This window comes from Bartonella sp. AP58NXGY (assembly GCF_042195785.1).
Taxonomy (GTDB): Bacteria; Pseudomonadota; Alphaproteobacteria; order Rhizobiales; family Rhizobiaceae; genus Bartonella.
Genome location: NZ_JBHIOY010000002.1, coordinates 80,457 through 129,787 on the forward strand (window position 1 = coordinate 80,457; position 49,331 = coordinate 129,787).

Sequence of the window (49,331 nt, forward strand, 5' to 3'; positions counted from 1 at the left end):
TCTCGTGAACGCCCCAATCGGCCCATTATTGCTTTATCGCCCATTGTGGAAACAGCACGGCGTTTGGCTCTCGTTTGGGGGCTTCATTCGTGTGGTGAGCGAAGATGCTCGCAATTTAGAAGATATGGTTGATCGAGCAGCAGCCATTGCGTTTCAGGAAGGTTTTTGCCAAGGAGGAGATCGTTTCCTTGTGACAGCTGGTGTTCCCCTTGGAACGCCTGGTGCCACAAATCTCTTACGTATTGCTTCTGTTTCTCAGGATGGAACGAAGGGGATTTGAACCGTTTAGGGATAACAGGGGTGCGCGCTTCTCGTGAACGCCCCAATCGGCCCATTATTGCTTTATCGCCCATTGTGGAAACAGCACGGCGTTTGGCTCTCGTTTGGGGGCTTCATTCGTGTGGTGAGCGAAGATGCTCGCAATTTAGAAGATATGGTTGATCGAGCAGCAGCCATTGCGTTTCAGGAAGGTTTTTGCCAAGGAGGAGATCGTTTCCTTGTGACAGCTGGTGTTCCTCTTGGAACGCCTGGTGCAACAAATCTCTTGCGTATTGCTTCTGTCTCTCAAGATGGAACGAAGGGGATTTGAGCCGTTTAGGGATAACAGGGGTGCGGCGCCTCGTGAACGCCCCAATCGGCCCATTATTGCTTTATCGCCCATTGTAGAAACAGGCATGGCATTTGGCTCTCGTTTGGGGGCATCATTCGTGTGGTGAGCGAAGATGCTCGCAATTTAGAAGATATGGTTGATCGAGCAGCAGCCATTGCGTTTCAGGAAGGTTTTTGCCAAGGAGGAGATCGTTTCCTTGTGACAGCTGGTGTTCCTCTTGGAACGCCTGGTGCAACAAATCTCTTGCGTATTGCTTCTGTCTCTCAAGATGGAACGAAGGGGATTTGAGCCGTTTAGGGATAACAGGGGTGCGGCGCCTCGTGAACGCCCCAATCGGCCCATTATTGCTTTATCGCCCATTGTAGAAACAGCAAGGTGTTTGGACATCAGATTTGGGAGCGGGATGTGGTGATGTTATCTGTTAAATTTGCTTTTGGTCGTTATCTTGAAGAAGTTGTGGTTATAGTGCGGCATTGATGGGAAAACTGCCAGTAGAATCGAATAAGATTGTAGACCTAAAAAGTTATCTGTTTGGATGTCATAAAAAAGTGATGGGTGAATATGTTTTGTGTTTTTATGCAAATATCGTTGGCTTTATGCATTGTCAACTCAATAGACAATATATTGATTTATAATGATAATATAGCGTTATTTGTCTTGAATTAGAATCCCTAAAACTGTAAATTTTCCTTATTTGAAATTTGTTTATGTTGAGTCAATCATAACTATTTGTTTGCACGTTATAAGCGGGTGAGCCATGTGGGCAAAAACTGTATAAGAAAAGACTAAAAATACTTCTTATAAATCGTTTTAAGTTCTGAGAGCTTATCGCAACAATGGGGGTGGGCAAAGTGTGTGATGGTGCCGGCTTTCTCTTTTATTAAGCGTAGAGATTTTTGAGAGTTGGGAAGAGGGGCGTATTGTTGTGTTATAAGGATAAAAATGGCGGTAGGGCATATTTTCAAGCGTTATTATTGTTGTTGATGATGTTTGAAATTGTGGGAGATGAATATAATCTTTGGGGTGGGCTTTTTTCCCGTCTTAAGGAATGAAAATTCTTAACTTACGCTGGTTTGTAAATGATACGGCTCTTCTCGATGAGTTTCATTTGCTAGGTAGTTCAGGTGCAAAAACTATATCGTCAAATGACGGAGTTTTATAGTATGGAGGTGAATAAGAATTTTTAATATGTCTATCACAATCCCATAATATTGCATGGCGTATATGGGGCATTATATGGCAATTTATCTTGGATATTTTATTGTACGTGAGAGACATAACGCCCATTAAAAACAAGAAAAACCTAAAAATTGAAACAATACGTCCCTCATTAACACACGCTTTTTTATAGGCATAAATTATAGAGCATAAATAAATTGATGTACAAGCCTCTGCTCTATCTTAGAGCCAGATCATTATCAGAGCCAAAACAAAATCACAGATAGATCAACAGAAAGTGTTCTAGCTGCAATTAACCAAAGTCGATTTTCCACAAAGACCAACCATACCCTATTCCATGCCATAATTCGAAATCAATACCTATCTCCCTCTCAGCTATAAACTCAAGATATTTCCTACGCTCAAATAGAAATTAGGCAGAAAAAAGCACTCTAGATTGGTTTTAGTTGTGAAATTTTGGTTGAAAAAAAATGGGTATACCGCTCTAAATATCGCAAGAAAGAGGCAAGAAGCTATTCTTCTCAGAACGCCCAAAAGCTGTTTTCAGTAATTCGATTTATTTTTCCACTGGATTATCACCGTTCAAAATACAGTCGCCTCTTATTGACCAAAGCGCTTAAACTACAGCCGCATCTCTAAATGAAACAAAATGCACGCTTCTAAACGCAATGAATGAGAAACAAATTGACGGAAAGTTTCTGGCAATTCATGCCAATAAAAGGGAAAAGTTCCAATGTCTGTATATGAAGTGACACTTTTACAATTTCTTTTTTTATTTGTTCTGATGACATTTCCCCTTCGCACAAAGCAAGGGAGTACCTCTAAGAACGCCTAAAGGCTGTTTTCAGTAATTCGATTTATTTTCCCACTGGATTATCATCGTTCAAAATACAGCCGCTCCTTATTGACCAAAGCGCTTAAACTACAGCCGCATCTCTAAATGAAAAAAATGCACGCTTCTAAACGCAATGAATGAGAAACAAATTAACGGAAAGTTTCTGGCAATTCATGCCAATAAAAGGGAAAAGTTCCAATGTCGGTGTATGAAGTGACACTTTTATAATTTCTTTTTTTATTTGTTCTGATGACATTTCCTCTTCGTACAAAGCAAGGAAATACTTTTTAAGAACGCCTAAAGGCTGTTTTGAGCAATTCGATTTGTTTTCCCACTGGATTATCATCTTCTAGAGCACAGGAGGCCGCAGTTTCCCACCCAGCACGCATATAGGTTATGCGCGCTTCTAAACGCAATGAATGAGAAACAAATTGGCGAAAAGTTTCTGGCAGTTCTTGCCAATGAGGGGTTTCAAGTTCCAATGTCGGTGTATGAAGAGATACTTTTACAATTTCTTTTTTTATTTGTTCTGATGACATTTCCCCTTCGCGCTCTGCTCGAAGAAGAAGGAGTTGAGAGGCAATTTGCATAAGTCGTGTACTTAAATACATAGCCTCTTTTGCATAGATTGCAGAAACCTCTGCCGAAAGAGAGCGTGCTACTAATTTCCCTTCTGAGTCAATGTATGCTGCGGTTTTTTCAATCAGCGCCATTGTTTCTTCATAGAGACGATTAAAAGCATTTTCAAAAGCATTATGCTCAATCATGATAATAGGTTCATCATATGGACGTTTATGTACACTCACGCTTTTATACTCCAAGTATCAGCACAAAATCATACCCTTAACGAATAGAGTATTAAAAAGTTTCTTTTGTTGCTGTATAGAATGCTTTTTTTTTAAATTGCTACCTCTTTTAAATCTTTTGCGCAACGCGCTTTTTATACTAAGGTTAACGCGCCCAACAAACACCATAGGACCGTTTTTCCTATAAACGGATCAGTTTCCTTGAAAAAGACCACTGCCAAGATTGCCGTTTTTCATAATAGTAAGCGACTCCAAATTGCAAAGCAATACCCGTTATCATTAAGAGGCTATCGGAAAAAAACGTTTCTGTCATCACTGTTTTTATAATTTGTCCAAACATCGCAAAAATGGTTCCCGTTACAAAGACCGGTAAACTATGTTTTCCTAAGATTGCTAAAGGATGTTTTGGAGAGACATAAAACCATTTATTGACATGTGGCAAAGAAAGAATAAGAAAGGCTAATGCAAGAACATGAAGTAAACGTGGCAAGCTTAAAAAGGTTTTATTAAAGTTCATCAACGGGGAAGACCAGCCAAGCCAGCCCAAAATGCCCCACCAGTTTAAGCGAACCCATAACAGCGCCAACAAGAGATACGCTGCCGCACAAACAATCCAAAAAGACTGAAAAGCGATTTTTTTTCCTTGTTTAAGCGCTAAAGTACTGGTCAATCCTATGACAAATAAGAATTGCCAAGACAAAGGATTTAAAAACCACTTTCCTTCTATAGGATAAGAAGGAGGAGCAATTTTATAAAATCCGCAGATAAGATACAGTGTAAAGGAGCCCAAAAGTAGCCATTTTGTCTGTTTACAACTCAAATAAAGGATAAAAGGCGCAAAAAACATCAAAACGATATAAAGTGGAAGAATATTGTTATATCCCAACTGGTGCCCAAAGCTTAAGGTACTTAAAAATGCGATACCAGGCTCTTTAAAAAAGAGTCCCACATTGTTCATTGATAAAAGTTTTTCTGTTCGCCATAAGAAAAATGCCCCTAAAAAAAGGCTTAACGTGACAAAAGTCGTAAAAAGGTATGCACCATAGAGCTGCAGAGCTCTGTACCAAAGTTTTCGGATAATAAAAGCAAAGGATTTTTGCTGTAACCGCGCATGAAAGCTTAACCCCAATGAAACCCCTGAAAGCAAAACAAATACTTCTGCACAATCAGAAAAACCGAAATTTCTATGAGTAAAAGACTCATAGAGAGTTCCGGGAATATGGTTGATGAAAATTGTCAATAAGGCTAAAGAACGAAAAACATCAATGCGTGTATCACGATGAGAAGGTTGAGTATTATGCTCAAGAATACCTTGGTATTTCATCAGTGGACTCCCACACGTCACAAACCCCTTGAAGTCCCAATAAAAATGGTGCTTACCCTTATTGCCAACAAGCATGAACAGGATGAAATTTTAATTTTTAAGTGTCAAGTTTCATTTTAAGCGTTTATTTTTTTTAAAGCAAAAGTTTTTTAAAGGCAAAAGAACGAAAAGCGTCCATACGTGTATCACAACAAAAAGGCAACATATTATGCTTAAAAACACTCTCATTTCTCATAAACAGGCTTCCACACACCCACAAATCCTTTAAATTAGGTGAAAATGGTGGTCACTTTCATCGCAAATAATCATAATAGAATGAAACTTTAATTTTTAAGCGTTATTTTTTCTAAGAAACAGGGATTTGACATGACACAACAAAAAAATAAACCAATTGATCCACCTCTTTTCCCTCAGTTGATTTTAACACTTGATGTTCGGCGCAACACCCCACACGCATTATTGCGGCAAATTTTGCAAACAAAGTCTTTTGCATGCGTCATCCTCTATGATTCTGAAAAGTTGAAAGAAGATAGCTCTTTTTTACAACAACAAGCGCAAACCTACGCAGAAGATATTCAACATCATGACGCAGCCCTTCTCATCGCTGATGACAGCCGCATTGCTGGGCGCATAAAGGCTGATGGATTACACATAGAAGATGATCTTAACGCTCTTGAAAGCTTCAAAAATCAGCAAAAGGAACAAAAAATCATAGGCTTTGGCAATTTACGCAATCGCCATAGTGCTATGCTTGCAGCGGAAACAGGTGTTGATTATCTATTTTTTGGCAAATTAGGGGCTGATAAAAAACCCCATGCGCACCCCCGCAATCTCCAGTTAGCAACATGGTGGGCAGAGATTATGGAAATCCCTGCTGTTGTGCAAGCAGGAAGCGATTTTTCAACCTTTGATGAAGTCTTAAAGACTGGATGTGAATTCATTGCTGTAGAAGAAGTGATTTTTGGGAACGACAACCCCTTAATACTGCTTAAAACAATGCAAGAAAAATGTGAGAAAACCCCCTTGTAATATAGGAGGAGAATTTATAAATAAAGTGTTAATAAAAATCCAAATACTCACCACTATATTACTTATATAGAACACACAATAACAGGTAAAGAGAATACCTCGAAACTCAATAAAATTGCTTAATAATTCAATCAAATTGATAAAAAAACTAGCGTCTTTTTTCATATAATATATAGAAAAAAGGATCATAGAAACTTTCTCGTTCAATGTCTTATAAAGACAAAGCATTATGATTGGGGAAAATGGTCATTTTCAATATTGGTACTGAATACCAATAGCTGACGATACAAATATGCAGGGGACATAACAATGCGATATAGCGGAACGTTTGAAGATCTTAAAAACATAATTTGCAAGTGTGGATATCAAATCAAAGAAACTAAACCTCTATCACATCCATCCCCTGAAGGATATCAGATCAAAACCTACGAAGGAGGCACTACTAATTGGTTTAAAAGCACAGGAAAACTTCAAGTTCAAGGCAGCGCAAACATAAAACAAAAGCTAACAGAAGATTTAGCAAAGCATCTAGAAGAAACATCAACGTTTCCTTCCTCAAAAACTGCTTCCAATCCTTCAAATAAAAAAATCTTTATCGTTCATGGCCATGACCATATTGCTCTAGAGCAACTTGAACTTATTCTTCGCAGGCTTGGTCTCGAACCATACATCTTAAAAAATACTGGTGGTAATGGTTTAACCCTCATTGAAATTTTGGAAAAAGAAGCTTGTAAAGATTCTATAGGATTTGGTATTGTACTATTTACTCCCGATGATATAGGCTATGCTAGATCTGACAGAGAAAAAAAAGAACAATTTCGTGCGCGACAAAACGTTATTTTCGAAATGGGCATGTTAATGTCTGCGCTTTCTCGCAAAAATGTCGCTATTCTAAAAAAACAAGACCTTGAACTCCCTTCAGATATTAATGGAATTATATACCTTCCTTTTAAAGAACACGTAAAAGAAACGCTTAAAGATCTTTCTCATCGACTATGTGAAGCCGGTTTCAATTTAGATGCAAAGAAATTAGATGAAAAGAAAGTTACTCATGCATTAAATTAAATTTGAATAATGCTTATGTTTATTTTTTAAAACGCACGCCTAAAACCACGTAGCATCCCACCACATTCCACAGACACACCCATTCTATAGGCTCAAAGAAACGATTACCCCCCACCCTTCTTCAAACAGCAAGCAATTGTGCAAATTTTAATGAAGGGACCGCAATTCATTACCGTAGAAGAAATCATTTTAGTCTCTTTGATAAACGCGGGGCTGTTGTCATAATTTTGATGGACTTGCAAAGTTTAAGAGGTAGATAGCCTCTCATTCGATTAAAGAAAAATAGGAAATTCACGTCGGGCATGTACTACAGCTACAATTTCGATTTGATGTGCAGCTACTCAATAAAATATAAGGTAATTTGGATGTGCTACAATTTCTCGTAATCCTGATATCTTCTCGCTTTGTCTGTATAAATATGGATGTTCAGCCAATTGGCAGTACGGATGCTTCCAAAAACCTTTTCATTCGGCGGCGCGCGCCCCAGCGGATGGATTTTTGCGAGCAATGTAGGTAACATCTGACGCAAATCGTCGCGCGCCGAAGACAACCAAACAACCGGAAGCATCACTTTTTCTGTTCAGCTTCAAGCTGACTGATTATAACTTCCATTTCAGCCATAACCTCATCATGCGGAATAGGAGGATATGGATTTGCAAGACTTCTCGCTACCTTATCGCGCAGCCATGCAGTGTAGCTGCTTTCCTGTTCAATGGTTTCGAACTCTGAAATTAGCAGAGAAAGGGTGATCTTTATAACATATGTCCTTTTTATTCCTGAATATTGAAGATAATTACTCTTGGCTATGTTGTTAATATTAGCGAATTGAAAATGTTTTAACTTTTAAGCGTCCAAAGTTCTTTTGATCTTGAAACTTAAGGCTTTTTAACCCTCTCAAAAAACACGGGGGCTAATGTCATGATTTTGACAATCATTCCAGAGAAATTTAAGAGGAAGATAGCCTCTCATTAAAAAACAAATTTTGTAAGTAAAAAACTATTTTTATTGTAAATTTCCTGAAATTACTTTATGAATTAAAAGATGTTTTGGTCGCATACGCAACGACCAAAAGGGGCCTTGAAAACCCTAAGTTCTAGCGTAAAGATGAACCCACTTTGTGGGTATCCCGGAATTCCGGGAGTTTTTGCTATGTCCAGGTGCTTTAAGCACTAAAAGCAAAAAGGCTGACTAGAACTCAGTATTTTCAAGCTCCCGGAATACTCATGCGAGGGCGCTCGCGACCGGCGGGGGGCTTTAAAATGCGAACCAAAGATCTTGATAATGATATTTTTATTGGCAAAAAAATTCGTTTGAGACGAAAAATGCTAAAAATGTCTCAAACAACTTTAGGACACGCTTTAGGTGTCACTTTCCAACAAATTCAAAAATATGAAAACGGCTTAAATCGTGTCAGCGCAGGGCGTTTAATGGAAATTTCTGATATCTTGGATGTTCCACTTTCCTTTTTCTATGCGGATATCATTACAAAACAACAGCCCCCATACCACCATGATGAAATCGCATCAAGCACAGAAGAATATCTGCTACTCAAAAGATTTAGAGTTTTACCAACGGTAAAAAAGAAAGCTTTTTTACAGCTGATCTCTGATGAGAATGCAAGCTAATATCACGCGATAGCATGCGCTATTCATAATCCCCCTTTGTGAATACTTTATTGCTTGAAGGCAAAACATGCTGCCCCTTTATTTTAAGAAACGACACGTTAAGAGACACTATTTTAATTTTTATTGTAAATTTCCTGAAATTACTTTATGAATTAAAAGATGTTTTGGTCGCATACGCAACGACCAATAGGGCCTTGAAAACCCGAAAACTCAAACATGAATTTATCCCACTTTGTGGGTATCCCGGAATTCCGGGAGTTTTTGCTATGTCCAGGTGCTCTCAGCACTAAAAGCAAAAAAGGCTGATTTGAGTTCAGTATTTTCAAGCTCCCGGAATACTCATGCGAGGGCGCTCGCAACCGGCGGGGAAAAATGCAATCTCAAAATCTTAATATTGATCTTTTTATTGGCAAAAAAATTCGTTTGAGACGAAAAATGCTAAAAATGTCTCAAACAACTTTAGGACACGCTTTAGGTGTCACTTTCCAACAAATCCAGAAATATGAAAACGGCTTAAATCGTGTCAGCGCAGGGCGATTAAAGAAAATTTCTGATATCTTGAATGTTCCACTTTCCTTTTTTTATGCCGATATCTTAACAAAACAGCAGTCCCCATACCACCATGAAGAAATCGCATCAAGCACAGAGGAATACCTGCTGCTCAAAAGATTTAGAGTTCTAACCTCGATAAAACAGAAAGCCATTTTACAGTTACTCGCTGATCAGAATGAGAACTTTTAACATCATGATACAGAGCGCTATACTCTCTGTTCTTGGCTTTCTTTCCACACCTCAAAGGACGAAAATCCCTTTCCTATCCGGTTGGTAAACAATCCTGTTTCTCAAGAACTGCTTCTTCTTAGCTTCCCATTTCATATGGTTCGTTTCACAAGATTGTATGGACAAGCCCTCTTTTAAAGATTTACCACATACTCTTATAAAAACACTATATGGTAAATTTTACACCTTACAGCACCACACTTCAAACAATAGCATTTTACAGTACAACAGGATAAGCACTCATGCGTATTTTTCAAAAAGCGCCCCTCAAAAAGCAATGCTTGAAAATTTATTTGGTTGATCTGGAGCAGTGTACGCATCATTTTATAAGGATGATGGAGGATGTGATCTTAACATGTAGGTGCAAAAGATTGCTTTTTTATCGCAATCACTAAAAGCAAAAGTTTATTTAAAAGAGGCACTGCAAGAAGCCTTAAGTTAAGGCTGGAACCATTATTTATTGATGAATTACCGCTTGAGTGGAAACTAACATATTGCTAGTAAAATTATAAGCAAAGTTGTTCTTATTTCTGGTGTAGAAGCTTCGCAAAAAAGAGCAACAATAAATAAGGGGAATTACGATGTTAAAATATTTATTGCTGTCACCTGTTGTGTTGGTGGCGGGTTGCGCATCTGTAGGCAGTTATTCATCAAATTATGTTGATCAAAGTCTTACAAAGCGTCAGGCACAATTAGTCGCTAACAAATTTATTAGCGATATCAAGAGACCTTTACCACCAGCTACAACCACACTTCTTATAAAGAAAAATAATACAGCAGACAACTTTACTCCTTTATTTATCAATCTGTTGCGACGGAATGGATATAATGTGATCTATACAGATCAACCTCAAAAGCAACAAAACATGGGTGTGAATTTGAGGTATAGAATAAGATTAAATAGTAGCACTATAGTGTCTCTTTTTCAGTATAACGTGAACGGAGAACTACGTGCTCATATAAGTACTCATCCTAGATGATCCCACTATTTCATGTGAACGTTCTCTCTCTTTTACACGTAAAGACTTAAAAGCTCTTGCGAAAGGCAAAGAGATTTGCACCTCAATAAAAACTCTTGTTTTTTAGCCAGAATGCACAAATTTTTCTGTATTTCATCACGATATGAGAAACAATACGTACGAGAAAATAAGTTATGACTTTAGGTTTAAGTATAAGGGAAAGAAGAGTATTAAAAAATAATGAAAAATCCTCCACACTCTAGTGAATTATTGTGCGAAGATTTAAATGCAAAACTTAGTTTATTTAGTGATTCAAGCAGTTGAATAGTCCGCTGTTTGCAAAAAATGAGTTTTTTAAAAATAAAAGGAAAGACAATGGCAAAAAACACTGTCCAACTGCACTAATAGAAGAACCTTTTAAAATATCATAGTAATAAAAAATGGATAGTTTCCAATGTAATTTATCCACGGTGGTTTATTCAAAAGAAATTTTGTAGAAATAGGATATTTTTAACGTTTTTTGCTTCTCATTTAGTGTACCATAATTCTAGCATACCACAATTCGGAGGTTTTGTGGTTTTCATTGCTAATTGTTATGGTGCTATGATGAACGAACAGAGTTTACAACAGCTATTGCAATGCTTTGCGCTTGTGTAAAGAAAATTATAGCTGTTATTGGAGCACTTTAAAAATATCCTCCGTTAAACTTGAAAAAGCCATTGGGCTTTTAAACTTTTAAGATGCTAAATCGTCGTTTTTCTCATAAACAATGGTATGCACATACTTGCCTTTCACTCCTCAAAGGAAAAAAGCTCCTACAGTTGCCGATCTGTAAAAAGTTCAGCGTCTCTTAGGACTAGTTTTCACTGCTTGATCCCTCATGCGGTTCACTTCATAGGGTTTTATGGATAAGCACCTTGAAGATTTATCACACTCACCCAAAACACTTGATATAGTAAATTTACTACGCCTTATATCACTGTCCTAAACAACAGTGTTTTACGCAAAAACATGATATACAACCTCTCACTTAATAAGTCATTGTAACAAAGCTGATAAAAAGCTACATTCTCACCCTCGTAATCTCCATGAGTAGGGTGGGGGGCAGAGATTTATGGAAATTTTTGCTGTTGTTCAAGTGTGGAGCGATTTTTCAGCCTTTTACAACTTTTGATGCGGGAGAGAAAACCGCATATAAATTTATATCCTTGAAGATAAGTATTTTTACGCAAGATAATTCTTTGCTCATACTTGATATGATGAAAGAAAAATGTGAAAATTCTGTTCGGTAATGAGGAGAAAACACCATGATCAAGAGAAGCGTTAAGCTGCTTATCTTAGGAATGATTGGGCTTGCAAATTCTGTTGTAAATTCTTCTGGAAATACTGAAGAATTCTCAGGTTTTGAAGGCTCTTTCAATACGGTTCAAGATGCGTCAAACACACAAAAACCTTTTCAGCCTTTAAAAGCTGGAGACTATGACCAAGCCTATGACTATTACATCCAAGGTTATTATTTAAAAGCTTTTCGTGAAGCACTCCGACGTGCTGAAAAAAATGATCCTTTTGCACAAACTCTTCTTGCCCGAATTTATCTGGAAGGATGCGCTGTTCCTGTTGACGGTGCGCGTGCTGCTTTATGGTTTGAACGCGCTGCAAAACAGGGGGAACCTCAAGCACAATTACGCTATGGGCTTATGTTGTTTGATGGTCATTTTATGAAACAAAATCAAGATCTTGGTGAACAGTTTATTCGAAAAGCTGTCAATGCAGGCGTCAAGGAAGCCTATTTTTATTATGGACAACTGCTTCTTTATAAAGCCTCACGTGAAAAACAAGCTCTCCCTGGTGTTTCTTCCCAAAGTCGTGAAAATGAAGCAATCGAGCAAGCCTTAAAATGGTACTTAAAAGGTGCTGCTCTTGGGGATGCTGAAGCTGCTGTTTCTGCTGCCAAAATTCTGTCTTTAGGCACATTAAATCGACCAAAGGATGATCGTAATGCCCGCAGGCTCATGGAGGTAGCGGCTCAAAACAACCACTTAGAAGCTCAACTTCTTTTAGCGCAATGGCTTGTACAGGGACGTGGAGGAGAAACAGATTTTCATCGTGCTTTTCATTTACTTCAAAGAAATGCCGTCAACATGATTGCGCCAGCACAAATTTCCCTTGCAAGACTTTATCGAGATGGCACAGGAACAAAAGGCGATATAATAATGGCAGCGGCATGGTATATGCTCGCAAAGGAGGCAAAAATGCAAGCTCCTGATCTTGAAATAATGCTCCAAGGCATGGATAAGGCACAACTAGAAAAAGCGCACAAAGAAGCAATAAAGCTCCTTCCTGTTTTTTAAATACTCCTCTCTGCATCAAAAAGATAAAATTTATAGAAATTCCGGGAGATTTTGCTCTGTCCAGGTGCTTTAAGCACTAAAAGCAAAAAGGCTGATTCGGATTCAGTATTTTCAAGCTCCCGGAATACCAACGCGAGGGCGCTCGCACTCGGAGGGGCTTTAAAATGCGAGCCAAAAATCTTGATAATGACATTTTCATTGGTAAAGAAAACGCACTGGTATCATTTGCTTAAGCAAACAATATCCAATAAGCAAAAGAGCTAGGCTATCCCGAAAATTCCGCAAGCTCTATTTTTTCATTCTTTTTGCTTGGATGAAAAACACGCCAACTCTCATTAAAAAACTATTTTTTATTGCCAAGCCTCCGAAATTACTTTACATATTGAAAGGTGTTTTGGTCGCATACGCAACGACCAATAGGGCTCTAAAAACCCGAAACCTCGTACATAAATTTACCCCGCTTTGCGGGTATCCCGGAATTCCGGGAGATTTTGCTATGTCCAGGTGCTTTAAGCACTAAAAGCAAAATGCTGATTCGAGGTCAGTGTTTTTAGACTCCCGGAATACCAACGCGAGGGCGCTCGCAACCGGCGGGGGCTTTAAAATGCGAGCCAAAAATCTTGATAACGACATTTTCATTGGCAAAAAAATTCGTTTGAAACGAAAAATGTTGAAAATGTCTCAAAAAATATTAGGTCAACATTTAGGTGTCACCTTCCAACAAATCCAGAAATATGAAAACGGCTTAAATCGTGTCAGCGCAGGGCGTTTAAAAGAAATTGCCGATATCCTCAATGTTCCAGTTTCCTTTTTCTATGCGGATATCTTAACAAAACCACAGCCTCCGTACCCTTATGATGAAATCGCATCAAGCACAGAGGAATATCTGCTTTTAAAAAAATTTAGAGTTCTTACCACGATAAAACAAAGAGCCATTTTACAGCTGATCTCTGATTAAAATGCAAGCTAACATCACACGATAGCGCACACCACGCTCTATCCCATGAGGCACTATAATAAACTCCGTATTCACATGCTCTCAATTAAAAATACCTCATGTTTACGGAACTTATATTATTGCCACCAATTATATCTTTGCCATCAATGATGATATTTTACAATAAAACGGGATAAATTCTCTAAAAAATCCCAAAAAAATTTTGTGTAAATTTTTAAAAAGCTTGCGTCTGAGCACTTTTTATGGTCTTGCAAAGAGCTGAAAAGCAAAAATACATAAAGGTCCTTTTGTTCTTTTTTTGCAATGCCCATGAGCAAAGAAAATGAAGGGCATACAAGGATTATGGAGAGAGCAGCAAGGTTAACAAGGGGATTTGAACCCAAAAATAACAAAAGAGCTTAACTGTTAAAAGGTAGCAAAGAAAAGCGATATAAGAACAACAGAAGAGCTCTTTTTGCAAAAATGGAATTGGATAGAAACAATGAAAATTAATGGCAATGAAATTCGTCCTGGTAATGTGATCGAGCATCAAGGAAGCTTGTGGGTTGCGGTGAAATGTAATGCTGTTAAACCAGGAAAAGGTGGTGCATTTAATCAAGTTGAAATGAAAAATTTAATTGATGGTACAAAACTCAATGAGCGATTTCGCGCTGCTGAGACAGTTGAACGCGTGCGCCTTGAACAAAAGGATTTCACATTTCTTTATCAACAAGGGGATGCTTTGGTCTTTATGGATTCAGAATCTTATGAACAACTTGAACTCCAAAAGGATTTTGTTGGTGAACGTGCCGCTTTTCTCCAAGATGGGATGACTGTCACAGTTGAACTTTATCAAGAAAAGCCTATCGGCATCTCACTTCCTGATCAGGTTGCTGTCACGATTGCTGAAGCCGATCCTGCACTTAAAGGACAAACAGTTACAGCTTCTTATAAACCCGCCATTCTTGAAAATGGGATTCGGATTCTTGTTCCTCCCTTTATGAATGCTGGTGAACGTATCATTGTAGACACCAACGAGTTGATTTATTTGCGTCGCGCAAATGAAAAAGATAAATAAAGGAATAAAAAATGGCCCATTCTGCAGTCATGAATGTCATGGTGCAAGCTGCAATGAAAGCAGGACGCTCGCTCGTGCGTGATTACGGTGAAGTGCAAAATTTGCAAGTGTCTTTAAAAGGGCCAGCAGATTACGTCAGCCAAGCAGATCGAAAAGCTGAAAAAATTATTTTCAATGAACTAAGCAAAGCACGCCCCAAATTTGGTTTTCTGATGGAAGAGTCTGAGGAAATCATTGGCGAAGATTCACAACATCGTTTTATTGTTGATCCTTTAGATGGTACTACAAATTTTCTCCATGGCATTCCTTTTTTTGCTGTTTCCATTGCTTTAGAAAGCCAAGGAAAAATCGTTGCTGGTGTCATTTACAATCCTGTGAGTGATGAACTTTTCACCGCAGAACGCGGGTGTGGTGCTTTTTTTAACGACCGGCGCTGTCGCGTTTCTGCACGGCGCAGACTAGAAGATTGTGTCATTGCCACGGGAATGCCTCATTTTGGTCGACCAGGTCATGGAACCTATCTTATTGAATTACGTAATGTGATGATGGAAGTTGCTGGACTGCGCCGTTTTGGTGCTGCTTCTCTTGATTTAGCTTATGTTGCTTCTGGCCGAACCGATGGCTTTTGGGAAGACAATCTACAAATTTGGGATATGGCTGCTGGAATATTGATGGTTCGTGAAGCCGGAGGTTTTATCACCGATAAAGAAGGTGGTGATGATATATTCCGCAAAAAAAATATCATTGCCGGCAATGAACATATTCGCCTAAAATTAGAAAAAACCCTCAAAAAAGGCATTTAAGCCTCAAAAAAAATCCAGAAGATTACCTCAGCCAAGCAGAACGAAAAGCTGAAAAAATTATTTTCAATGAATGAAGCAAAGAACGCCCCAAATTTGGTTTTCTGATGGAAGAGTCTGAGGAAATCATTGGCGAAGATTCACAACATCGTTTTATTGTTGATCCTTTAGATGGTACTACAAATTTTCTCCATGGCATTCCTTTTTTTGCTGTTTCCATTGCTTTAGAAAGCCAAGGAAAAATCGTTGCTGGTGTCATTTACAATCCTGTGAGTGATGAACTTTTCACCGCAGAACGCGGGTGTGGTGCTTTTTTTAACGACCGGCGCTGTCGCGTTTCTGCACGGCGCAGACTAGAAGATTGTGTCATTGCCACGGGAATGCCTCATTTTGGTCGACCAGGTCATGGAACCTATCTTATTGAATTACGTAATGTGATGATGGAAGTTGCTGGACTGCGCCGTTTTGGTGCTGCTTCTCTTGATTTAGCTTATGTTGCTTCTGGCCGAACCGATGGCTTTTGGGAAGACAATCTACAAATTTGGGATATGGCTGCTGGAATATTAATGGTTCGCAAAACCGGTGGTTTTGTCACCGATAAAGAAGGCGGTAGCGATATATTCCGCAAAAAAATATCATCGCTGGCAATGAACACATTCGCATTAAACTATAAAAAATCTCAAAAAAGGTATTTAACTCTTACAGTTTTTTACAAAACCCTTAGAACCTTAAACAAACACATGAAGAAAGAGTTTTTAATTTTCTTTACAGAAAACGATAGAAACTCGCGAATGAGATAGTGACAAAAAACATCACTACGAACAAAAAATGTACTTGCTATAAGCCCCCACAAAAGCAATCCCCAATAGCTTACCTTATTGACGTTTCTGTTATTCAAATTCGCCTCCAAACAAGCTGCAAAAGGCAATAAACAAAAAAACATCATAATCAAACGCCCCAAAAAGCAATTATTGCACCTGAGGCAAAAGCCTCTCCTACTTCTCTTGAGAGATCACTCTTACACTGCGCGCAAAAAAATTGACTCTAGAAGAGCCCACTCTCTCCTTTTTGGTAAGAGCTGCTGTACATTACTCTCACTGCTTATCAATATGTTTCACCACCGCGTGTGATAACAGAGGTTTCAGTAAATTCACCGATTCATACAATTGTTATCAGCTTCTTCTTTTCAGCATTATTCTAAAGTATGTATCAAATAGGCATGGGATTTATAAAAATGCACATTTTTGTTCTCGAGAATTGCTTCTTGAAATTCGCTCACGAACTGTTCTTGATCTTTTTTGATAGCTTCTTCCAGTGCATTTACCTTTTCATCACCAAAAATGATTTTTAATTTTTCTTTTGAATTTCCTATTTTGACAAGCATTTTCCAAAAGATCCATTGATTATCACATTTCTTACTTGACCACTTCATCCATTCTATGACTCCTAATTTATAGGCTTTTTCATATGTTGGAGTCTCTTTAGCAATACGCAATCCCTTTTTCTTTTCTTTATCTTTCTCTCTACAAACATCAATGTCATTTCTAACCGTGGAGTAACGACAATCCTTATCAAAGGCCATATATCCTTCTTTTACCGTATCAATAAGCTGCTTATAGTAAATAAAAGTTTTTCTTGCCGCTTTATAAGCACTGGAAATATCATACAATAATGCTAGAAGCTCTCTTTTACGAATGCATAGTAATTTAGCATCTCTAGGCAGACTAAGATACCAACAAGACAGTATCTCTTCTAGCGTTTCATATTCTGTATATTTAGGTATATCTTCATAATAAATTTCCAAAGACTTTAACTCTTCATAGTATCCTGAAGCCTTTTTTTGTAGTTGCTGTTCATATTCAGCCGTAATCATATCATCAACCATATATAAACACCAATGAAGCGACAACATTGTATGTTTATATCGTTTTTTTTTCGTAAGAGGATCTACAAACTTTTGCAAAGTGATCCTATTCTTTCTCATCAATCGCACTGCTTTGAGATAAGTTTCCTTAAAAGTGATTATGAACGCATTTATTTTTTTGATATGTTCATCAGTCAGTTCTTTTGTCAGCGCCTTTTCATACAAAAACCACGCTTCTCCATATCCTTGCATACAAATATCTTTTACCATCAAAGGCCATTGTCCGCTCGATTCAGAAGATAGCCAATGTTCAGGATTTTTTATCTCCAGTAAATCTCTTTCCCAATGCTTTGCTTCTTCATCCCATTGTTTAATCCATTTTGGCGATATTTTTTGAGTTTTTTTAACAAGCCTTTGTTCCCATTGTGCAATAATATCGTGGTATATCGCGCACTCTCGATCTTTTAGCTGCAGTAATTTCTCAAACTGTTCAAGTTGTTCAATTAATTGCTTTTTCTGATAATTTGCTAACCAAAGACTATAGATTATGCTCCCTATTATAACTATTCCTACTATAACTATGAAAGTATCCTGATCATTCATTCTTGCCTTCTTTTATTCTCACCAACATTTAACGCAGCTCTTTTATTGATCCCTCGATATTGTATCAATATGTGTATATCTGATTTGAAAATCACTACATATTATATTTTAATAAAAACAATACACAAAATATAGATATTTTTATTGGTAAAATAAAACAATTTGTATTTAATTGTATTACTCTTATGCTTTATGCACTTTAAAGAAGAGCTTTATAATTCTTAAAATGCACTCCCACAATATTGGTTCAAAGTACTCAAACGCCTAACACAGCAAAACATGGCTGCGTGCTCACCTTGTTTTGTAAAATTGATAAAAAGTGTCTCTCTGCTCATTTATCAGCTCTTTTTTAGTAAATCGGCATCATCATACACTTTCCTAACCCCTAATGTTACTACAGCCCATAAAACTTGAGACGCTTCATGAAGAGGACTTATTCTTTCTAAAGTGTTTACTTCACGCAATCTTCCCTGCTTGGTATATGCAAGAGACATGGTTTTAACTGATTTAACATAACCAAATTTGAAATAAGAAAATCCTATGGTATTCATGATCTCTCATGAAAAACAATGCGTTATCATTATAAATCAACGTGACAGTGTTGTTATGAAGAGAACTCCTTGCTCATCTTAATAGTCCATAACGATTTAACTGGGTATTATTTTATATTCTGTACACAGATGAAGTATTTTTATAAAAATGCTTCATCTTGCGCAGAAAAAAGAACAGCCCGTTAAAAAAGAAAAGCATCTCAATGCTTGCCTTTCTTTCTTCCATGAGAGTTTCAAATTGATAAGCCTATCTGAAAAGAGTGCTGTTTATGCCCTTAAAGATACTGCTCTTGTATCAAGATCACTTACTCAGATGAAAATTGCAGTTGAGCCAAATGCGCATAAACATTATTTTTTATAATGAGTTGTGTGTTCCTTCTTCCACAAAGGCGCCTTTATTCATCACGAGAATACGATCAGCTTTTAAAATTGTTGCAAAACAATGGGAAATGACCAAGGTTGTACGATTTTGCATCAATCCTTCTAAGGCATTTTGCACCAACTTTTCACTGTTTTCATCCAAAGCAGATGTTGTTTCATCAAGTAGTAATACTTTGATTTATAATAATAATTCATTGTCTTGTATGTTGAATGAGAATCCCGAATACCGTAGGATTCTCTCATTTCAAATCGGTTCCATGGTGAATCAATCAAAACTATGTTTCTTGCACGTACCAAGCGGGGAGAGCCCGCGTGAATAAAAAACTATTAAGAAAAGATTTAAAATGCCTCTCATGAATCGTCTCAAGTGCTAAGGGCTGTAGCAACATCCACGAGTTGGCAAATATAATGATGCTGCTGGCTTGCTTTTTCATAAGCGTAAATATGCAGGTGCACAATAGCTTTACCGTTATAGCATTCATAGACGCCGTCGCGAAATGGACTTGGATGCTCTTTGAGAGATGTATCTTTAAAATAAGCCCGTGAAACTGCAACAAAATGGCGTTCTGTTTTCCGTGAGGAACAAAATTCCATTAAAGAACGGAATAAACAAGTGTGCGGCAATAAGCGATCTCCATTATTTAAAAGATATTGCTCTGAGCTGGCAAAGTGTGTGATGGTGCAGGCTTGCAGTTAAGAGGGCTGTATTTCTTAAAATCGCCTATGCAATACCAATGCGTTGTTTTTGCCCTCCAGAAAGCATGGTACTGCGTTCTCCTCCTTGCGTATCAAAGACGTTTGGTAAAGCTTGAATAAATTCAAATGCATTGGCAGCTTTAAAAGCGGCAAAAATTTCCTCTCCATGGGTATGTTCAGTTCTAAAAAAGAAGAAAAGTTTGCAATTATTTTATCTGAGATTTTTATACGCTATGAGAAGGGGTGTATGCGTGTATTTCAAAATGATTTTTGAATTTAAAAAACGCAACCACAATGATTTATAAGGGTTTAAGACCCATCTGTTTATGTCGGATGCGTTTTTGAATTAATATTTAAAGTGCACTCTTTGACAGGATAAAAAAACCATCGTTTGCAATCGTTTTGTTTAAAATTTTTGTACCCCATAAGAAGGAGGCTTTTACATGCCAATATTACCAAAACGATTTTTGAACTTAGAAAGACGACCACCACGGTCTACAAGTGTTTGGGAGCCACCTGTCCATGCTGGATGCGTTCTTGGGTCAATATCTAGATTAAGGGTATCACCTTCTTTTCCCCAAGTGGAACGCGTCGTATACTGGGTTCCATCCGTCATTACAACGGTAATTTTGTGATAGTTGGGATGAATATTCGCTTTCATGCGTCAAACCTTTTGCGTTTATAGAATGAAAGAACACTTACTCGTTTTTTTAAGTGCGCTTCCTTTGTCTTTTTGATACACTGATTTAAAGTATTTATTCCTATAGCCGAGCACGCATCAAAAAACAAGTGTTCAAGATACATCATTGTATCAAGTGCTATAAATCATTTAATAGAGTGAGCGAAATTTTATAATGTTACATTATCATTCAGAAAAATCTACGAAATCTTCCCATAAAAAATCTTCATTCTCTTCGCTTGCAATTTTTGTTCCTTATCTTTTGCGCTATCGTTGGTTGTTTATCTTTGCTTTTCTAGCGTTATCTGTTGCTGCTCTTGTCACATTAGCTTTGCCTGTGGCTATCCGCCAAATGTTTGATCATGGGTTTTCTACTTCAAGCCATGGACATATCAATTTTTACTTTGGAATTTTGTTTATCTTAGCCTTGTTTCTCGCTTTTGCTTCAGCAGCCCGTTATTACTGTGTTATCACCTTAGGAGAACGGATTGTTGCCGATTTACGGCGTGATGTGTTTGTCCATATTATGAAACTCTCTCCTGCTTTTTTTGATCGGTCACATTCAGGAGAGATTGTTTCAAGGCTTCTAACCGATACCACACAAATAAAATTAGCTGTGGGCTCTACCGCCTCTACCGCTTTGCGTCAGCTGATTATCGTGATCGGAGCCGTCGTGATGATGGTGATCACCAATGCTAAATTATCTTTGCTGGTTCTGGCTGCTATTCCTATTGTGGCCATTCCCTTGGTGGTCTTTGGACGTAAAGTTCGCTCTCGTACCCGCGCGGCGCAAGATCGTCTCGCAGATGCTAATGCTGTCGCTACAGAGCAGGTAAGTGCTATTCGCACTGTGCAAGCTTTTACCGCTGAAAAACTCGTTACAATACGTTTTTCACAATTGATAGAACGTGCTTTTCAAACAGCACGTGCTTCTGTGATCTTGCGCTCCTTTTTTACGGGGTTTGCAATTTTTTTGGTTTTTAGCAGTGTGGTTGCTGTTTTATGGATCGGATCGCGCGATGTTTTGAATGGAACGATGACAGGAGGGACATTAGGGCAATTTGTCCTTTATGCGGTTTTTGGAGCTTCTACTTTTGCGCAATTATCGGAATTGGGAGCAGAATTAATCCAAGCAGCAGGTGCTGCTGAGCGGCTTGCCGAATTGTTACAAGAACAACCTACTATTGTAGCACCTAAAAATCCTTTATCATTGGCGCAACCTGTTCGAGGTGAACTTGTTTTTGATCAAGTTGATTTTACCTATCCTTCTAGACCACAAGAGAAGGTTTTACGCTCGCTTTCATTTTCTGTAAAAGCAGGCGAAACGGTTGCTTTTGTTGGGGCTTCTGGAGCAGGAAAAAGCAGCATTTTTTCTTTGATCCTTCGTTTTTATGATCCAATAAGTGGAACAATTCGGTTGGATGGCATGGAAATTAATCGCCTTTCTTTACAAGATTTACGCAGTGCAATTTCCTATGTTCCACAAGATGTTGCTATTTTTGATGGAACATTGCGTGATAATATTATTTTTGGAACTGAAAATACCCATGAAGAGGAAATCCTTGCTGCTGCTAAAGCGGCTAATGCACTTGAATTTATTCAAGCTTTACCAGATGGCTTGGATACGCAAGTAGGAGAACGCGGTACCATGCTTTCTGGGGGGCAAAAACAACGCATTGGTATTGCGCGGGCAATTTTAAGAAATGCACCTCTCTTGCTGCTTGATGAAGCAACATCGGCTTTGGATGCAAACAGTGAAAAGTTGGTGCAAGACGCTTTAGAAGGATTGATGCAAAACCGCACAACATTGGTCATTGCGCATCGTTTGGCAACAATTTTAAAAGCAGATCGCATTCTTGTTATGGATAAAGGCGCCCTTGTGGAAGAAGGAACGCATGCCGAGCTTGTGGCAAAAAATGGCGTTTATGCCTATCTCGCAAAATTGCAATTTTCACCTGAGTGAGTGATCTTGATACAAGAGCAGTACTTGGGCAGCAGTACTTGGGCGTGAATACCGCGCTTTACAGGCAGAGGATTATTAATTTAAGGGCTCATGGAAAAAAGAGGGATAAGAATTAAGATGAAAAAGAGGAGCAAGAATTGAGGCAGTTTCTTTTTGAATTACAGGTTGTTCTTTTTTCTGCATAAGGTAGATCATTTTTATAAAAACGCTTCTATGTACAGAATATAAAACGATGCCAAGTTAATCTCTATGATTAAGGTGTGCAAAGAACTCTCTTCATAATAGAGCCGTCAGGTTGTTTATTATAAAGATAATTCATTATTTTTCGTGAGAAATCCTAATACCATAGGATTTTCTCATGTCAAACCCTCATAGTGAATCAAACAAAATCTTTTGCTTGCACATCACAAGCAGAGTTGGCGTGTGAAGTGAAACGGTACAAGAAAGGAGCAAAAGCCTCTCTTACCCCTTTAAGTTCCAAGAGCTGTCAAAACATTGGGGCGCTGAAAGAGTATACGCTGGCAAAGAGTATACTGGTGCTCGCTTGCTTGAGGCCCTTATGCGGCTCACACTTGATAGGCTCTAGGGACACAAGCTCTACCCTAAAGACTAACCACACTCTTTAAAAAAAATTAATATGAAAAATTTTTCATGCCCTCTATCTCAGCGCTCTAAACAATAGTGTTTACCGAAAATCATGACAAACTGTAATTTATAAATACGCTTCTCATCTGTAAAAGTATCCTTTTATTCTCTTTTAAAAAACGAACATTTTTTGAACATTGTTTGCAGATTCTTATTATTGAAAAAGAGCAAAGATTTTTTTAGCGTTTTTGGGTGTCTCTATAATTTTTGTGTGAGTGCGTATGAGCAACAGCTTTTGTAATAAACCCGCTTTTGGCAAAATTGTAAAATTTTATCAAATTTATTGTTTGTAAATATCACCACGACCACTGTCTTTTCTTGAAGACATGCAACCTAAAAACACTTTCTCTTTGCTCATAAATCGTCTCTCCAACTCTCTCTTCCAATCATAGCCTATAAAAGTAAGGATAGAGTGCTTTGATTGAACACCATCTTCTCACCCCTTCCAAGCCCCCATATATTTTACAGCTCTCAATTTTATAGCACCCCCTGTCGTGCTTTAAGAAGGCATTTTAACGATGATAGGAACGTGTACAAAAGTATCTAGAGCAATATCTTTTAAATAATGGAGATTGCTTATTGCTTCACACTTTTGTTTATTCCGTTTTTTAATGGGATTTTGTTCCTCACGGAAAACAGAACGCCCTTTTGTTGCAGTTTCATGGGCTTGTTTTAAAGATATATCTCTCAAAGAGCACCCAAGTCCATTTCGCGACGGCGTCCATGAATGCTATAACAGTAAAGCTATTGAGCACCTTCATCTTTACGTTTGTGAAGAAGCAAGACGGCACCATCACACTCTTTGCTAGCTCAGAGCAATATCTTTTAAATAATGGAGATTGCTCATTGCTTCACACTTTTGTTTATTCCGTTTTTTAATGGGATTTTGTTCCTCACGGAAAACAGGAAGCCCTTTTGTTGCAGTTTCATGGGCTTGTTTTAAAGATATATCTCTCAAAGAGCACCCAAGCTTATTTCGCGACGGCGTCCATGAATGCTATAACGGTAAAGCTATTGAGCACCTTCATCTTTACGTTTGTGAAGAAGCAAGACGGCACCATCACACTCTTTGCTAGCTCGTGGATGTTGCGACAACATTTGGCACTAGAGAGGGGGCATAGGAGGCATTTATAGTCTCCTTTCTTCTATATTTTTACCCACACGCTAGCCCCGCTTGTGATGTGCAAGGGAATAGTTTTGATTGATCCAAGATAAACAGATTTGAAATGAGAAAACCTTACGTTATTCGGGCGACTAATTCAATATAAATAATGCTAAATTATCATTATAAATCAATATATTGTACAAATATGATATATCTTTAGAGTCTTTATGTTTTAAAGCTTGCACGAAATCATAATTTTTTTGTATAGCGAGCCAAGTGTGTGCAAAATACACACCCCTAACCATTTCAAATCATTCAGCTGTTTCAGTAACAGATAAGCCAAGTTCTACGATTATATCTTCAATCACAAATTCACCGAAGTGCAGAGGATTTTCATCATTTTTTAGCACTCACTCTTCAGTGATCCTCTAGATAATTAACTCATTCGGCATCTATACCAGCAAAGCGAAATATTACATGCTAATTTTCCTTTACATTCATTAACCAAGAACCCTCAAAATGACCTTTTAGCGGATAGAGCCAAAAGGATGAGTCATTCAAAAATCATTTGGTGATATAACTATATCAAGAGCACCGAGAATATGTCTTAGTTTCTAAGGATAGGCGATTTACTCCCTTTTATCGTATCAGTCTTGTAGAAGGCTTTAAGTCTTTTATGTTTAAATCAAAAAATCATAATTGGATTATATTGCATAAAGATGCTTTTTTTCATTTAACACACGATAAGGTACCTTTTAGGGCTCATAAGAAGTTTTCCCCTTATATCATGATTTCAGAGCTGCATGAGAAGAATAAAAGATGATGTGGCTTAATAAGAGAGTTTGTTCATAAGTCGTTTGGGTGTCTTAAGGTCAAGGATGCCGTTAGGCGGCCTCTGTAAGGTTTTCCTTGAGCTTGAGAACAAAGGCTTGTTAGTCCTTCGTTAAACGCGGGTTTGATGTTATGATTTTGGAGAGCGATTATGAAGAATTTGAGAGGCAGACAGCCTCTCATTTTTTATTTATACACAAACGAAGGGCGCTTTTTTTATTCAGGGAGAATAAGAACATACCCAGGAGGTGCTAAACGGAATAAGAGAGCGTCGTAACCCCACGCAGCAGACATGCATACAACAGAAAAAACGCCTTCAAAAATTGTTAAGAATAATGCGTACGATATAGCGGCTTCATTTGCTGCTTCGCGGCGTTCTATGAGGTATCCGAAAAAAAACAAAAAGCACCGCTAATCCACTCGCACCCGCAAAGAAGCTTAGTATGGCATGAATCGGTCCACGAAGACGGAATAGGATAAGAAAAATTATGAAAATAAATACTGTAAAGATCCCTTCGAATACCTCACGCACCATATTGCACAATTTTCTCATCATAATTGCAGAAACGCTCTGTTCTGCGTATCGATTTTTTCTTTTGATGCTTATATTCTTAGAAGATATACTGTCATTCTTAGAAGATATGCCGTCCACAATTCCCCCCATTTTTAAGCAAAAACGCTATAAACTTAATCGCTTATAATTATATCATCACAAAAGACAGGAAAAATTTATTCATTTTAACGAAAAAATAGGTGTTTTATTGAGGGGCAAATCTATTTTCTTTTGCAAGAGTTTTCAATCTGTTCGTCAATAGAAAGTCTACCCCCATTGAACAGGAAACTATCCTGATGCACAAAAATTTCATAAGCTGTATGTCTAATCAATTCAGAAATCGTAATTCTTCAATCTACCAGCTTATCCACCTTTGCAACTACACTCAAATGGATTCTGCTGATGATAAGTAATGATAACATGAAAAAACATCACACTATCAAACTCTTCAATACAGTATTTGCTTTATGATTTTCACTCAAAAAGCAAGTGCCTACTTCATGAACGACAACACACTAAGATGCTGCGCATTCACAAATTTTCTAGCATTATCTTCCCTTCCTACAACCCTCCCGCAATCTTATCTCTCAGATAGCACCCATTAAAGACTTTTAAAATATCCAAGAAGAAAATTTTCTGAGAAAGCTTTCAAGCCTAAAATGCCCCCGCCATTTTATCCATGGTGAGGGCATCCCAAATCACGTAGAAACATGCAAAATCTCCCCGCATTTAAGAACAGAGCTTGTGCTTCAAATGCTCGCTTTTTCTTGCTCTTTTGTCCATTGGCCTAAAGCCGCAAGATGGTTCATCCGAGCACGATGACTAAAGGCTTTCTGTGCAACAGCAATATTTTCATCTTTTCCAGCCCATGCTTTTAAGGCTGCTGCTTGCAATGCGCGTCCATAGGAAAAGGTCAATTTCCAAGGCAATGAGCCTAAAGAATTCATGGCAGATAAATGCGCTGTTGCTTCCTGATCGGACTGTCCTCCAGAAAGAAAAGCAATTCCTGGAACAGCAGCAGGAACCGTTTGTTTAAGCACCTGGACGGTCTTTTCAGCAACTTCTTCAACACTAGCCTTGCGTGCATCCTTGCCATCAATCACCATATTGGGCTTTAAAATCATCCCCTCCAAAAGAATACGGGCTTCAAACAATTCTTTAAAGACAGCCTGTAAAACAGCGCGTGTCACCTCAAAGCAACGCGTAATGGAATGCCCACACGACGGTCCATCCATTAACACTTCCGGTTCAACAATGGGCACAATATTCAACTCCTGACACAAAGCAGCATAGCGTGCGAGAGCTTGTGCATTTTGGTTGATGGCCCCTCTTGTTGGCAAAGTATCGGCATTAATAGCAATTACCGCCCGCCATTTAGCAAAACGTGCTCCCAAAGCATAATAGTCTTTTAGCCGCTCACGAAGACCATCCAACCCTTCGGTAATTGTCTCTTGGGGAAAAGCAGCCAATGGTTTGGCTCCCGTATCAACTTTAATGCCTGGTAATGCCCCCGTTTCACGAATAAGATCTGTCAACATTTGTCCAGTTGATGCTTTTTGTCGAATGGTTTCATCAAATAAAATGACTCCAGAAATGGCATTTTCCATAGCTTCTTTTGCACTAAAAAGCATTTCACGATAAGCACGGCGACTATCTTCATGAGATTCAACACCAATGCTTTCAAAACGCTTGCCAATGGTTGCCGTACTTTCATCTGCTGCTAAAATACCTTTACCTGCATACACCAAAGAAAGTGCAATATCTTCAAGCCGTTCGTTCATAAAAAAATCCTCTTTATTTTGTCTTTAAATTTTCCAAAAGTGCGCACCACGCGCGATATACTCTACATAACAACACAGTTCTTTTTTTAGCTGCTCTTTAAATAGACATTTAAGCTTGCATAAGGGCAAAAATGCCAGGTAAAATCTTACCTTCCATCCATTCCAAAAAAGCTCCTCCAGCAGTCGAGAGATAAGTAAAATCATTGGCAACACCAGCATGATTAAGGGCAAAAACCGTATCGCCCCCTCCCGCAATTGAAACCAATTTCCCTTTTTGACTACGTTCTGCTGCATGGCGTGCCACGGCAATTGTTCCCTTATCAAAAGGAGGCATCTCAAAAACACCAAGGGGACCATTCCACACGAGGGTAGCAGCTTCATCAATTGCAGCATTGATATGCACAATAGAACGTGTACCAATATCCAATATCATGCCATCTTGTGGAATATCTTCAATATCATAGAGACGATGTGGTGCATTTTTTTCAAAGCGAAAGCCAACAACAGCATCTACCGGAAGCAGAAGCTTACATTGACACTCTTGCGCTTTTTTAATGATTTTTTTAATCGTTTCCATCAATGTATGTTCACAGAGTGATTTTCCAACATGAACACCTTGCGCCGCTAAAAAACTGTTGGCCATGCCCCCACCAATAACCAAGGAGTCGACTTTTTCCACCAAATGATTGAGCACAAAAAGCTTACTAGAAACCTTGGCACCTCCCACAAGGGCAATTACAGGACGTGTTGGATTGCCCAATCCTTTTTCTAATGCCTGCAACTCTCCTTGCAAAGAACGCCCCGCATAGGAAGGCAACAAATGTGTTATGCCTTCTACCGAAGCATGGGCACGATGAGAAACTGAAAAAGCATCATTAACATAGAGATCGCCATTATGGGCTAAAGCCTCAGCAAAAGAACAATCGTTTTTTTCTTCCCCTGAATGAAAACGAACATTTTCAAGCAGTAAAACACTCCCATTTTGTAATGCTTCAACAGCTATCTGTGCTACTGTACCGATACAATCAGGAGCAAAAGCAACCGGCTGATTAATGATCTTTTCCAATACTTGTACAACAGGACGGAGTGAAAATTCTGGCTCTACCTTTCCTTTAGGGCGACCACAATGAGAAAGCAGAATAAGTTTAGCACCACGCTTTTGTAGCTCAACGAGTGTTTCTTTATGTCGTACAAGACGTGTCTCGTCACAAACTTTGCCCAGTGCCATAGGAACATTAAAATCCACGCGCACAAGAACACGTTTTCCAGTGACATCAACATCATCAAGTGTGTGAAAACCCATCACTTTTTCCTCTTTATTTTCCATGTGTTTTACATAAAAATGTATCTGCCTAACTTTACTCTCACTTAATGCTTCTCTGTTTTTAAACGCTTCTCTGCTTTTACATGAAAAGGATCTGCTTTTTTTGTTTTTTTCAAACTTTGTCTCGTTTAAATCGCATTCTTTTGAATTCTGTTTTCTCTTGTATTTTTTAAAATCATGTATGTTATTAAAATAAACTGCACCATTCATTTCTCAACAGCGTCTTCTCTTCAACACACGAGACAATCATCTTTATCTCCTTTTTTAAAGAATGTGCCTTAACTTTTACAAAAACGAGACTTTTTCTTATTCTTATAAGAAAAGGACCCGAAGGTCCTTTTTTCTAAATTGTTTGAGCAAAAGCTACAGCCGTATCACTCATACGGTTAGAAAAGCCCCATTCATTATCATACCAAACCAGAACACGACAGAGCTGACCATCAATTACTTTGGTTTGATCATTGTGGAAAATCGCTGAATGAGGATTATGATTAAAATCACAACTCACAAGTTTTTCTTCTGTCGTGTCTAAAATTCCCTTCAGAGGACCTCGTGCAGCCGTAGTCATAGCTGTGTTAATTTCTTCAATTGTTGTGGAACGCTTAGCGGTAAATGTTAAATCAACTACAGAAACATTAGGGGTTGGAACACGAATCGACACACCGTCAAGCAGTCCCTTTAATTCTGGCAAAACCAATCCTACAGCTTTCGCTGCTCCTGTTGAGGTAGGAATCATAGAAAGAGCTGCCGCACGTGCACGATAAAGGTCACGATGCATTGTATCCAATACAGGTTGATCACCTGTATAAGAATGAATGGTTGTCATGAAGCCCTTTTCAATGCCCACTGTGTTATGCAAAACGTGGGCAACAGGCGCCAAACAATTGGTGGTACAAGAAGCATTTGAAACAACGCGATGCTCTTTGCTTAAAGATTGATGATTAACCCCATAGACAACCGTAAGATCTGCTCCTTCAGAAGGCGCAGAAACAAGAACACGCTTTGCTCCCGCATCTAAATGAGCACTCGCTTTATCACGCGCCGTAAAAATGCCTGTACATTCTAAAGCAATATCGATATCCAAATCTTTCCAAGGCAATTGTGCAGGATCACGTTGTGCGCATACCTTGATTAATCCACCCCCTACATCAATGGCATCCCCCACCACCTCAACAGTTCCAGGGAAGCGCCCATGAACTGAATCATAGCGCAACAAATGGGCATTTGTTTCCACAGATCCTAAATCATTAATTGCAACCACTTTAATATCTTGTCGTCCACTTTCTACAAGCGCACGTAAAATATTGCGTCCAATACGACCAAACCCATTAATTGCAACACGAACCGTCATTTCACATGTTTCCTCATCAATTTTTAAAAGCACACCATTTAAAACACAATAAATAGGTATTTCATCAATCCCAAATCATTAATTCCTATAACGTCAATATCTTGATTAATCACTTACTTATCCACAATAATGCACAAGATCATCCACAACACTGTACAGTATAGACGCCCTACGACCAAACCAACTCATGACAACACAAGTTGTCATTTTGTCTTTTCCTCTTTGATCTTTCCAAGCTCTTTTTCTGCGATTGCCACGACATTTTCACATGTAATATTAAAATGTGCATAAAGGGCATCAATCGTTCCACTTGCCCCAAAGCTATCCATGCCAATAAAGATACCATCACAGCCGATAAAAAGTTCCCATCCTTGGGCGACGGCAGCTTCAATAGCAATTTTAATCGGTGCCTCTCCAATGAGAGCACGCTGATAGGAGCAAGATTGTTGAGAAAATAGTTCAAAACAAGGAACAGAAATCACACGCGTTGGGATATTTTTTTCTTCTAAAACCGCATGTGCTTGTACCGCAATTTGCAATTCTGAACCGGAAGCAAATAAAGTCACTTGCGCTTCATCACTGGCCGTTAATAATTCATAAGCACCAAGCATACAGAGATTTTCTTCTTCATACTCTTGACGCAAAAGCGGTAGATTTTGTCGACTCAAAGCCAAGGTAGAAGGTGTTCCGCGTGCTTTCAAAGCCAATTGCCAACACTCGACTGTCTCCATGGCATCAGCAGGGCGAAATACAAGATGATTAGGCATGGCGCGCAGGCAAGCCAAATGCTCCACAGGTTGATGTGTAGGACCATCCTCACCAAGACCAATAGAATCATGGGTCATGACATAAATTACCCGCAACCCCATAAGAGAAGACAAACGCATAGCGGGACGCATATAGTCAGAAAAGCATAAAAATGTTCCCCCATAAGGAATAAAGCCCCCATGAAGAGCAAGCCCATTCATTATAGCACCCATTGCGTGTTCGCGAATACCATAATGGAGATAGCGCCCTGAAAAATCATCGGCAGAGATACTTTTCATTTGGCTGCTTTTTGTGTTATTGGACCCCGTTAGATCGGCAGAACCACCAATGGTTTCCGTAATGACTTCATTGATCACTTCCAGAGCCATTTCCGAAGCTTTACGCGTAGCAACAATAGGGCGCTCTTCAACGAGTTTCTGTTTATAAGCATCGATAGCGCTATCAAATCCCCCCACAAGATCACCACGCATCAATCTTTCAAACTCCACCCGTTCTGATACAGGGAGATCAGCCAATTTTGCTTCCCACTTTTGCCGTTTTTTAGCGGCATTAAGCCCCGCTAAGCGCCAACTATCGAGAATATCGGCTGGAATAACGAAAGGCTCTGCCTCCCAGCCTAAAGCGATACGGGTTTCAGCAATTTCTCGTGCTCCCAAAGGGGCTCCATGAACTTTATTGGTTCCAGCCTTATTCGGTGCTCCAAAGCCAATGGTTGTTTTACAGGCAATTAACGTTGGTTTATCACTTTCGCGTGCTGCTTCAATGGCGCTTGCAATTGCGCCTTGATCATGGCCATCCACTTTGTGTGTATTCCAACCGCACGCTTTAAAACGCGCAATCTGATCTGTACTGTCAGCAAGAGAAATCTCTCCATCGATAGAAATATTATTATCGTCCCACAACACAATAAGCTTGTTGAGTTTCAAATGACCAGCAAGGGAAATTGCTTCTTGAGAAATCCCTTCCATAAGGCAACCATCACCCACCAACACGTAAGTGTAATGGTTGATAAGATCACCAAAACGGGCATTTTGCAAACGTTCCCCAAGCGCCATCCCCACGGCATTCGCTAACCCTTGTCCGAGAGGACCAGTGGTTGTTTCGATTCCCGCCACATGCCCATATTCTGGATGTCCAGCAAGTTTTGCCCCTAATTGGCGAAAATTTTTGAGATCTTCAATGCCAATATCTTCATAACCAGAAAGATACAGCAGAGCATAAAGCAACATAGACCCATGTCCTGCTGATAACACAAAACGATCACGGTTAGGCCAACGAGGTTTTTGGGGGTCATGAGCAAGGAATTTCGTATAAAGAATCGTAGCAATATCGGCTGCCCCCATTGGCAAGCCCGGATGACCAGAATTTGCTTTTTCAATCGCATCAATAGCAAGAAAACGGATAGCATTGGCCATCTGATTTTGTTGTGGGTTGTTTTTCATAAACGATAAACCATTTCGTTAAGTACGTTATTCTGTTGCTTTTTCCGTATTCTCTTTAAAAATTCCTGAGAAATACTATTTTCTAATCTTCAGCGTGAGACTTCTTGCCGCTACTTTGATCACATTTAAATAACATTCCCCTCACGCATCCTGTATATTCATGTCATTTATGCCAATATACTCAAAAAATCCAGCTTTTAATTCATATCTATCCCCTGCTTTGCTTGCTAAAATATCCTATATCCTTAAAAATAAAATGCACGCAATACAAAAGTGTAAGTGATTCGTTTTTGCATAACGCATTGATAAAGGATATAATTACCCAAAGGATAAAAGCAATGAACCAAGAGACTACGGTTCTACAAGATGCTCTAGAACAACTGGAAAAAGCACTCAGAACCTTAGAGATCACCATAATAAATCGCAATGCCGTTATTGATAAAAATAACGAATGGGAAGAAGAAATTCAACGAATGAATGCTGATCGCAGCCATCTTGCCCAAGCGCTTGACAAAGCTGAAGCCCAAATTGAACGCTTAGAGTCCGTAAACAGAGAAGTTTCCAAACGTCTTATTAAAGCAATGGAAACGATTCGTGTCGTCATTGATAGATAAAGGTTTGAATGTATGGAAACTGTTTCCGTTACCATTGATGGTAAAGTTTATCGCATGGCTTGTGACAAAGGGCAAGAACGTCGTCTTATTGCGCTTGCTGCTCAATTAGATCAATATATCACACATTTAAAGAACAATTTTGGTGAAATTGGCGACCATCGTTTATCGGTTATGGCCGGCATAATGATTATCGATGAAATGGAAGAGATAAAACGAGAAAATAAAAAATTACAAGAAGACTACAATGCTCTTTTACGACTCCACAATGAAAGAGATCGTACTATGGGAAAAATTATGCGTGACACCACACAACGTATTGAAAATCTCACCAATCAATTGCTCAAAGATGATCAAAATAGCACACACATTCAAGAACAGGAACAAGAACAGGAAGACTTCTAAACGCACATCAGCGCGTAATAAACCAAAGACTTGACTTGCCTCTCACACCCTACAGAATCAAAACCCTAAAACCCACATCAGTCTGTAAACAGGTTGGATTCTTAATCAAGACTGGTTTTTCTTGGCTTGCACTTCATGTGATTGACATGCATTAAGCGCAACAAACAAGGACTTTCCCGAATATCCAACGCCTCTTAAAAAACGCTTAAACGTTTCAAGGAGGCTTGTATCATTACGCTTCAAATAAAGTTTCTTTATGCCGCGCATCAAGATAATAAGACCAATATCATTCTAAACAATCATAGAAATTACAACAGAAACCAGCAAAGCATCCTTCAAGAATAAACATCTCTATTCCACTTCCCCAAAAGCTCTAGTTCTATCAAAAGTCCTTGTTCCCCTCGATAGCACCAAGCAGATTCATATATAGAGGGATATTTAAAATATATTTTAAATATAACCTTATTCTCTTAGTATCATGGTATAATGCAAAAATTTTCCGTGAAGTGTATCCCATCCATTGAGTCGCATCTTTACACTGATGAATGTACAATCCGGTATCATCTATTTGCTCACTTGCGACGTTTAATCGTTATGGTATGGAAGGTGATAGAGAAGGGGAATTTTTATATTTTACCTGTGATTTATAGGTTGCTTTCTTGTGATGTGTGAATGTTTTTGATTGATTTCGTTTGTGCTCTTTAAAGCTGCTGTTTGTTATATGTATAATGTATAAATTCCCTAGGTATGACTATCTTTTTACTTGTTTTGACCTTTGCTGCTGTTTTCTTTCCAGGCGAGCCTTTATCCAAGAGGGATAAAAGTGTATAAACTGAAGTTTATGGCAGAGACGATTCGTATTATAGGCATTGATCCCGGATTACGGCATACAGGGTGGGGCGTTATCGATCTTGCAGGTAATCGTCTTCAGTTTATTGCAGCAGGGACGGTTTCTTCTAATGTACAGTGTGATCTAGCTTCTAGACTCTGTCAGATCCACAAAGGTCTTTCAGAGGTTATGCATCAATTTATGCCCCATGAGGCCGCTGTGGAACATGTGTTTGTCAACAAAGATGCTACGGCAACTTTAAAACTTGGGCAAGCGCGCGCGATTGCGCTGCTGGTTCCTGCGCAAGCAAATCTTCCTGTTTTTGAATATGCTCCCAACAAAGTGAAAAAATCGGTTATTGGTGTTGGGCATGGTGCTAAAGAACAAATCCATATGATGGTAAAAGTTCTCCTACCACGGGCTGAATTTGATAGCAGTGATGCGGCTGATGCTCTTGCTCTTGCTCTTTGTCATAGTATGCATCGTAAGCGTATTGACCAATCTTATCAGGCAAGGGTGGCGATATGAGTGGGGTGGCAAGATGATTGGCAAATTAAAGGGCACCCTTGAACATATCTTTGATGATCATATCCTTCTTGATGTGCACGGTGTGGGTTATGTTGTTTTTGTGTTGAATTGGTTTATGCATTATCAGAGTATTGACCAATCTTATCAGGCAAGGGTGGCGATATGAGTGGGGTGGCAAGATGATTGGCAAATTAAAGGGCACCCTTGAACATATCTTTGATGATCATATCCTTCTTGATGTGCACGGTGTGGGGTATGTTGTTTTTGTGTCAAATCGGCTGCGTCCTTCTTTACCCTCTGTTGGAGAGGCGTTAAGCCTCTTTATTGAAACGCATGTTCGTGAAGAAGCAATCCGCCTTTTTGGTTTTGCTACAAGAGCTGAACAGGAGTGGTTTTGTCTTCTACAAAATGTTCCTGGAGTAGGGGCAAAGGTTGCTTTGGCAATCTTGGGGACTTTATCGCCAGATGAACTTGCACAGGCTATTGCTTTAAATGATGTTGCGATGATTAGTCGAGCGCCGGGCGTTGGTAAAAAAGTCAGTGAAAGAATTGTGGGTGAACTGAAAAGTAAAACACTTCCCTTTGAACAAGCTGTCAAAACTATTTCGGTTCCTCAGCGTGAGATGATCAATCAACCTGCGCATGATGCGCTTTCTGCGTTGATGAAGCTAGGGTTTGAACGGGAGCAAGCATCTCGTGCTCTTGCTCTTGCAATGAACGCTCTTGAGGGGGAAACTGTTTCTTCTGCCCTGCTGATTCGCCATAGTCTCAAATTGCTTTCTTCTCCTACTTAAAATCAAGGTAACAATGCATAAAGATGAAGATCAACGCCTTCTGGGTAGCACCTCCCTTCCTAATGATCCAGATCGTTCCTTGAGGCCACAAGTTCTCGATGATTTTATTGGTCAAGAAGCGGCACGGGCTAATTTAAAAATATTTATTGAAGCAGCAAAAACACGGCAAGAAGCGCTGGATCACGTTTTGTTTGTAGGACCACCGGGATTGGGAAAAACAACGCTTTCACAGATTATGGCAAAAGAATTAGGTGTTAATTTTCGTTCTACTTCAGGGCCAGTCATTGCTAAAGCAGGAGATTTAGCAGCTCTTTTGACCAATCTCGAAGAACGTGATGTCCTTTTTATTGATGAAATTCATCGCTTAAATCCAGCAATTGAAGAAATTCTGTACCCAGCAATGGAAGATTATCAACTTGATCTTATCATTGGTGAGGGGCCTGCTGCCCGCTCGGTTAAAATTGATCTGGCTAAATTTACTTTGGTGGCGGCTACCACACGTTTGGGGCTTTTAACCACACCTCTACGAGACCGTTTTGGTATCCCAATTCGTCTCAATTTTTATACGATAGAAGAATTGGAATATATTGTGCAGCGTAATGCACGACTTTTTGCCGTTAAGATCAGTGATGATGGTGCTCATGAAATTGCACGCCGAGCACGCGGGACGCCTCGTATTGCCGGACGGCTTTTACGGCGCGTTTGTGATTTTGCTCTGGTTAAACAGGCAAAACAAATTGACCGAAAAATCGCCGATGAAGCCCTTTCGCGCCTTGAAGTGGATCATCTTGGGCTTGACCCGCTTGACCGTCGCTATTTGCTCCTGATTGCGGAAACTTTTTTAGGGGGACCGGTGGGAATTGAAACGATTGCTGCTGCTTTATCAGAACCACGCGATGCTATTGAAGATATTGTTGAACCGTATCTGCTCCAACAAGGTTTTATTCAAAGAACCGCTCGTGGACGCATTCTGAGTGAAAAGGCTTGGAGCCATTTAGGACTTTCTGCGCCTGCTTCTACAACGTCTATACAAAGGCGTGCTCAACTTTCTGATGCTCAAGACAATTCATCACTTCAGACCTCTTTATGGGATGGGGAAGATGACTAAGACATTCTCTTTATTAAAAGAAACTATGTGAATATTTTATAGTAAGGTCATAAAATACAAGAGACGTGCTTCTTTTAGCATATTCTGACCAAAAAGGTCTTGCACGATTAAGGGGATTTTTACTTTTCACAACTTCAACACAAAAATGTGTTCAAGCTTTTGATTGATAAACAATTTGCTATATTAAATGATTTTATGGGACATGAAGTCAATGACAGAAATAACTCCTTTTAAGAGCAATCATACAAATGCTTTTCATAATTTTCAGGTCCGCGTTTATGTTGCGGATACAGATTTTTCCGGTGTGGTTTATCATGCGCGTTATCTTGAGTTTTTTGAACGAGGGCGGTCAGAGTTTTTACGCGATACCGGTTTTAATAATAAAATGTTAGCAGCAGGGGGTGAGGGGGAAAAACTGTTTTTTGTTGTTCGTCATATGGAAATTAATTTTTCAAGACCAGCTAAAATTGATCATCTTTTAGTCGTTAAAACACGTGTTAATCATATCCAAGGGGCACGCTTTTTTATGGAGCAATCTATTTTGCATGAGGCGACTACGTTGGTAACAGCAAAGGTTGAAATTGCTCTGATTAATGAGGAGGCAAAACCGCGACGTTTACCCAAAGAACTTTTTGCAAAAATGCTTGGTTAAAAGTGTTCTTTATGGAACAGAGGCTTCATAGCCTTTTCATGAAACATAAATTAATCTATAATCTAAGATTATACATCGACCATAGTTTACTTAAATGTTTTCCCTTGATCATCAATAAGGTCACACGATACATCAGAAAAAAGCATCTCTGCTCCAATCAATTAAAGATAATATCCTCATTAATTACGCCTCATCCATGTTGTGGTGCAAACATGTTGTGGTGCAAAATCAACGTCTCACCATCCATTTTTTGCTATGAACTCAAAATGTTTTGCTTCCTCTTGGAAGAGAGTTCGTTTGCATCAGAAAACAGCAGAAAAGTGCAAAATATAAAAAAGAAAAAAAATGGATGAAGTTCATTTTTGTGATAAAAAATGTACATACTCAGCAAAATAGTGTAATCAAAGTGATCATAAGCAGCAAGATTGAAAATCTGCTTAAAATATTGAGAGGCAAGTAATTTGTTTTGTTGCGCGATGGTCCTTTGATTTTACTAGAGAGAGCTTTCCATCTATAGTGCATGATTTTCATGTGCATTTTTCAACGCAATAAATAAGCGAGAGATCAATACATATAAGGTAGAAATGCATTCTTGATTTAAAGTTTCAAGAGCATAGTATTCTCTAGAATAAAGTGATTGGGAACGGTCATTTATTTTTTCTCACGGCGATAAAGCCCAAGAGAGTAAAACGCTTTCATTTCAAACCTGTTCATGTTGCACCATGTAAAACCATTTGCTTAAACATTATAAGAGCACAATATATTCCATTGAAAAAAGATGTAAAAATGTTTTTTATATACGATCCTCAATGCAATAACGAACCAATATTGCAAGGGTGCAAAGAAAATGAAGGGGCGGTTTGTTGCTTCATAAAGTAAAGATGGTGACGTGGCTTTTTTCACTTCCCAGAAGTTTTTACGGTATACCATGATGCCATCATCAGAGGGATGATAAGCATTGAAAGGTGTTTTCTAACGATAAAGCCATTGAGCCCCCCATCTTTACGCTTATGGAGAAGTAAGCCGGCACCATCACACATTGTGCCAACTCGTGGGGGGCGACAGCCCTTGGCACTTGAAAAGGTTTATTAGAGGCACTCCTTTCTTATACAATTTTTACCCACACACCAGCTTCGCTTTTGACGTGCACGCAAGTGATTTTGATTACTTCAACATGGAACAAGTTTAAAATGAAAGAATCTTACGACATTCAAGGTTTTAATTCAATATGAGTAATGCTAAATTATATTTATAAATCAACATATTATCGTATACATAAATTCACAGAACAATAAAATTTTATGGGATTACATGAGACTTACATAGGAGCATTATGTGGAGAACGTCGGGCGAGGTATGGTGGTTTATTTTTTATGCCCCAAGGGTGTAATCCCATTAAAAATGAGAGAAAGAAAAGCTTTAAGGCAATGCGGTATCTTATCATGATGTTAACATATTTATTTATAATGATAATTTATTGCATTGCAATTTGAAATGAAAATCCTGAGACGTGTCAGATTTTTTCTTTTCAAGCTCTATTGCCGCGAATTAATCAAAAACATTTTCTTACATGTTACAAGCGGAGTTGGTGAGTGGATACAAAAACACTTAAGAAAGGAATAAAATACCTCTTACAAATCTTTTCAAGTGCTAAGACTTATCGCTGTATTTTAAGCTGGAAACGCTTATGATGATTTAGCGTTCTTTTCATAAGCGTAAAGATGGTGGTGCATAATAGATTTAATATCATGCATTTTTATATCTTTTATTTTTATAGCATTTATGGGGAAGTCCTTATCGTTATATTTTTCATAAATGCTGTTGTGAAATGAGGGGGGGCGTGCATTGAGGGATGTCTCTCGTTATCACTTTTTAAGGAAATTTAAGAAACAAGTCTTGTTTTAGCGCATGGATTTATGTGAGACTAGAGTCTTTACTTAAATTTAGAAAATATAAAATAATCTGTTTTATAAAATTTTTAAAAATGCATCTTTCATTTAGAGGGACAAAAATTATGCCGCATGGTGAACTAACGAATCCAGAAACAATTGGAATGTTGCATTTGTTTATGCAAGCGAGTTGGATCGTGAAAGGTGTTATGATCGGGTTGCTGCTCGCTTCTATCTGGAGTTGGGCAATTATTTTTGATAAAATTTTTACGTATCGGAGAATACGGCGTGAAATAAAGCAGTTTGAACGCACATTTTGGTCTGGCAAAGCGCTAGAGGATCTTTATGCATCATGCAAAAGTCAACGTACCAATAGTATATCCGCAGTTTTTATGGCGGCAATGGTTGAATGGAAAAAATCTCTTGAAAAAGGGACCCATACATCGAAAAGTTTGCAGAGCAGAATTGATAAGGCTATGGATTTGACGCTGGGGCGTGAAAGTGAAAAAATAGAATCAAAATTAAGTTTTCTTGCGACACTGGGGTCTGCGGGACCTTTTATCGGACTTTTTGGAACAGTTATTGGTATTATGGAGTCTTTTCTTTCTATTTCAGCTTCTCAAAATACGTCACTTGCCATTGTCGCGCCAGGGATTGCAGAAGCGCTTTTGGCAACCGCGATTGGTTTGTTTGCAGCAATTCCAGCTGTTATTGCTTATAACAAGTTGACCCATGAAAGTGCGCGCATCATTGCACAAATAGAAAATTTTGCCGATGAATTTTCAACAATTGTATCGCGACGTATTGATGAAACACGCACAGCACCTTCCCCTTTATAAAAAGGAGCTTATCCCATGGGAATTTCTGTTGCTTCTTCTTCTCGCAAAAATACACGTGGGCGGCGTCATTCACGAAGCCAACTGATGAGTGAAATCAATATCACACCTTTTGTGGATGTCATGCTGGTCTTGCTCATTATTTTTATGGTTTCTGCACCTCTTTTGGTGAATGGGGTTCCTTTGGATTTGCCTCGTAGTCAAGCGGGGCCCGTACACGCGCAAAAAACGCCCCTTACGGTTTCACTTGATGCGCAAGGGCGCTTGGCCATTAATCAAGATTATTATGAAACGTCACAAGCGCTGATTGCACACCTAAAAACGCTTCTGGAAGCAGATGCTGCCCAAAAAGATCAACGGATTTTTGTGCGGGTTGCTAAAACTGTTGAATATCAACAAGTATTAAAACTGTTGGCCGATATTCAAAAGGCAGGTTTTTCTCAAGTTGCATTAGCAAGTCTAGCGCAATAAATGATAAATTGCGCATAAATGGTTGTTTTTAAAAAGAGCACAGAGTGATTAAAAATGAAAAAATGTAAGGCGTAAATAAGGCATAAAGAATGAACAAAGACTCCTATCATAGCATGAAACGAGGCTTGGCTTTATCCCTTGTGGTCCATGTCATTTTTCTTGGTTGGGGAGCCGTTCAGTTTGCAAGCTTTGTCTCTTTACCACAACAATTGGAAGCAATTCCTATCACTCTGGCTCCTTTGATGGAAGAGCTTTCCTCTCAACAAGGAGCTGTGAAGGCTCCTATCCGTGCGATTCCTGCCATTAAACCAACCATGCAACCACAAGAAAAAGAGGATGCACGCCATATTGGGGAGGGACAAATAGATCGTCTTGCGCCTTTTAAACCAAAAGAAAAGTTGCTCCCCGTTGAAACAACACCGCCGCTAACAAGCGAAAGTACGTCGGAAACATCCACATCCGAACTTACACAACCAGAATTATTAGAAGCAAAAACAGAGGATGCACCCAAAGTTGCACCTGAGACGCCTTTAGAGGTACCACCGGAGGATGCGCCCAAGGTGGCACCTGAGATGCCTTTAGAGGCACCGGAGGATGCGCCAAAGCTTGCGCCTGAGATGCCTTTAGAGGCACCGGAAAATGTGCCAAAGGTTGTGCCTGAGATGCCTTTGGAGGTACCGGAGGATGCGTCAAAGCTTGCGCCTGAGATGCCTTTGAAAGTACCGGAAGATGCGCCAAAGCTTGCGCCTGAGATGCCTTTGAAAGTACCGGAAGATGTGCCAAAGGTTGTGCCTGAGATGCCTTTGAAAGTACCGGAAGATGTGCCAAAGGTTGTGCCTGAGATGCCTTTGGAGGTACCAGAGGATGCGCCAAAGCTTGCACCTGAGATGCCTTTGAAAGTACCGGAAGATGCGCCAAAGGTTGCGCCTGAGGTGCATTTGAAAGTATCGGAGGATGCACCCGAGACTGCGCTTAAGCCTTTGCACAAAAATGAAGAGATGGTATCGCCAAAAGAATTGACTCCAACGGTACAAAAAGTACCGGCAGAGCAGGTGGTTCATCAAGTGCCCAAAATTGTGCTTCCAGAAAAAATTCTTCTTCCACAGTTGAAACCAAAATTTGACGAAGAATCTACAATGAAAAATAAAGCGGCATTGAATCAAAATACGCCAAAGCTTAGCAAGAAACACCAAGAGAAACAGACCATTGAAGATATTCTGGCCATGGAGGAAAATAATTTGCTCAATCGTGCGCGGTCACAAGGAGGAGGAGCAAAACGTTCTCATACACCAGAAGCTTTGGGTGCAAGAAAAAATATTAATGATACCACAAAAATGGCACAAACATTGGTCAATATTGTTGGGGGGTGTATTCAACAGAAGCTTAAACTTGTAGCGCTTGGTGGCGATTTAAAAAACCGTCCGGTTGTGCGGTTGCGATTTTATTTGGACCGTGAAGGAATGGTTGTGGGTGATCCTATCATTGATCCTGTAAGCGGTCTTGAGAGTCAACAAGCTATTATGATAAGGCGGGTATATGCGGCTGTTTTTTCATGCCAACCTTATGCAGATCTCCCACGTGATCAATATGGCCTGTGGGGGCAAGGTTTTGACTTTAATGTTGATCCCCTCCAAGAAATAAGATGATAAAAAAATCGCTTAACGAAAGGACGCATTCCATGATGACTATAACGAGATATAAAGTTTTTGCTTGGTTTATTGTCGCTTGTGGGTTGTGGCTTTCAAATATTTCATTGGTTTATGCGCAATTGAAAGGGACGATTTCAAGCGCTGATTTTAATCCCATTCCCATTGCAATTACAGACTTTATTTCCAATGATTCGATTGGATCTAAAATAACGGCTGTGGTGACAGCCGATCTTGAACGGTCGGGGCTTTTTTTACCGCTTGATAAAGCAAATTTTGTTGAAAACATTTCTAATCCTAATAAACAACCGCATTTTGCTTATTGGCAGAAAATAAAAGCGCAAGGTTTGGTGACGGGGCAAGTCATGAGAGAAATCGATGGACGATTGAGAGTTGATTTTCGTTTATGGGATGTTTTTGGAGAGCGACAACTGAAAGGACGGCGTTTTTATACCGCGACAGAACGTTGGCGGCGTGTGGCCCATATAATTGCAGATGAGATCTATAGTGAGATGACAGGAGAAAGTGGTTATTTTGATACAAGAATTGTTTTTATCGATGAAACAGGACCTCAAAATGCACGCATTAAACGCTTAGCCATGATGGATCAAGATGGAGCAAATTTGATTTATATGTCCGATGGAAGTGAATTGGTGCTTACACCACGGTTTTCACCAAAAAGACAAGAAATGACCTATATGGCTTATGAAGATCATCAAGTGCCTCATGTTTATCTCCAACAAATTGAAATGGGACAAAGAGAGTTAATCGGAACTTTTAATAATATGACAATTGCTCCGCGTTTTTCTTCTGATGGACAAAAAGTCATCATGAGTTTATTGCAAAATGATGGGAGCGCAAATCTTTACACCATGGATTTACGGACCCGTACGATGACGCGGCTTACAACAACTTCCGCTATTGATACGTCTGCTTCTTATTCACCAGATGGTAAACAAATCGTCTTTTCTTCAGATCGTAGCGGAAAGCCGCAAATCTATAAAATGAATGCGGATGGAAGTGATATTCAGCGTATTTCTTCAAACGAGGGGAGTTATTCTACACCTATTTGGTCTCCACGGGGTGACTATATTGCCTTTACAAAACAATTAGACGGACAATTTTCTATCGGTGTTATGCGCCCAGATGGACAAGGAGAACGAATTTTAACCACTGGTTTTCACAATGAAGGACCAACTTGGGCGCCAAATGGTCGTGTGCTGATGTTCTTTCGCAAAAATCCGGGTATGGGACCAAAAATTTATACCATTGACATTACAGGACGCAATGAACGTCAACTCCCCACACCCAATGATGCTTCTGATCCAGCATGGTCGCCATTGCTTACTATACAATAAAACAAAGTGCTTAAAAACAGAACATAGAGGGAATATAGTCTATACAATTTCAAGTTTACACAATCTCAATTGTCTTTAATTATTTAAAGAAGGAATTGATTATAGTGGGCATGGGGAGTTATGTATATTTCACCTATCATCTACGGTTATTTGTAAATAGTGGAGTTTCCTTGGGGGAAATGCTTTAAAAAAACAATGCTTTTAAAAGTATAACCGAAAGTTTTGAGGTCTTTAGATTTCAACTTTTTATGCAAAGTATTGCTATATATTTTTTTTGATTTTCTCTCCGATTTAGTTTGTGAAGAATCCGGATTCTTGTCGAGGATGTTTTCTCTGCTGGCTCTTCATGCGTTTTCTGTAACTAAAGGAAGCTTTAAGAATATTGGTCAGGCCTTTAAAAAAATATTTAATGTGTCAATGAATTCTAGATGCTTAATAAAATAGAGTAAGCCGGCACCATCATATGTTTAGCGTCCAATGTTGCAACAGCCCTTTTCCCTTGAAATGGTTCATAAGAAGCTTTTTTATTCTTTTGAAGTGTTTTACGCTACACGGCTCTCCCCGCTTATGACGTGTAAGAGATATGATTTTGATTGATCAAAAGAGAATAGATTTGAAATAAGGAAATTTTACGATATTTACGGTTCTTATTCAAGGTGCATAATGCTAAATTATCATTATAAATAAATATGTTAATAACCTTATGCTACCATGCCGTAGATGACGGTGTTTTACTCCATAAAAGAATAATTCATTGTTTTGCATCATAATAGCTCTCAAGATTATAAGATTTTTTCTTTTCAAATTATTCTGTTACAGGTCACAAGCGACATTGATGGAAACATTGATACCAGCGTTGATGTATGAATAAAGTTCTTTCAAAAGGGAGCTAAAATATTTTTCATGAATCATTTCAAGGGCTGAGAGTTAGCAACATTAGAAGCTAGAAAAGAGCATAATGATGCCGGCTTATCGCTTTACGAAGTAAAGATGGTAGAGAGTCTTTTATACCCTACGGGGGAATTTACGTTATACTATGGCTGTTTTCATGAGATGAAAGGGATGCGCTTACAGGTCACGAGCGACATTGATGGAAACATTGATACCAGCGTTGATGTATGAATAAAGTTCTTTCAAAAGGGAGCTAAAATATTTTTCATGAATCATTTCAAGGGCTGAGAGTTAGCAACATTAGAAGCTAGAAAAGAGCATAATGATGCCGGCTTATCGCTTTACGAAGTAAAGATGGTAGAGAGGCTTTCATACCCTACGGGGAACTTACGTTATACTATGGCTGCTTTCATGAAATGAAAGGCATGCGCATTGAGAGATTTTTCTTTAACAAAAATATGAACCAGAGCATGAATTCGCAATACAATAATATTACGTAGGGAGATTGCGTGGAGGCCATTGGAGGATATTGCCCGTGGCATTTTATCGTGTCGTGTTTTGGGTTTTTTGTTGTGTAAGGGGCTTCTTTTCATTAACGAACAAGGGAAATAAAAGTGTGAGGCAAATGTGAAATCTCCATTCTTTAAAAGATATTGCTTTGGATACTTTTAAAAAGCTGTAAAGTTAAAAAGCCGTAAACTCGTATGAAAGGTGGTGATATGGGCATTGGTTTTTATACGGTTTTATTGTTTTGTCCAAATAAGATTGTTTTTTCGTTTCGAACATACCTGATCCTGTTGACCTCTTCTGGTTTATACAATACATTGATTTATAATGATAATTTAGCATTATGCACCTTGAATAAGAACCGTGAATATCGTAAATTTTTCTTATTTCAAATTTATTCTCTTTTGAATCAATCAAAATCATATCTCTTACACGTCATAAGCGGGATAAAACTGTACAAGAAAGAACTAAAAATGGCTCTTATGAACCGTCTTAAGTGCTCAGGGCTGTCGCAACACCCACGAGCTGGCAAAATATATAACGATGGTTCCGGCTTGCTTCTCCACAAACTTAAAGATGCAGGTGTTCAGTGACTTTATCGTTATATCATTCACGGGCGCTGCCGTGAAATGGGCTTGGGAGCGTTCAGACATGTCTCTTTAATAAAAGTTTATAACAGTCTCCAAAGTACTCAATCCTTTTACTCTTTATCTCAAGTATATTGTAGTTTTCGGTTTGAATATTGAGGGATAGGTAACAGAAAAAGAACAGATTTTATAAGATCAATGACGCTATTTTTAGGAAGCATACAATGCCATAAATTAATGCTATAAAGTCAAAAATTTATCCGCAATAGATTAGAGAGATATACCGGTTTTTTATAAAATACTTTGCCAAACAGCCCGCTCTGGCTTTATAATTACTTATTCTGTTATATCATAATAATATATTGATTTGTAATGATAGTGTAGCATTTTTCAACTTTAATAAGAGCCCTGAATATCGTAAGATTTTCCCATTTCAAATCTGTTTTTATGGCGAATTACTCAAAATCCATGTTTCTTGTACGTCATAAGCGGGGAGAGCCGTGTGGAGAAAAACACTTCAAAGGAGTAAAAATGCCTCTTAAACTGTCTCAGAGGCTAAGACTTATCAGCAACATTAGGTGTTGGCAAAGTGTATGATGGGGGCGGTTTGTTCCTTCATAAACGAGAAACACTGTCTTTGAGGTGTGGTGATATAAGATATGTAAATCTCCTTGATATATTTTCAGTGTGTTTTTTAGGAGGGGTGAATATTTAGAGGCCGGCTTGTTTGACAGGACTTAAGGTACAAACGAATCTCATGCGTGATGCGTAAAGTGATTCGTCATAGGAATACGTCAAGAAAATTAAAACTGTTTACAGATCGGATCGGGGTGAAATCTTCATCACTTGAGGGCGAGGAGGAAAAGATAATCTTAAAGAATAACAAGATCAAATAGAAAGGGGATTTATGGATAATTCTTGGGGTATGTAATACAAGGTGATGCTATAGAGTTTTGTATGCTTTTATTATCAGAAGTGTTTGAGCGTTCAAGGGTGCATGCTTTTTTGCAATGCTTTCTTTTTTCTGCGATTGATCGCGGTTTTATTACTACAAAGCTTGGATTTATAATAATTTATTGTTTTGTATATTGAATGAGAGTCTCGACTATCCTAGGATTCTTTCATTCCAAACCTATTTCATATTGAATCAACCAAAACCATTTGTGTGCACGTTACAAACGGGGAGAGCCGTGTGGAGTGAAACTGTATAAGATAAGGAATAAAAAATGGTTCTTATGAATCGCCTCAAGTGCCAAGGGCTGTCGCACAACCTCTATGAGTTGGTAAAGTGTGTGATGATGCCCTGGGCTTTGCACCAATGGTTGACCCCGCTATCGACGCGGGGCTTTTATATCTGCGGATAAAGAAGAAGGATGACAGATACTTTTGCGTCTCTCATAGATGAAGAGAGTGCCTATGCGCATGATGGGAATTATACAGATAGTTTTGCCAAAATCTCATCGCTGACATCAAAATTGGCATAAACATTTTGCACATCATCATCTTCTTCTAATGTTGAAATCAGTCGTAAAACAGATAAAGCTTTTTCTTCATCTACTGGTGCAAGGGTGGTGGCTTTCCAAATTGTTTTAATCGATTCTGCTTCACCAAGTTTTGCCTCAAGTGTTTTTGAAACTTCACCAATATCTTCAAATGCGCAGGTAATATGATGTCCGGTTTCTTCTGATTGTACATCTTCGGCCCCAGCTTCAATTGCTGCATCCATGATGTTATCTGCTGTTCCTGCTTCTGGCTTGTAAATTATTTCACCAATTCGATTAAACATGAAGCTTACAGAACCTGTTTCTCCTAAGGCTCCTCCTGATTTGGTGAAGGCTGCTCGCACGTTTGAAGCGGTGCGGTTGCGGTTATCGGTTAAGGCTTCAACAATGACCGCAACACCTCCTGGTCCATAGCCTTCATAGCGCACTTCATCATAATTTTCGACATCGGTGCCTGAAGCTTTTTTAATCGCGCGTTCAATATTATCTTTCGGCATCGACTGTGCTTTGGCATTTTGGATAGCAAGTCTTAAACGTGGATTCATGGCTGGATCAGGAGCACCTTGTTTTGCTGCTACAGTAATTTCGCGTGCAAGCTTAGAAAATATTTTCGAGCGCATTGCATCTTGACGCCCTTTGCGGTGCATAATATTTTTAAATTGTGAATGGCCTGCCATAGTTTTCTTTCCTGTTTGAGGGCTTTCTTTCCAGTTGGATACTCTTTAGAATTTCAAGACGATAAAACGTGCATCCCACCAGAGTAAATGTGCCACAACGTGAGGTGAAATAATCGAATAAAGCCTTTATAAAAAAATTCATCTTAAAGGTAAAGATACCTTGTTGAGGATCATTACAAGAGAGCTCTCTTGTCGTTGAGCAAAAATCACGCTATAACAGAAAGCAGTTTCATGGCAAAATGGTTTATTCCATGCCACGCTTTGTTTTAAGAGTGGGTGGGGGAAACCTGATATGTAATTATGTAATAAAGTTTCAGTGCTCTTAAGTGGGCGGGTAACCTAGGCGCAGAAGAGGATTTATAAAAATGGCAACGCAACTTTTGATGCCCAAAGCAACAGCTGTTTGGTTGGTTGATAATACAGCTCTTTCTTTTGATCAGATTGCAGAATTTTGTAAATTGCATGTCTTGGAAGTAAAAGCTATTGCCGATGGTGAGGCGGCTTATGGTATTAAAGGTTTAGACCCAATTAGTTCTGGGCAATTGACACGCAGTGAAATTGCACGGGTGGAAGCAGATCAAAACGCACGCTTGAAAATTTCTCAATCTAGGGTGCATATTCCTGAAAAAAAACGTAAAGGAGCGCGCTATATCCCTCTTTCTCGACGTCAAGATCGTCCCAATGGTATTCTATGGTTGGTCACGAACCATCCCGAGTTGAAGGATGCACAAATTGCACGGTTGATTGGAACAACAAAAGCAACGATTGAACAAATCCGCCTTAGAACCCACTGGAATAGCGCTAATTTGGTCCCTCTTGATCCTGTAGGACTTGGTTTGTGTTCGCAAATCGATTTAGATTTTGAACTCCAACGTGCGGCAAAAAATCGCCCTGTTGCTGCGGAAGAAGATAGGTCATTGCTTCCCGCATCTGTGACGGAAAACGCTGCTCTAGAAGACAATGAGCGTGAAGAAAATCTACACAAGACTTTTGATGCCGATAAGGTTTTTGCAAAGTTGAACGCGTTGCAAAAAAATCGTCAAGACCAAGATGATGCATAAACAGCATGATGTATAAGTACAACGTTTTTTAGGGAAATGTTAGATGAAGTTAATGGAGAGAGTGAAGAAAAATCGGCAGAGATTCAAAAATGGTGACAAAGGACAAAAAAATTTCGTCTTCATTAGGAATTAACAGTTATTTTTAAAAATATTCTAAGAATTTGCCCTTTTTACGAAACTCAAGGAGAAATAGGCTATGTGCTCTACCCAAAATACTCTCTTTCATTCTTTAGCGGTTATCTTTTTTTTATCATTGTGCTTGGGTGGGTGTGACAAAAAAAATATCGGTGCACTTAACGGTATGAATGGCGCTTATATGAATGATGCTGGTTTGAATCAGGCGCCATCAGGTTCAGGACAAGAATTTACAGTTAGTGTGGGTGATCGTGTATTTTTTAGTCTCGATTCTTCTTCACTTGATGCTGATGCTGAACGTATTTTAACGCGCCAAGCAGAATGGTTGCTTCATTATCCTTATTATTCTATTATGATTGAAGGTCATGCTGATGAGAGGGGAACACGTGAATATAACTTGGCACTTGGACAACGCCGTGCTGTTGCTGTGCGGAACTATTTGGTGTCTCTAGGTGTGTCTGCGCAACGAATTCAAACAATTTCTTACGGGAAAGAAAGACCTGTAGCGGTATGTGATGATATTTCCTGTTGGAATCAAAATCGACGTGCTGTTACAACGTTGAGTAACGCGAGTAGTCATTAAAAAAGTTATTTGTTTCAATTATTCAATGAGCTCTTAAGGGGAGAAAAGAATGTATCGTAAAATCAATTGGAAAGCACTCTTTTATATGGCGGTTTTCATAGTTTTTTCAGCGCCATTTGCTCAAAGTGCGGCGCGAAAGGCTTCTGAATATCCTGCACATGATACGGATAAAGTTGATACCGCCGATAAAGCCGCTTCTGATGCGGTAAAGAAAGCTACGGATGCTGCTGATAAAGCTTCTGATGTGATGGAAAACATACCTGATGCTGCGGGTAAAGGCGCATCTGACGCGGTAAAGAAAGCTACGGATGCTGCTGATAAAGCTTCTGATGTGATGGAAAACGCC

36 protein-coding genes and 12 pseudogenes are annotated in these 49,331 nt (G+C 39.0%); 30 read left to right on the forward strand and 18 right to left on the reverse strand.

Translation table 11 applies throughout. The features are described 5' to 3' along the window. The 3 pseudogenes from ACFINC_RS01585 to ACFINC_RS01595 all read left to right on the forward strand — a co-directional run. Positions 1–280, forward strand: a pseudogene (locus ACFINC_RS01585) (pyruvate kinase alpha/beta domain-containing protein); the annotation flags it as partial. Between the two features lie 8 nt (positions 281–288). Beyond that, positions 289–589: pseudogene (locus ACFINC_RS01590) on the forward strand (pyruvate kinase alpha/beta domain-containing protein); the annotation flags it as partial. Positions 590–614: 25 nt separating this feature from the next. Next, positions 615–898 (forward strand): annotated as a pseudogene (locus tag ACFINC_RS01595) (pyruvate kinase alpha/beta domain-containing protein); the annotation flags it as partial. Positions 899–2,443: 1,545 nt separating this feature from the next. Here ACFINC_RS01595 and ACFINC_RS01600 read toward each other — a convergent pair. The 4 genes and pseudogenes from ACFINC_RS01600 to ACFINC_RS01610 form a co-directional block, all read right to left on the reverse strand. Then, positions 2,444–2,589 (reverse strand): annotated as a pseudogene (locus ACFINC_RS01600) (DUF1465 domain-containing protein); the annotation flags it as partial. A gap of 57 nt (positions 2,590–2,646) precedes the next feature. Then, positions 2,647–2,889 (reverse strand): annotated as a pseudogene (locus tag ACFINC_RS11980) (DUF1465 domain-containing protein); the annotation flags it as partial. A 22-nt stretch (positions 2,890–2,911) separates the two neighbouring features. Beyond that, positions 2,912–3,430, reverse strand: coding sequence for a DUF1465 family protein (locus tag ACFINC_RS01605; RefSeq protein ID WP_375615809.1), 519 nt, complete (start codon positions 3,428–3,430; stop codon positions 2,912–2,914). A gap of 181 nt (positions 3,431–3,611) precedes the next feature. Next, positions 3,612–4,754, reverse strand: a complete 1,143-nt coding sequence (locus ACFINC_RS01610; RefSeq protein WP_375615810.1) for an OpgC family protein — start codon at positions 4,752–4,754, stop codon at positions 3,612–3,614. A gap of 366 nt (positions 4,755–5,120) precedes the next feature. On the opposite strand from ACFINC_RS01610, the gene ACFINC_RS01615 reads away from it, so the two are divergent. Both ACFINC_RS01615 and ACFINC_RS01620 read left to right on the forward strand, forming a co-directional pair. Then, positions 5,121–5,783, forward strand: coding sequence for a thiamine phosphate synthase (locus ACFINC_RS01615; RefSeq protein WP_375615811.1), 663 nt, complete (start codon positions 5,121–5,123; stop codon positions 5,781–5,783). Positions 5,784–6,092: 309 nt separating this feature from the next. Further along, positions 6,093–6,848, forward strand: coding sequence for a TIR domain-containing protein (locus tag ACFINC_RS01620; RefSeq protein WP_375615812.1), 756 nt, complete (start codon positions 6,093–6,095; stop codon positions 6,846–6,848). Between the two features lie 370 nt (positions 6,849–7,218). Here ACFINC_RS01620 and ACFINC_RS01625 read toward each other — a convergent pair whose 3' ends face one another. Together ACFINC_RS01625 and ACFINC_RS01630 are read right to left on the reverse strand one after the other, a co-directional pair. After that, the gene (locus ACFINC_RS01625) at positions 7,219–7,416 is read right to left on the reverse strand and encodes a hypothetical protein (RefSeq protein WP_375615813.1); all 198 of its coding nucleotides are present in this window, start codon (positions 7,414–7,416) and stop codon (positions 7,219–7,221) included. Next, a complete protein-coding gene (locus ACFINC_RS01630) occupies positions 7,416–7,664 on the reverse strand; it encodes an antitoxin (RefSeq protein ID WP_375615980.1) in 249 nt (82 codons plus the stop codon). Before ACFINC_RS01630 ends, ACFINC_RS01625 begins: the two co-directional genes overlap by 1 nt. A 407-nt stretch (positions 7,665–8,071) precedes the next feature. Between ACFINC_RS01630 and ACFINC_RS01635 the strand changes: the two genes are divergently transcribed. The 8 genes and pseudogenes from ACFINC_RS01635 to ACFINC_RS01670 form a co-directional block, all read left to right on the forward strand. Continuing rightward, entirely contained in the window at positions 8,072–8,473 is a 402-nt protein-coding gene (locus ACFINC_RS01635; protein ID WP_375615814.1) for a helix-turn-helix domain-containing protein, read from the forward strand. A 372-nt stretch (positions 8,474–8,845) separates the two neighbouring features. Next, positions 8,846–9,214 carry a helix-turn-helix domain-containing protein gene (locus ACFINC_RS01640; RefSeq protein WP_375615815.1) on the forward strand — a complete coding sequence of 123 codons (369 nt, stop codon included), beginning with the start codon at positions 8,846–8,848 and terminating at the stop codon, positions 9,212–9,214. A gap of 620 nt (positions 9,215–9,834) precedes the next feature. Beyond that, entirely contained in the window at positions 9,835–10,233 is a 399-nt protein-coding gene (locus tag ACFINC_RS01645; protein ID WP_375615816.1) for a hypothetical protein, read from the forward strand. Between the two features lie 1,286 nt (positions 10,234–11,519). Further along, entirely contained in the window at positions 11,520–12,563 is a 1,044-nt protein-coding gene (locus tag ACFINC_RS01650; RefSeq protein ID WP_375615817.1) for a tetratricopeptide repeat protein, read from the forward strand. 604 nt (positions 12,564–13,167) lie between these two features. Next, the gene (locus ACFINC_RS01655) at positions 13,168–13,521 is read left to right on the forward strand and encodes a helix-turn-helix domain-containing protein (RefSeq protein WP_375615818.1); all 354 of its coding nucleotides are present in this window, start codon (positions 13,168–13,170) and stop codon (positions 13,519–13,521) included. Between the two features lie 481 nt (positions 13,522–14,002). Then, positions 14,003–14,578, forward strand: a complete 576-nt coding sequence (efp, locus tag ACFINC_RS01660) for an elongation factor P (RefSeq protein ID WP_375606557.1) — start codon at positions 14,003–14,005, stop codon at positions 14,576–14,578. Between the two features lie 11 nt (positions 14,579–14,589). Further along, positions 14,590–15,381 (forward strand): inositol monophosphatase family protein, encoded by a 792-nt coding sequence (locus tag ACFINC_RS01665; RefSeq protein WP_375615819.1) that lies wholly within the window; start codon positions 14,590–14,592, stop codon positions 15,379–15,381. A gap of 8 nt (positions 15,382–15,389) precedes the next feature. Beyond that, positions 15,390–16,074: pseudogene (locus ACFINC_RS01670) on the forward strand (inositol monophosphatase family protein); the annotation flags it as partial. A 496-nt stretch (positions 16,075–16,570) separates the two neighbouring features. On the opposite strand, the gene ACFINC_RS01675 reads toward ACFINC_RS01670, so the two are convergent. The 3 genes and pseudogenes from ACFINC_RS01675 to ACFINC_RS01685 form a co-directional block, all read right to left on the reverse strand. After that, the gene (locus ACFINC_RS01675) at positions 16,571–17,845 is read right to left on the reverse strand and encodes a hypothetical protein (RefSeq protein ID WP_375615820.1); all 1,275 of its coding nucleotides are present in this window, start codon (positions 17,843–17,845) and stop codon (positions 16,571–16,573) included. A gap of 338 nt (positions 17,846–18,183) precedes the next feature. Then, the gene (locus tag ACFINC_RS01680) at positions 18,184–18,339 is read right to left on the reverse strand and encodes a hypothetical protein (RefSeq protein WP_375615821.1); all 156 of its coding nucleotides are present in this window, start codon (positions 18,337–18,339) and stop codon (positions 18,184–18,186) included. A gap of 362 nt (positions 18,340–18,701) precedes the next feature. Further along, a pseudogene (locus ACFINC_RS01685) lies at positions 18,702–18,949 on the reverse strand (ABC transporter); the annotation flags it as partial. A gap of 172 nt (positions 18,950–19,121) precedes the next feature. On the opposite strand from ACFINC_RS01685, the pseudogene ACFINC_RS01690 reads away from it, so the two are divergent. Then, positions 19,122–19,436, forward strand: a pseudogene (locus ACFINC_RS01690) (integrase arm-type DNA-binding domain-containing protein); the annotation flags it as partial. A gap of 476 nt (positions 19,437–19,912) precedes the next feature. Here ACFINC_RS01690 and rpmE read toward each other — a convergent pair. Beyond that, the gene (rpmE, locus tag ACFINC_RS01695; protein WP_005774581.1) at positions 19,913–20,134 is read right to left on the reverse strand and encodes a 50S ribosomal protein L31; all 222 of its coding nucleotides are present in this window, start codon (positions 20,132–20,134) and stop codon (positions 19,913–19,915) included. 190 nt (positions 20,135–20,324) lie between these two features. Between rpmE and ACFINC_RS01700 the strand changes: the two genes are divergently transcribed. After that, positions 20,325–22,115: an ABC transporter transmembrane domain-containing protein gene (locus ACFINC_RS01700; protein WP_375615981.1), complete on the forward strand. Its 1,791-nt coding sequence runs from the start codon at positions 20,325–20,327 to the stop codon at positions 22,113–22,115. A 1,180-nt stretch (positions 22,116–23,295) separates the two neighbouring features. Here the strand turns inward: ACFINC_RS01700 and ACFINC_RS01705 are convergent. The 6 genes and pseudogenes from ACFINC_RS01705 to tkt form a co-directional block, all read right to left on the reverse strand. After that, positions 23,296–23,570: pseudogene (locus ACFINC_RS01705) on the reverse strand (integrase); the annotation flags it as partial. Position 23,571: 1 nt separating this feature from the next. Further along, positions 23,572–23,858, reverse strand: a pseudogene (locus tag ACFINC_RS01710) (integrase); the annotation flags it as partial. Between the two features lie 2,140 nt (positions 23,859–25,998). Next, positions 25,999–27,030, reverse strand: coding sequence for a class I fructose-bisphosphate aldolase (locus ACFINC_RS01715; RefSeq protein WP_375615822.1), 1,032 nt, complete (start codon positions 27,028–27,030; stop codon positions 25,999–26,001). Positions 27,031–27,139: 109 nt separating this feature from the next. Further along, the gene (locus tag ACFINC_RS01720; RefSeq protein WP_375615982.1) at positions 27,140–28,333 is read right to left on the reverse strand and encodes a phosphoglycerate kinase; all 1,194 of its coding nucleotides are present in this window, start codon (positions 28,331–28,333) and stop codon (positions 27,140–27,142) included. Positions 28,334–28,697: 364 nt separating this feature from the next. Further along, positions 28,698–29,705 (reverse strand): type I glyceraldehyde-3-phosphate dehydrogenase, encoded by a 1,008-nt coding sequence (gap, locus tag ACFINC_RS01725; RefSeq protein WP_375615823.1) that lies wholly within the window; start codon positions 29,703–29,705, stop codon positions 28,698–28,700. A gap of 203 nt (positions 29,706–29,908) precedes the next feature. Beyond that, complete coding sequence (gene tkt / locus ACFINC_RS01730; protein WP_375615824.1) at positions 29,909–31,915, reverse strand: transketolase; 2,007 nt, start codon at positions 31,913–31,915, stop codon at positions 29,909–29,911. Between the two features lie 338 nt (positions 31,916–32,253). On the opposite strand from tkt, the gene ACFINC_RS01735 reads away from it, so the two are divergent. The 7 genes from ACFINC_RS01735 (at position 32,254) to ybgC (ending at position 36,842) form a co-directional block, all read left to right on the forward strand. Then, the gene (locus ACFINC_RS01735) at positions 32,254–32,529 is read left to right on the forward strand and encodes a DUF4164 domain-containing protein (protein ID WP_375608427.1); all 276 of its coding nucleotides are present in this window, start codon (positions 32,254–32,256) and stop codon (positions 32,527–32,529) included. A 12-nt stretch (positions 32,530–32,541) separates the two neighbouring features. Further along, on the forward strand, positions 32,542–32,931 hold the full coding sequence (locus ACFINC_RS01740; protein ID WP_375615825.1) for a cell division protein ZapA: 390 nt from the start codon (positions 32,542–32,544) through the stop codon (positions 32,929–32,931). 841 nt (positions 32,932–33,772) lie between these two features. Continuing rightward, positions 33,773–34,288, forward strand: coding sequence for a crossover junction endodeoxyribonuclease RuvC (ruvC, locus tag ACFINC_RS01745; protein ID WP_375615983.1), 516 nt, complete (start codon positions 33,773–33,775; stop codon positions 34,286–34,288). 13 nt (positions 34,289–34,301) lie between these two features. Beyond that, positions 34,302–34,454 carry an OB-fold domain-containing protein gene (locus ACFINC_RS01750; RefSeq protein ID WP_375615826.1) on the forward strand — a complete coding sequence of 51 codons (153 nt, stop codon included), beginning with the start codon at positions 34,302–34,304 and terminating at the stop codon, positions 34,452–34,454. 13 nt (positions 34,455–34,467) lie between these two features. After that, positions 34,468–35,082 (forward strand): Holliday junction branch migration protein RuvA, encoded by a 615-nt coding sequence (gene ruvA / locus ACFINC_RS01755; RefSeq protein ID WP_375615827.1) that lies wholly within the window; start codon positions 34,468–34,470, stop codon positions 35,080–35,082. Positions 35,083–35,095: 13 nt separating this feature from the next. Next, a complete protein-coding gene (gene ruvB, locus ACFINC_RS01760; RefSeq protein WP_375615828.1) occupies positions 35,096–36,190 on the forward strand; it encodes a Holliday junction branch migration DNA helicase RuvB in 1,095 nt (364 codons plus the stop codon). Between the two features lie 211 nt (positions 36,191–36,401). Beyond that, complete coding sequence (gene ybgC / locus ACFINC_RS01765; protein ID WP_375615829.1) at positions 36,402–36,842, forward strand: tol-pal system-associated acyl-CoA thioesterase; 441 nt, start codon at positions 36,402–36,404, stop codon at positions 36,840–36,842. Between the two features lie 899 nt (positions 36,843–37,741). Here the strand turns inward: ybgC and ACFINC_RS01770 are convergent. Beyond that, positions 37,742–37,882 (reverse strand): hypothetical protein, encoded by a 141-nt coding sequence (locus tag ACFINC_RS01770; protein WP_375615830.1) that lies wholly within the window; start codon positions 37,880–37,882, stop codon positions 37,742–37,744. Between the two features lie 974 nt (positions 37,883–38,856). Here ACFINC_RS01770 and tolQ point away from each other — a divergent pair. The 5 genes and pseudogenes from tolQ to ACFINC_RS01795 all read left to right on the forward strand — a co-directional run. Continuing rightward, positions 38,857–39,570 (forward strand): protein TolQ, encoded by a 714-nt coding sequence (gene tolQ / locus ACFINC_RS01775; RefSeq protein ID WP_375615831.1) that lies wholly within the window; start codon positions 38,857–38,859, stop codon positions 39,568–39,570. Between the two features lie 15 nt (positions 39,571–39,585). Further along, a complete protein-coding gene (tolR, locus tag ACFINC_RS01780; RefSeq protein WP_375608433.1) occupies positions 39,586–40,038 on the forward strand; it encodes a protein TolR in 453 nt (150 codons plus the stop codon). 89 nt (positions 40,039–40,127) lie between these two features. Beyond that, complete coding sequence (locus ACFINC_RS01785) at positions 40,128–41,684, forward strand: cell envelope biogenesis protein TolA (RefSeq protein WP_375615832.1); 1,557 nt, start codon at positions 40,128–40,130, stop codon at positions 41,682–41,684. A gap of 32 nt (positions 41,685–41,716) precedes the next feature. Then, positions 41,717–43,042: a Tol-Pal system beta propeller repeat protein TolB gene (gene tolB / locus ACFINC_RS01790; RefSeq protein WP_375615833.1), complete on the forward strand. Its 1,326-nt coding sequence runs from the start codon at positions 41,717–41,719 to the stop codon at positions 43,040–43,042. 1,871 nt (positions 43,043–44,913) lie between these two features. Beyond that, positions 44,914–45,108, forward strand: a pseudogene (locus ACFINC_RS01795) (DUF4102 domain-containing protein); the annotation flags it as partial. A 1,351-nt stretch (positions 45,109–46,459) separates the two neighbouring features. On the opposite strand, the gene ACFINC_RS01800 reads toward ACFINC_RS01795, so the two are convergent. Continuing rightward, complete coding sequence (locus ACFINC_RS01800) at positions 46,460–47,206, reverse strand: YebC/PmpR family DNA-binding transcriptional regulator (RefSeq protein ID WP_375615834.1); 747 nt, start codon at positions 47,204–47,206, stop codon at positions 46,460–46,462. Between the two features lie 365 nt (positions 47,207–47,571). On the opposite strand from ACFINC_RS01800, the gene ACFINC_RS01805 reads away from it, so the two are divergent. The 3 genes and pseudogenes from ACFINC_RS01805 to ACFINC_RS01815 form a co-directional block, all read left to right on the forward strand. Beyond that, complete coding sequence (locus tag ACFINC_RS01805) at positions 47,572–48,267, forward strand: DUF1013 domain-containing protein (protein ID WP_375615835.1); 696 nt, start codon at positions 47,572–47,574, stop codon at positions 48,265–48,267. 196 nt (positions 48,268–48,463) lie between these two features. Further along, complete coding sequence (pal, locus tag ACFINC_RS01810) at positions 48,464–48,985, forward strand: peptidoglycan-associated lipoprotein Pal (RefSeq protein WP_375615836.1); 522 nt, start codon at positions 48,464–48,466, stop codon at positions 48,983–48,985. 49 nt (positions 48,986–49,034) lie between these two features. Then, positions 49,035–49,331: pseudogene (locus ACFINC_RS01815) on the forward strand (tol-pal system protein); the annotation flags it as partial.

Excerpts from the sequence above, each read along its gene's own strand:
- ACFINC_RS01610 (WP_375615810.1), bottom strand. The coding sequence starts at position 4,754 with ATGAAATACCAAGGTATTCTTGAGCATAATACTCAACCTTCTCATCGT.
- ACFINC_RS01615 (WP_375615811.1), top strand. The coding sequence starts at position 5,121 with ATGACACAACAAAAAAATAAACCAATTGATCCACCTCTTTTCCCTCAG.
- ACFINC_RS01620 (WP_375615812.1), top strand. The coding sequence starts at position 6,093 with ATGCGATATAGCGGAACGTTTGAAGATCTTAAAAACATAATTTGCAAG.
- ACFINC_RS01625 (WP_375615813.1), bottom strand. The coding sequence starts at position 7,416 with ATGCTTCCGGTTGTTTGGTTGTCTTCGGCGCGCGACGATTTGCGTCAG.
- ACFINC_RS01635 (WP_375615814.1), top strand. The coding sequence starts at position 8,072 with ATGCGAGGGCGCTCGCGACCGGCGGGGGGCTTTAAAATGCGAACCAAA.
- ACFINC_RS01640 (WP_375615815.1), top strand. The coding sequence starts at position 8,846 with ATGCAATCTCAAAATCTTAATATTGATCTTTTTATTGGCAAAAAAATT.
- ACFINC_RS01645 (WP_375615816.1), top strand. The coding sequence starts at position 9,835 with ATGTTAAAATATTTATTGCTGTCACCTGTTGTGTTGGTGGCGGGTTGC.
- ACFINC_RS01650 (WP_375615817.1), top strand. The coding sequence starts at position 11,520 with ATGATCAAGAGAAGCGTTAAGCTGCTTATCTTAGGAATGATTGGGCTT.
- ACFINC_RS01655 (WP_375615818.1), top strand. The coding sequence starts at position 13,168 with ATGCGAGCCAAAAATCTTGATAACGACATTTTCATTGGCAAAAAAATT.
- efp (WP_375606557.1), top strand. The coding sequence starts at position 14,003 with ATGAAAATTAATGGCAATGAAATTCGTCCTGGTAATGTGATCGAGCAT.
- ACFINC_RS01665 (WP_375615819.1), top strand. The coding sequence starts at position 14,590 with ATGGCCCATTCTGCAGTCATGAATGTCATGGTGCAAGCTGCAATGAAA.
- ACFINC_RS01675 (WP_375615820.1), bottom strand. The coding sequence starts at position 17,845 with ATGAATGATCAGGATACTTTCATAGTTATAGTAGGAATAGTTATAATA.
- ACFINC_RS01680 (WP_375615821.1), bottom strand. The coding sequence starts at position 18,339 with ATGTCTCTTGCATATACCAAGCAGGGAAGATTGCGTGAAGTAAACACT.
- rpmE (WP_005774581.1), bottom strand. The coding sequence starts at position 20,134 with ATGAAAGCGAATATTCATCCCAACTATCACAAAATTACCGTTGTAATG.
- ACFINC_RS01715 (WP_375615822.1), bottom strand. The coding sequence starts at position 27,030 with ATGAACGAACGGCTTGAAGATATTGCACTTTCTTTGGTGTATGCAGGT.
- ACFINC_RS01720 (WP_375615982.1), bottom strand. The coding sequence starts at position 28,333 with ATGGGTTTTCACACACTTGATGATGTTGATGTCACTGGAAAACGTGTT.
- gap (WP_375615823.1), bottom strand. The coding sequence starts at position 29,705 with ATGACGGTTCGTGTTGCAATTAATGGGTTTGGTCGTATTGGACGCAAT.
- tkt (WP_375615824.1), bottom strand. The coding sequence starts at position 31,915 with ATGAAAAACAACCCACAACAAAATCAGATGGCCAATGCTATCCGTTTT.
- ACFINC_RS01735 (WP_375608427.1), top strand. The coding sequence starts at position 32,254 with ATGAACCAAGAGACTACGGTTCTACAAGATGCTCTAGAACAACTGGAA.
- ACFINC_RS01740 (WP_375615825.1), top strand. The coding sequence starts at position 32,542 with ATGGAAACTGTTTCCGTTACCATTGATGGTAAAGTTTATCGCATGGCT.
- ruvC (WP_375615983.1), top strand. The coding sequence starts at position 33,773 with ATGGCAGAGACGATTCGTATTATAGGCATTGATCCCGGATTACGGCAT.
- ACFINC_RS01750 (WP_375615826.1), top strand. The coding sequence starts at position 34,302 with ATGATTGGCAAATTAAAGGGCACCCTTGAACATATCTTTGATGATCAT.
- ruvA (WP_375615827.1), top strand. The coding sequence starts at position 34,468 with ATGATTGGCAAATTAAAGGGCACCCTTGAACATATCTTTGATGATCAT.
- ruvB (WP_375615828.1), top strand. The coding sequence starts at position 35,096 with ATGCATAAAGATGAAGATCAACGCCTTCTGGGTAGCACCTCCCTTCCT.
- ybgC (WP_375615829.1), top strand. The coding sequence starts at position 36,402 with ATGACAGAAATAACTCCTTTTAAGAGCAATCATACAAATGCTTTTCAT.
- ACFINC_RS01770 (WP_375615830.1), bottom strand. The coding sequence starts at position 37,882 with ATGTGTGATGGTGCCGGCTTACTTCTCCATAAGCGTAAAGATGGGGGG.
- tolQ (WP_375615831.1), top strand. The coding sequence starts at position 38,857 with ATGCCGCATGGTGAACTAACGAATCCAGAAACAATTGGAATGTTGCAT.
- tolR (WP_375608433.1), top strand. The coding sequence starts at position 39,586 with ATGGGAATTTCTGTTGCTTCTTCTTCTCGCAAAAATACACGTGGGCGG.
- ACFINC_RS01785 (WP_375615832.1), top strand. The coding sequence starts at position 40,128 with ATGAACAAAGACTCCTATCATAGCATGAAACGAGGCTTGGCTTTATCC.
- tolB (WP_375615833.1), top strand. The coding sequence starts at position 41,717 with ATGATGACTATAACGAGATATAAAGTTTTTGCTTGGTTTATTGTCGCT.
- ACFINC_RS01800 (WP_375615834.1), bottom strand. The coding sequence starts at position 47,206 with ATGGCAGGCCATTCACAATTTAAAAATATTATGCACCGCAAAGGGCGT.
- ACFINC_RS01805 (WP_375615835.1), top strand. The coding sequence starts at position 47,572 with ATGGCAACGCAACTTTTGATGCCCAAAGCAACAGCTGTTTGGTTGGTT.
- pal (WP_375615836.1), top strand. The coding sequence starts at position 48,464 with ATGTGCTCTACCCAAAATACTCTCTTTCATTCTTTAGCGGTTATCTTT.